This window comes from Polynucleobacter sphagniphilus (assembly GCF_029892205.1).
Lineage (GTDB): Bacteria > Pseudomonadota > Gammaproteobacteria > Burkholderiales > Burkholderiaceae > Polynucleobacter > Polynucleobacter sphagniphilus.
Map to the genome: position 1 here is coordinate 227,075 of NZ_JARXVX010000003.1, position 56,348 is coordinate 283,422.

The 56,348-nt window shown below is 46.3% G+C and carries 59 protein-coding genes, 1 tRNA gene and 1 pseudogene (2 of these 61 running past the window's edge); 30 read left to right on the forward strand and 31 right to left on the reverse strand.

The features are described from left to right. The 5 genes in view from lnt to M2125_RS08005 are tightly spaced (at most 58 nt apart) and all read right to left on the reverse strand, a layout consistent with a single transcriptional unit that may run on beyond the window. A protein-coding gene (lnt, locus tag M2125_RS07985) for an apolipoprotein N-acyltransferase (RefSeq protein WP_076023707.1) crosses the window boundary here: on the reverse strand, positions 1-347 show its 5' portion. 1,162 nt of this gene lie to the left of the window's left edge; the window shows 347 of its 1,509 coding nt (coding positions 1-347); its start codon is at positions 345-347; its stop codon lies off the left edge, out of view. A 20-nt stretch (positions 348-367) separates the two neighbouring features. Further along, a complete protein-coding gene (locus M2125_RS07990; protein ID WP_076023708.1) occupies positions 368-1,213 on the reverse strand; it encodes a CorC family transporter in 846 nt (281 codons plus the stop codon). Positions 1,214-1,264: 51 nt separating this feature from the next. Then, positions 1,265-1,735 (reverse strand): rRNA maturation RNase YbeY, encoded by a 471-nt coding sequence (gene ybeY, locus M2125_RS07995; RefSeq protein WP_076023709.1) that lies wholly within the window; start codon positions 1,733-1,735, stop codon positions 1,265-1,267. Then, positions 1,725-3,071 (reverse strand): tRNA (N6-isopentenyl adenosine(37)-C2)-methylthiotransferase MiaB, encoded by a 1,347-nt coding sequence (gene miaB / locus M2125_RS08000; protein ID WP_076023710.1) that lies wholly within the window; start codon positions 3,069-3,071, stop codon positions 1,725-1,727. The genes ybeY and miaB overlap by 11 nt, the downstream gene beginning before the upstream one ends. A gap of 58 nt (positions 3,072-3,129) precedes the next feature. Beyond that, entirely contained in the window at positions 3,130-4,392 is a 1,263-nt protein-coding gene (locus M2125_RS08005; RefSeq protein WP_076023711.1) for a putative Na+/H+ antiporter, read from the reverse strand. 86 nt (positions 4,393-4,478) lie between these two features. Between M2125_RS08005 and M2125_RS08010 the strand changes: the two genes are divergently transcribed. Both M2125_RS08010 and M2125_RS08015 read left to right on the forward strand, forming a co-directional pair. Continuing rightward, complete coding sequence (locus M2125_RS08010; RefSeq protein ID WP_076023850.1) at positions 4,479-4,886, forward strand: rhodanese-like domain-containing protein; 408 nt, start codon at positions 4,479-4,481, stop codon at positions 4,884-4,886. A 7-nt stretch (positions 4,887-4,893) separates the two neighbouring features. Further along, positions 4,894-5,283 (forward strand): OsmC family protein, encoded by a 390-nt coding sequence (locus tag M2125_RS08015; RefSeq protein WP_076023712.1) that lies wholly within the window; start codon positions 4,894-4,896, stop codon positions 5,281-5,283. A gap of 59 nt (positions 5,284-5,342) precedes the next feature. On the opposite strand, the gene M2125_RS08020 is transcribed toward M2125_RS08015, so the two are convergent. Together M2125_RS08020 and M2125_RS08025 are read right to left on the reverse strand one after the other, a co-directional pair. After that, a complete protein-coding gene (locus M2125_RS08020) occupies positions 5,343-5,630 on the reverse strand; it encodes a glycine zipper domain-containing protein (RefSeq protein WP_076023713.1) in 288 nt (95 codons plus the stop codon). 26 nt (positions 5,631-5,656) lie between these two features. Continuing rightward, complete coding sequence (locus M2125_RS08025; RefSeq protein ID WP_076023714.1) at positions 5,657-6,019, reverse strand: Rap1a/Tai family immunity protein; 363 nt, start codon at positions 6,017-6,019, stop codon at positions 5,657-5,659. Positions 6,020-6,134: 115 nt separating this feature from the next. On the opposite strand from M2125_RS08025, the gene M2125_RS08030 reads away from it, so the two are divergent. Genes M2125_RS08030 through M2125_RS08040 form a run of 3 tightly spaced genes read left to right on the forward strand, consistent with a single transcriptional unit; the run spans position 6,135 to position 8,288 of the window. Continuing rightward, positions 6,135-6,659, forward strand: a complete 525-nt coding sequence (locus tag M2125_RS08030) for a gamma carbonic anhydrase family protein (protein ID WP_076023715.1) — start codon at positions 6,135-6,137, stop codon at positions 6,657-6,659. 15 nt (positions 6,660-6,674) lie between these two features. Next, positions 6,675-7,604 (forward strand): AEC family transporter, encoded by a 930-nt coding sequence (locus tag M2125_RS08035; RefSeq protein ID WP_280742810.1) that lies wholly within the window; start codon positions 6,675-6,677, stop codon positions 7,602-7,604. A 54-nt stretch (positions 7,605-7,658) separates the two neighbouring features. Next, positions 7,659-8,288, forward strand: a complete 630-nt coding sequence (locus M2125_RS08040) for a trimeric intracellular cation channel family protein (protein WP_076023717.1) — start codon at positions 7,659-7,661, stop codon at positions 8,286-8,288. A gap of 70 nt (positions 8,289-8,358) precedes the next feature. On the opposite strand, the gene M2125_RS08045 is transcribed toward M2125_RS08040, so the two are convergent. Then, positions 8,359-8,970 carry an MOSC domain-containing protein gene (locus tag M2125_RS08045; RefSeq protein ID WP_076023718.1) on the reverse strand — a complete coding sequence of 204 codons (612 nt, stop codon included), beginning with the start codon at positions 8,968-8,970 and terminating at the stop codon, positions 8,359-8,361. A 33-nt stretch (positions 8,971-9,003) separates the two neighbouring features. Between M2125_RS08045 and M2125_RS08050 the strand changes: the two genes are divergently transcribed. The 10 genes from M2125_RS08050 to M2125_RS08095 all read left to right on the forward strand — a co-directional run bounded on the left by M2125_RS08050 (position 9,004) and on the right by M2125_RS08095 (position 15,833). Further along, positions 9,004-9,411, forward strand: coding sequence for a hypothetical protein (locus M2125_RS08050; protein ID WP_076023719.1), 408 nt, complete (start codon positions 9,004-9,006; stop codon positions 9,409-9,411). A gap of 138 nt (positions 9,412-9,549) precedes the next feature. Further along, positions 9,550-9,708: a hypothetical protein gene (locus M2125_RS08055; protein ID WP_158025478.1), complete on the forward strand. Its 159-nt coding sequence runs from the start codon at positions 9,550-9,552 to the stop codon at positions 9,706-9,708. 96 nt (positions 9,709-9,804) lie between these two features. Next, positions 9,805-9,881, forward strand: a tRNA-Met gene (locus M2125_RS08060). A gap of 60 nt (positions 9,882-9,941) precedes the next feature. After that, positions 9,942-10,475, forward strand: coding sequence for a DUF2878 domain-containing protein (locus M2125_RS08065; protein WP_280742811.1), 534 nt, complete (start codon positions 9,942-9,944; stop codon positions 10,473-10,475). A 118-nt stretch (positions 10,476-10,593) separates the two neighbouring features. Beyond that, positions 10,594-11,682, forward strand: coding sequence for a recombinase RecA (gene recA, locus M2125_RS08070; RefSeq protein ID WP_076023721.1), 1,089 nt, complete (start codon positions 10,594-10,596; stop codon positions 11,680-11,682). 28 nt (positions 11,683-11,710) lie between these two features. Beyond that, on the forward strand, positions 11,711-12,211 hold the full coding sequence (gene recX / locus M2125_RS08075; RefSeq protein ID WP_280741677.1) for a recombination regulator RecX: 501 nt from the start codon (positions 11,711-11,713) through the stop codon (positions 12,209-12,211). 155 nt (positions 12,212-12,366) lie between these two features. Then, positions 12,367-13,536 (forward strand): ADP-forming succinate--CoA ligase subunit beta, encoded by a 1,170-nt coding sequence (sucC, locus tag M2125_RS08080; protein ID WP_280741678.1) that lies wholly within the window; start codon positions 12,367-12,369, stop codon positions 13,534-13,536. Between the two features lie 15 nt (positions 13,537-13,551). Then, positions 13,552-14,445, forward strand: a complete 894-nt coding sequence (sucD, locus tag M2125_RS08085) for a succinate--CoA ligase subunit alpha (protein WP_076023723.1) — start codon at positions 13,552-13,554, stop codon at positions 14,443-14,445. Between the two features lie 66 nt (positions 14,446-14,511). Then, complete coding sequence (locus tag M2125_RS08090) at positions 14,512-15,231, forward strand: TerC family protein (RefSeq protein ID WP_280741679.1); 720 nt, start codon at positions 14,512-14,514, stop codon at positions 15,229-15,231. A gap of 83 nt (positions 15,232-15,314) precedes the next feature. Then, on the forward strand, positions 15,315-15,833 hold the full coding sequence (locus M2125_RS08095) for a pilin (RefSeq protein WP_280741680.1): 519 nt from the start codon (positions 15,315-15,317) through the stop codon (positions 15,831-15,833). Between the two features lie 66 nt (positions 15,834-15,899). Here the strand turns inward: M2125_RS08095 and M2125_RS08100 are convergent, their stop codons facing one another. Beyond that, positions 15,900-16,994 (reverse strand): acyltransferase family protein, encoded by a 1,095-nt coding sequence (locus M2125_RS08100; protein WP_277542010.1) that lies wholly within the window; start codon positions 16,992-16,994, stop codon positions 15,900-15,902. Between the two features lie 29 nt (positions 16,995-17,023). Then, entirely contained in the window at positions 17,024-17,503 is a 480-nt protein-coding gene (gene moaC, locus M2125_RS08105; protein WP_277542012.1) for a cyclic pyranopterin monophosphate synthase MoaC, read from the reverse strand. A gap of 67 nt (positions 17,504-17,570) precedes the next feature. On the opposite strand from moaC, the gene M2125_RS08110 reads away from it, so the two are divergent. Beyond that, positions 17,571-19,268 (forward strand): M48 family metalloprotease, encoded by a 1,698-nt coding sequence (locus M2125_RS08110; RefSeq protein WP_280742812.1) that lies wholly within the window; start codon positions 17,571-17,573, stop codon positions 19,266-19,268. On the opposite strand, the gene M2125_RS08115 is transcribed toward M2125_RS08110, so the two are convergent. Genes M2125_RS08115 through M2125_RS08135 form a run of 5 tightly spaced genes read right to left on the reverse strand, consistent with a single transcriptional unit; the run spans position 19,265 to position 22,585 of the window. Then, positions 19,265-19,882: a DUF2946 family protein gene (locus tag M2125_RS08115; RefSeq protein ID WP_076023727.1), complete on the reverse strand. Its 618-nt coding sequence runs from the start codon at positions 19,880-19,882 to the stop codon at positions 19,265-19,267. The genes M2125_RS08110 and M2125_RS08115 overlap by 4 nt on opposite strands. A 9-nt stretch (positions 19,883-19,891) precedes the next feature. Then, the gene (locus M2125_RS08120) at positions 19,892-20,326 is read right to left on the reverse strand and encodes a YybH family protein (RefSeq protein ID WP_280742813.1); all 435 of its coding nucleotides are present in this window, start codon (positions 20,324-20,326) and stop codon (positions 19,892-19,894) included. A gap of 23 nt (positions 20,327-20,349) precedes the next feature. Continuing rightward, a complete protein-coding gene (gene waaF / locus M2125_RS08125) occupies positions 20,350-21,384 on the reverse strand; it encodes a lipopolysaccharide heptosyltransferase II (RefSeq protein ID WP_280742814.1) in 1,035 nt (344 codons plus the stop codon). Positions 21,385-21,434: 50 nt separating this feature from the next. Continuing rightward, the gene (locus M2125_RS08130; protein WP_076023730.1) at positions 21,435-21,623 is read right to left on the reverse strand and encodes a zinc-finger domain-containing protein; all 189 of its coding nucleotides are present in this window, start codon (positions 21,621-21,623) and stop codon (positions 21,435-21,437) included. Between the two features lie 38 nt (positions 21,624-21,661). Further along, positions 21,662-22,585 (reverse strand): branched-chain amino acid transaminase, encoded by a 924-nt coding sequence (locus tag M2125_RS08135; RefSeq protein ID WP_076023731.1) that lies wholly within the window; start codon positions 22,583-22,585, stop codon positions 21,662-21,664. Between the two features lie 191 nt (positions 22,586-22,776). Between M2125_RS08135 and M2125_RS08140 the strand changes: the two genes are divergently transcribed. The 7 genes from M2125_RS08140 (at position 22,777) to M2125_RS08170 (ending at position 30,300) form a co-directional block, all read left to right on the forward strand. Next, the gene (locus M2125_RS08140; protein WP_076023732.1) at positions 22,777-23,988 is read left to right on the forward strand and encodes a phosphoglycerate kinase; all 1,212 of its coding nucleotides are present in this window, start codon (positions 22,777-22,779) and stop codon (positions 23,986-23,988) included. Between the two features lie 2 nt (positions 23,989-23,990). After that, positions 23,991-25,427 (forward strand): pyruvate kinase, encoded by a 1,437-nt coding sequence (pyk, locus tag M2125_RS08145; protein WP_277542018.1) that lies wholly within the window; start codon positions 23,991-23,993, stop codon positions 25,425-25,427. A 52-nt stretch (positions 25,428-25,479) separates the two neighbouring features. After that, positions 25,480-26,544 carry a class II fructose-bisphosphate aldolase gene (fba, locus tag M2125_RS08150; protein ID WP_076023734.1) on the forward strand — a complete coding sequence of 355 codons (1,065 nt, stop codon included), beginning with the start codon at positions 25,480-25,482 and terminating at the stop codon, positions 26,542-26,544. Positions 26,545-26,551: 7 nt separating this feature from the next. Beyond that, positions 26,552-27,448 (forward strand): phosphoribosylaminoimidazolesuccinocarboxamide synthase, encoded by an 897-nt coding sequence (locus tag M2125_RS08155; protein ID WP_076023735.1) that lies wholly within the window; start codon positions 26,552-26,554, stop codon positions 27,446-27,448. A gap of 69 nt (positions 27,449-27,517) precedes the next feature. Continuing rightward, positions 27,518-28,012 (forward strand): 5-(carboxyamino)imidazole ribonucleotide mutase, encoded by a 495-nt coding sequence (gene purE / locus M2125_RS08160; RefSeq protein WP_076023736.1) that lies wholly within the window; start codon positions 27,518-27,520, stop codon positions 28,010-28,012. Between the two features lie 4 nt (positions 28,013-28,016). After that, positions 28,017-29,201 carry a 5-(carboxyamino)imidazole ribonucleotide synthase gene (locus tag M2125_RS08165; protein ID WP_280742815.1) on the forward strand — a complete coding sequence of 395 codons (1,185 nt, stop codon included), beginning with the start codon at positions 28,017-28,019 and terminating at the stop codon, positions 29,199-29,201. Between the two features lie 4 nt (positions 29,202-29,205). Then, complete coding sequence (locus tag M2125_RS08170; RefSeq protein ID WP_076023738.1) at positions 29,206-30,300, forward strand: L-threonylcarbamoyladenylate synthase; 1,095 nt, start codon at positions 29,206-29,208, stop codon at positions 30,298-30,300. On the opposite strand, the pseudogene dacB reads toward M2125_RS08170, so the two are convergent. From dacB to M2125_RS08190, 4 genes and pseudogenes are all read right to left on the reverse strand, one after another. Continuing rightward, positions 30,246-31,787 (reverse strand): annotated as a pseudogene (dacB, locus tag M2125_RS08175) (D-alanyl-D-alanine carboxypeptidase/D-alanyl-D-alanine endopeptidase). The gene M2125_RS08170 and the pseudogene dacB sit on opposite strands and share 55 nt — an antisense overlap. A gap of 29 nt (positions 31,788-31,816) precedes the next feature. Further along, entirely contained in the window at positions 31,817-33,988 is a 2,172-nt protein-coding gene (locus M2125_RS08180; RefSeq protein WP_083657519.1) for a response regulator, read from the reverse strand. Positions 33,989-33,990: 2 nt separating this feature from the next. Next, the gene (locus M2125_RS08185) at positions 33,991-34,614 is read right to left on the reverse strand and encodes a response regulator transcription factor (RefSeq protein ID WP_076023739.1); all 624 of its coding nucleotides are present in this window, start codon (positions 34,612-34,614) and stop codon (positions 33,991-33,993) included. Further along, entirely contained in the window at positions 34,614-35,441 is an 828-nt protein-coding gene (locus M2125_RS08190) for a diguanylate phosphodiesterase (RefSeq protein ID WP_076023740.1), read from the reverse strand. Before M2125_RS08190 ends, M2125_RS08185 begins: the two co-directional genes overlap by 1 nt. A gap of 317 nt (positions 35,442-35,758) precedes the next feature. Here M2125_RS08190 and M2125_RS08195 point away from each other — a divergent pair, with 317 nt between their 5' ends. Together M2125_RS08195 and groL are read left to right on the forward strand one after the other, a co-directional pair. After that, entirely contained in the window at positions 35,759-36,049 is a 291-nt protein-coding gene (locus M2125_RS08195; RefSeq protein WP_076023741.1) for a co-chaperone GroES, read from the forward strand. 28 nt (positions 36,050-36,077) lie between these two features. Then, the gene (gene groL / locus M2125_RS08200) at positions 36,078-37,730 is read left to right on the forward strand and encodes a chaperonin GroEL (RefSeq protein WP_076023742.1); all 1,653 of its coding nucleotides are present in this window, start codon (positions 36,078-36,080) and stop codon (positions 37,728-37,730) included. 77 nt (positions 37,731-37,807) lie between these two features. On the opposite strand, the gene M2125_RS08205 is transcribed toward groL, so the two are convergent. The 4 genes from M2125_RS08205 to M2125_RS08220 all read right to left on the reverse strand — a co-directional run bounded on the left by M2125_RS08205 (position 37,808) and on the right by M2125_RS08220 (position 41,606). After that, positions 37,808-38,599 (reverse strand): hypothetical protein, encoded by a 792-nt coding sequence (locus M2125_RS08205; RefSeq protein WP_076023743.1) that lies wholly within the window; start codon positions 38,597-38,599, stop codon positions 37,808-37,810. A 108-nt stretch (positions 38,600-38,707) separates the two neighbouring features. Further along, positions 38,708-40,075, reverse strand: a complete 1,368-nt coding sequence (locus M2125_RS08210; protein WP_076023744.1) for an NAD(P)(+) transhydrogenase (Re/Si-specific) subunit beta — start codon at positions 40,073-40,075, stop codon at positions 38,708-38,710. Between the two features lie 33 nt (positions 40,076-40,108). After that, positions 40,109-40,447, reverse strand: a complete 339-nt coding sequence (locus M2125_RS08215; RefSeq protein ID WP_076023745.1) for a proton-translocating transhydrogenase family protein — start codon at positions 40,445-40,447, stop codon at positions 40,109-40,111. Positions 40,448-40,475: 28 nt separating this feature from the next. Beyond that, positions 40,476-41,606 (reverse strand): Re/Si-specific NAD(P)(+) transhydrogenase subunit alpha, encoded by a 1,131-nt coding sequence (locus M2125_RS08220; protein ID WP_277542030.1) that lies wholly within the window; start codon positions 41,604-41,606, stop codon positions 40,476-40,478. 175 nt (positions 41,607-41,781) lie between these two features. Between M2125_RS08220 and mnmA the strand changes: the two genes are divergently transcribed. Continuing rightward, a complete protein-coding gene (gene mnmA, locus M2125_RS08225; RefSeq protein ID WP_076023854.1) occupies positions 41,782-42,897 on the forward strand; it encodes a tRNA 2-thiouridine(34) synthase MnmA in 1,116 nt (371 codons plus the stop codon). Positions 42,898-42,916: 19 nt separating this feature from the next. On the opposite strand, the gene M2125_RS08230 is transcribed toward mnmA, so the two are convergent. Next, positions 42,917-43,531 (reverse strand): glutathione S-transferase, encoded by a 615-nt coding sequence (locus M2125_RS08230; RefSeq protein WP_076023747.1) that lies wholly within the window; start codon positions 43,529-43,531, stop codon positions 42,917-42,919. Positions 43,532-43,624: 93 nt separating this feature from the next. On the opposite strand from M2125_RS08230, the gene purB reads away from it, so the two are divergent. Further along, a complete protein-coding gene (gene purB, locus M2125_RS08235) occupies positions 43,625-45,004 on the forward strand; it encodes an adenylosuccinate lyase (RefSeq protein WP_280742816.1) in 1,380 nt (459 codons plus the stop codon). A gap of 38 nt (positions 45,005-45,042) precedes the next feature. Continuing rightward, positions 45,043-46,377 carry a 3-deoxy-D-manno-octulosonic acid transferase gene (locus tag M2125_RS08240; RefSeq protein ID WP_280742848.1) on the forward strand — a complete coding sequence of 445 codons (1,335 nt, stop codon included), beginning with the start codon at positions 45,043-45,045 and terminating at the stop codon, positions 46,375-46,377. Positions 46,378-46,388: 11 nt separating this feature from the next. Here M2125_RS08240 and secF read toward each other — a convergent pair whose 3' ends face one another. From secF to queA, 5 genes are all read right to left on the reverse strand, one after another. Further along, on the reverse strand, positions 46,389-47,363 hold the full coding sequence (secF, locus tag M2125_RS08245; protein WP_076023749.1) for a protein translocase subunit SecF: 975 nt from the start codon (positions 47,361-47,363) through the stop codon (positions 46,389-46,391). A gap of 3 nt (positions 47,364-47,366) precedes the next feature. After that, positions 47,367-49,226: a protein translocase subunit SecD gene (gene secD / locus M2125_RS08250; protein WP_076023750.1), complete on the reverse strand. Its 1,860-nt coding sequence runs from the start codon at positions 49,224-49,226 to the stop codon at positions 47,367-47,369. 25 nt (positions 49,227-49,251) lie between these two features. Continuing rightward, entirely contained in the window at positions 49,252-49,578 is a 327-nt protein-coding gene (yajC, locus tag M2125_RS08255; RefSeq protein WP_076023751.1) for a preprotein translocase subunit YajC, read from the reverse strand. Positions 49,579-49,698: 120 nt separating this feature from the next. Beyond that, a complete protein-coding gene (gene tgt / locus M2125_RS08260; protein WP_076023752.1) occupies positions 49,699-50,856 on the reverse strand; it encodes a tRNA guanosine(34) transglycosylase Tgt in 1,158 nt (385 codons plus the stop codon). Further along, positions 50,853-51,899, reverse strand: a complete 1,047-nt coding sequence (gene queA, locus M2125_RS08265) for a tRNA preQ1(34) S-adenosylmethionine ribosyltransferase-isomerase QueA (RefSeq protein WP_076023753.1) — start codon at positions 51,897-51,899, stop codon at positions 50,853-50,855. Before queA ends, tgt begins: the two co-directional genes overlap by 4 nt. A gap of 30 nt (positions 51,900-51,929) precedes the next feature. On the opposite strand from queA, the gene recG reads away from it, so the two are divergent. Then, the gene (recG, locus tag M2125_RS08270) at positions 51,930-54,005 is read left to right on the forward strand and encodes an ATP-dependent DNA helicase RecG (RefSeq protein ID WP_076023754.1); all 2,076 of its coding nucleotides are present in this window, start codon (positions 51,930-51,932) and stop codon (positions 54,003-54,005) included. Positions 54,006-54,015: 10 nt separating this feature from the next. Then, the gene (ubiA, locus tag M2125_RS08275) at positions 54,016-54,873 is read left to right on the forward strand and encodes a 4-hydroxybenzoate octaprenyltransferase (RefSeq protein ID WP_076023755.1); all 858 of its coding nucleotides are present in this window, start codon (positions 54,016-54,018) and stop codon (positions 54,871-54,873) included. On the opposite strand, the gene proC is transcribed toward ubiA, so the two are convergent. Both proC and M2125_RS08285 read right to left on the reverse strand, forming a co-directional pair. After that, on the reverse strand, positions 54,859-55,719 hold the full coding sequence (gene proC, locus M2125_RS08280; protein WP_280742817.1) for a pyrroline-5-carboxylate reductase: 861 nt from the start codon (positions 55,717-55,719) through the stop codon (positions 54,859-54,861). The genes ubiA and proC overlap by 15 nt on opposite strands. Continuing rightward, positions 55,716-56,348, reverse strand: partial view of a YggS family pyridoxal phosphate-dependent enzyme gene (locus tag M2125_RS08285; RefSeq protein ID WP_280742818.1) — the 3' portion only. 93 nt of this gene lie beyond the right edge of the window; the window shows 633 of its 726 coding nt (coding positions 94-726); the start codon falls outside the window, past its right edge; the stop codon is at positions 55,716-55,718. The genes proC and M2125_RS08285 overlap by 4 nt, the downstream gene beginning before the upstream one ends.

Sequence of the window (56,348 nt, forward strand, 5' to 3'; positions counted from 1 at the left end):
GATTTTCTGTAATAGAAAATAGGCAAGCAGGCGAGTACAAAAAATAATGTTGTGTAAGAGGAGAGTAAGAACACTGCAGCAGCGGAAAGGATGGGGTTCATCCCTCCAACATCATGCAGGCTGATATAGATCCACCACAGTCCGCACACGAAATACCCGAGCGCAAAGGAGGCCGATGCCGTAAGGTGAGTTTTAAGTGAGATTGCTGGTAACTTAGCTAATTGCCAAAAAATAAAACCCAAAATAGGAATTTGTAGCCAGCCACCAAGAGGCAACTCGGCAGCCCCCGCCAAGATTGCACCTGAGATAAACAGGGTGATCAATGTTGTGGTGAGTTTGTGCTTCATGAACTGCCCATCTAGCGAGCTCAATCTGGGTTAACTTTTTTAGGAATCTGCCGAGCCAACAAGATGTGAATTTGGCGCGGATCAGCTCGCTGCACTTCAAATGCAATCCCATCCATCTCAATGAGTTCACCCATCTTTGGTACACGACCAAGATGCTGAATGACTAAGCCAGCCACAGTTTCAATGCCATCATCTTGGAAGTTGGTTCCCAGCATCTCATTAAATTGCTCAAGCTCCGTGATGCCTTTTACACGGATATCACCATTGTCTAAGGCAATCAGGTTATCGGCCTCTTCATCAATGTCATGCTCGTCTTCTATGTCGCCCACGATTTGCTCTAGAACATCTTCAATCGTAATAATTCCTGCAACGCCGCTATATTCATCAACCACAATTGCTAGGTGATTGCGATTGTCTTTAAAGTCACGCAAGAGCACGCTCAGACGCTTTGATTCGGGAATAAATACTGCAGGTCGCAACCAGTCGCGTACTTGAAAATCTTCCTCGCTCGAATGGCGCAATAAGTCTTTTGCCAGTAAGGTTCCAATCACATTGTCTCGGCTGCCGTCGAATACTGGAAAGCGCGAGTGCGCTGCTGCAATCACATTTTTAATGATTTCGCTAAGGGGTAGATTGATATCGATCCAATCAATTTGGGCGCGTGGCACCAAAATATCACGAGCACATAATTGCCCCACTTGAAACACACCCTCAATCATCGAGAGTGCATCAACATCAATCAGCCCTTCCGTTTGGGCCTCTCTGAGAGTGTGAATGAGCTCTTGGCGACGCTCTGCTGCGCTGGTGGGTTGAGGCGTTAGAAACTCAGTCAGTCGTTCTAGTAGGGATTTAGCGGGGTCAGGCATCTTGGAAGAATAGCTTAGAAATAGGTTAACTTGATGAAAGGCGATGGCTTCTTAGATGGCAAGGGGTAAATAGGGGTTTGTAAAACCCAAATCTCGCAGAATCTTGATTTCCAGCTTTTCCATCTTCAAAGCTTCGCGATCATGCTCATGGTCATGGCCTTGAGCATGGAGACAGCCATGAATCACCAAGTGGGCGAGATGCGCTTTGAGGGTTTTTTGTTGCTCTCGAGCTTCTTTCTGAATGACGGGTAGACAAAGAACAATGTCAGCTAGCAACTCTTTTTTGGAAAGCTCGTATGGAAAGGTCAAAACATTCGTTGCTTTATCTTTATTCCGAAATGCACTATTGAGTTTTTTGCCTTCTGCCGCATTGACAAAGCGCAAGGTGATCAATCCAGAAAGTTTGCAAGCCTGCTGTACCCACTTTTTCATCAGCGTAGTGGAGATAACTTGGGTTAATTTTTTCTCAAGTGCGGGGCTACCATATTGAATTTCAATAGCAAGTTTGGCTTCAGTTTTCATAGGCAAGAGCTGGCTCACCGCGCAGGGTGTAATTGAGAACCTCGGTAATGTTAACGTCGATCATTTGGCCAATCCATGAGTCGATATTGTTTGTAGGGGCAGCAATATGAATGACGCGATTGTTGGCTGAGCGACCTTGCAGATTTACACCATCTTTTGCGAGACCTTCAATTAAGATTTTTTCTGCATTACCGAGCATCCCTTTGCTGATGGCAGTCGCTTGCGATTCGACTAAAGCCAGCAAAGTTTGTAGACGCTTTAGCTTCACTTCATAAGGAGTGTCATCAGCTAAGTTTGCGGCGGGTGTGCCAGGGCGCGGGCTAAAGATAAAGCAAAAGCTATTGTCGAACTGAAGCTCTTGCACCATCTTTAATAATTTTTCGAAATCGGCCTCTGTCTCGCCAGGAAAGCCCACAATGAAATCACTCGATAGAGTAAGGTCTGGTCGGACTGCACGCATTTTGCGGATGATGCTTTTATATTCCAATGCCGTATATCCACGCTTCATTGCTGAAAGAATGGTGTCCGACCCATGTTGCACAGGTAAGTGGAGGTGGCTGACTAACTTCGGCACTTTGGCATACACATCAATTAAGCGTTGCGTAAATTCTTTTGGGTGGCTGGTAGTAAACCGAATGCGCTCTACCCCAGGAATCTCTGCAATGTATTCAATTAGCAAGGCAAAGTCAGCGATCTCTTCTGTGCCACCCATCTTACCCAAATATGCATTGACGTTTTGACCAAGCAGCACAATTTCTTTAACGCCTTGCGCTGCTAGTCCTGCTACTTCAGTGAGCACATCATCGAATGGGCGTGAGACTTCTTCCCCACGAGTGTATGGAACCACGCAGTAACTGCAATATTTAGAGCAACCTTCCATGATCGATACATAAGCCGACCCCTTAGTTTGGCGAGAAGCGGGCAGGTGATCAAACTTTTCAATTTCAGGAAAAGAAATATCTATTTGAGGTACGCCGGTCTTTTGACGATCGGCAATTAAATCGGCGAGGCGATGCAATGTTTGGGGACCAAAAACGACGTCAACATAGGGTGCTCGGCTAATAATTTGCTGACCCTCTTGACTGGCTACGCAGCCACCAACGCCAATCAGTAAATGAGGCTTTGTTTTTTTCAGTTCACGCAAGCGCCCCAGATCTGAAAATACTTTGTCTTCTGCTTTTTCGCGAATTGAGCAGGTATTAAGTAGAACAATATCTGCATCCTCGGGGGTGTCGGTTGTTTCCATACCAGAATCAGCATGGAGGAGGTCGGCCATTTTTCCCGAGTCGTACTCGTTCATTTGACAGCCGAAGGTTTTGATATAGAGCTTTTTCATATGCCGTTCTCAGGTTTATAGCTGGGGGCCAAGCTCAGATTTTACGTGATAAGCACTCTTACATGAGGCGGTAAACCAAAATCGTCACGATAGTAGGGGGCAAAGCGGCTAGCAAGAGCAGGCTTGCTGAAACCGCAGCGTTAGGAAAGTAGTTGCGCAAAATGGCAATTCCTGCAGGATTTGGGGCATTGGCGATCACTGTGAGTCCGCCGCCTGCAACTGCCCCTCCGACTAAGGCAAGCTTAAATTCAGCAGAAGTACCAGTAACCAGAGAGCCTAAATAAGTCAGCGCAGCATTATCTGTAATGGCCGTTAAAGCCATACTGCCATAAAACACAGCAGTTGGGCTCATGTTTTCTAGGATGGGTTGCAGCCACCAACTTTGGAGCGCGCCTAACACTACTAGGCCTGCAAGGAAGAATCCAACCAAGAGAGCCTCTTTCAAAATCAGGCGACTCTGAAATTTTGGATAGGCAGTGGTGTAGCCGATAAAAAAGAGTAGGAGCCACATAAAAATCACTGGATCATGGGCAAAGTAAACCACGCCAAATAAAAATAATAGGTGAATCAAAATCACCGTTAGAGGTATCTGCGCAGTGTGATCCCCTGTTTCTGGTGCAATCAGTTGCTTATGAAACAGGAGGGTAATTGCAAATGCATTAATAAAAATAGCAATGATTGACTCTAGGCCAAAATGAGCAAACATGAATGCCGAACTCCATTCCCAGGCTGTGGCAACCATGAGTACAGGAGGCGCGGCAAAATTAGTGAGCGTGCCGCCAATAGAGATGTTTACAAATAAAACACCCAATGTGCCAAACAGTAAAGCCTTTGAGCATTGATGGCGATATACCAGGTCACGTAATAGGAACGCTGCCAAAGTCATGGCGGCAGGTTCTGTAATGAGGGAGCCAAGCAGCGGGGTAATAAATAGGGTTAGAAAATAGAGCGTAGGCGCTTTTTTGGTACGCAAAACTAATTGAATGACTCTTGAGAAGCCATATAAGATTTGTGTAGCTGCTTGTAGTATGGGTTTGCTGCCAGCCACAATCATGATCGCAAATACAAAGAGGGGTTCTGTGTAATTGCGGGTGTTTAAATAGTGCTTCGCAGTCGATAAATCATCAACAAAGCAGATGTATATGGCAAGAACAGCTGCCCAGAATCCAAAAACGATTTCGACTTCACCCAGCAAGTGCCATAAGCCGGCATGTCTGGGTGATTTGCTGGCCAGGGTTTCAAAATAACCAGTACAGAAGGTGTGTATGACGGCAATAGCAAAAATAATACTGGCGCCAAGTTCAGTCGGGGTAAAGTTCATAAAGGCATAGTATCAGGAGCAAGGTTTAGGTAAATAACCTTATGATTTATCAAACATTAATGAAGCTATCAGCAATGGAGACAAAAGTGAAATTAAAAGTAGGCTATCAAGATTTGATTGCGCGTGCAATGGCAAATATTGAAACGGTACCGCTCTCGCAGGCGCAGGAACTTTTGAATGATGAAAACACGGTTTTTGTAGATATTCGCGATGTGCGAGAGCTTGAACGTGAGGGCATGATTCCAAACGCTTTGCATGCACCGCGTGGCATGCTCGAATTTTGGGTTGATCCAGATAGCCCATACTACAAACCCATTTTTGGTGAAGGCAAGCGCTTGGTGTTGTATTGCGCTTCCGCATGGAGATCTGCGCTAGCAACTGCAACACTCCAGGAGATGGGGGTACCTCATATTTGCCATCTTGAGGGTGGGTTCTCTGCCTGGAAGAAAGCAGAACTACCAACTGCAGCCAAAGCTGAAAAAGCAAAAGGATAAATTCATCATGAGAAAAGTAGCGGCGCAATTTGGTGTGGGCGCACTCCAACAAAAAATGTCCGTGGGTGATTTGCACTTTTTATCTGATGCTGAAGTTATTAATGGGGGCTCTGGAACGGGCCCTTCACCGCATGAGTATTTAGCGGTCGCATTGGCTGCTTGTACCACGATGACTTTGAAGATGTACTCGGGCCGCAAGGGGTGGGATCTACAAAATGCGATAGTGACTGTTCATGCTGAGCGGGTGGATGATGTGGAAAAAATGACGCGGGATATTGAACTTGTCGGTAATTTAGATGCCGAACAGAAAGAGCGTTTAATGGATATCGCTAACAAATGCCCTATACACAAAGTCTTAACTGGAGAGATCCAAATAAAAACCCAGCTAGTAAATTAATACAAGCTGGGTTTTTATTGATTAACTGCTAAAGGGTACTGCGCTTACTTCATGCCAATTTAATTGGGGGCATTATTAGGCGCATTATTTTTTCCGGCGTTATAGCCAGAGTTATATTCAGCGGCCTGATTCTTTTTGTAGGCATCATAAACATAGCCAGATGCAGCGCCAACAGCCGCTCCGCCTACTGCGCCCCAAATAGGGTTGCCATGGAAGATGGCTGTGCCAACTGCACCTGCAGCTGCACCGATACCAGCACCCGATAAGGTGCGTTGTTCTGTATTACTCATGTTGGAGCAGCCAGCAATAGCAACTGCAGTAGCTGCGATAGCGATTATTTTTTTCATATCAACGGTTCCTTATATTGGTTGAATTATTTACGGCCGCAAGGGAAGCGCATTGCCAAAAAGCCTAGGACCGTTCCTGCAGCTGGTTTGTCTGCTAGCTCTGGGTTGGCGCCAGCAAACTTCACGAAATCCGCAATCACATCATCCCGTTTTGGGGCGGGTTGTTTTACGCAAATGAATGGCTTGGCACGTTGTGGGTGACGAGTGGCTAAATAGGTGTCATAGATTGCAGTGGTGTAACCAATGCAGAAGCTACGTGACTCAGGGCTGGCCGGCAATTTACATTCATTCACCAGCTCTTGCGTACTCAGCACCTGAATTTTTTGCTGTGCCTGCGCCAGGCCAGAAAATGCGCCAAGAATGGCTAAAACAACTAGTACTTTTTTCATGGGTTCTCCTTGAGGTGTATGTGGCTAGATCATAAACCTTATTTTTCTCTGTAAATCATGTTCCGACCTATTTTGGAGGGTTAGTGAGCTTAGTATTTTTACCTATAATGGGCTCATGGCTATATACGAACTAGACGGAAATGCACCTCTCTTAGCAGATGGTGCTTGGGTCGCCGAAAGCGCCGAAGTAATTGGTCAGGTGCGGCTAGATAAAGACGCGAGTGTGTGGCCCAAGGTGGTTATACGCGGAGATAACGATCTGATTCATATTGGCCAAGCAAGCAATGTGCAAGATGCTTCCATTTTGCATACGGATCCCACTTTTCCATTAATCATTGGAAAAAATGTGACGGTAGGTCATCAAGTGATGCTTCATGGCTGTCAGATCGGTGATGGGAGTTTGATTGGAATTGGTGCCGTTATTTTGAATGGGGCGAAGATTGGTAAGAATTGTTTGGTTGGCGCGGGCGCGCTGGTCACTGAAGGGAAAGAATTTCCTGATGGTTCCATGATTTTGGGAACACCGGCAAAGGTGGTTAAAACATTAACAGCCGAGCAAATTGCTGGTATTCACGACATATCCGAGCGTTACGTTAAAAATGCCCAGCGATATCAGCAGACGCTTAAAAAAATTGCTTAAGTAGAGCCTTTAACCGTGTTCTACGTTATTAATGTAGTCCTGCCTATTTTTGCACTCATACTGCTTGGTTATGTTTCAGGTCGAACTGGTAAATTAGGAAAAAACGCCTCAACCGAACTCAATCGCTTTGTCATCTGGCTAGCCTTGCCAGCTCAACTATTTCATTTTGCGGCGAACAGTACCTGGCAATCACTTTGGCAACCCGAATTTATAGAGGCCTTTGGTGGAGCCGGCCTTTTGGTGTACTGCTTGATTTTTGGGATCTCCTGGTGGCGCAAGCGTGATTTAGCGCTCGCGAGTTTTTCTGGCTTAAGTGCCTCTTACTCGAATACCGGATACATGGGTATTCCCTTGTGTATCTTGGCGCTGGGTCAGGATGGTCTGGCGCCGGCAGTCATTTCTACTTTTATTGTTTTTGCACTATTTGCTTTAGCCACAGTCTTTATTGAGATTGGGATGCTCTCCCATAAAAAGCCCCATGAAATTGGATGGAGTGTCCTCAAGTCTCTCTGCACAAACCCTTTATTAGTAGCCCCGGTTGCTGGTCTGGGATGGTCTTTAAGTGGTATTGCCTTGTATGCGCCGCTTGAGCAAGTGATTTCTTTTTTGGCTGCAGCTGCTAGCCCCTGTGCACTGGTTTCAATCGGCTTATTTCTTTTGCAAAAAAGTGAATTCAATTCCTCTGAAGCATGGTTCATTAGCATTGCCAAGTTAATTCTTCAGCCATGTCTTGCCTGGGTGATTGCAGGACCTATTTTGGATTTATCCGAGCCATGGCTCAATGCGGTTGTCATACTGAGTGCATTACCTACGGGAACTGGGCCCTTTATGTTGGCTCAGTATTACGATGCTAACAGTGGCAATATCTCTCGAGTTGTGTTGTTAACCACCTTAGGATCTTTACTGACGCTTTCATTGATCCTGATGTGGAATAAAGGCTTTTAATTACTACCTACTTCTTTTTTTAGGAAATTCTTCAAACTGATTTAGACTTTCCTTATGCATGAAATTAATTTTTGGATCAGTGTCGTTGCAACGATTGCCTTTGCAGTCACTGGGGTGTTGGCAATTGCTGACCGCGGCGTTGATATTTTTGGCGTGATGGTGCTTGGCGTCATTACGGCAATTGGTGGGGGCACGATCAGAGACATCATTTTGGGTGTTCCTAGTTTTTGGTCTGAAACGCAAATGTATGTTTGGCTCGCTCTAGCTGCCAGCATTGCCACTTTTGTTGCTGAATCTTTTTTTACACAACCTCAAATTCACCGGACAATGCTTTATATCGATGGTTTTGGGGCCGCATTGTTTGGTATTGCTGGGCTTGATAAGGCCTGGAATCTGAACTTTGGCTTGCCAGTCGCCCCTGTTATTTTGGGTGTAGTGACTGCAATTGGTGGTGGTTTATTGCGAGATGTATTGGCTGGCAGAAAAACACTCCTGATGTCGCATGAGCTTTATGCCATACCAGTCACCTTGGGTTGCTGTCTGTATGGCCTTGTGCTGCAATTCTTTCCTCAGTACACAGTACAAGCTTCAGTGATTTGTATTGCAATTATTTTTGGCATACGTGTGGCCGCAATCCATTGGGATCTGAGGGTGCCCAAACTATTTATTACGCAAACGCGTTAATAGATTGCTTAGCCAATTGTTCAATGATGAAAACATCCCTGTAGCAAATCCTTTAGTCCTCGGCGCCTTCCTAATCCCACAAGTTGCGCTGTTGATTGCGATTGAGAAGGGCGCGATTTTGATCGGCGATCGATGTATCTCGGGGACCAGGAAAAATAGCAATGGGTTCACCTGCTTGCAGCGCTCCTGTTTGAATGACGCGCAAGTACCAGCCGCAAAAGCTAGACTGGAGCATCGCCTTAGCTGCCCCCTTATAGCCCATTTTGGCATTGAATTTAAAACAAGGCTCTCTCAGTTTGACAACTGAAAACTCAAGCTCACCAATAGTGAGTCTATCGCCAACAAATACTTCATGCTCTAGCAGACCTTCAATCGTGAAATTTTCTCCAACAGCGCCGGGGTTTAATTCAACTATCTGTTTAGTTTCGCGGGTGAGTAGTTCATTCCAAAAGGCGTAATGTTCTGCAGGGTAAACATAAATTGCTTTTTCAATACCGCCATGAACACTCAAATCTGCCTGTTCATCTCCTTTAATACCAAGCCTGCCAATTTCGACTGGGACAGGATTTTCTAAATTACTAATGGAAGTTTTATTAATTCCCGAGGCAACTACCTTGTAATTTGGATGATGTGATCCAAAGAGTGGAGTCACTTTGCCGGAGGAAATAGATAGCAGGCGCATAATTTAGATCATAAATCCATTCCAGGGAAGTCAATGTCTTTCTATATCAAAGTGCTTACTGTTCTTGTGTGTGGGCTGCTCAGTCAGGGCAGTTTTGCGAAATGGGAAGAAGAGCGCGATATCACTACAGATCGTCGCCAAGAGCTGGTGTATTACTTTAAGATGAATGATCAGGGCCAAAAATTGGTTTTAGATAAATATCAAAAGCGCCTGATTTTTATTCAAAAAGATCGACTGTATAAGCGCACTATTACGCAAATTAAGATTGATGGCGTGCCAGTGGAGGTGATGAGCGATCCCTTTTCGCATTATCCCGAGCAAACTGCCATTACCTTTGAAAACAAAGACGAAGTGCTCAAGAAACTCTTTTTAGCTAAAAGGGTGGAAGTGAGCGTTTTTTATAATCGAGAGCCAGGCATCAGTGTTTTCCAAATTAAGTAGCATTTAGTTAGTACTTTAGTTTCAGCCTAAAACCAAAGTACTAACTTAATACCCTGGAATCTTGATTTCTGTCATGTGCTGGTATTTTTAGGCTGCTATCTTTCTCTTAGCAATCATTTTTATTGCTAAGGAATAGATATGAAAGTAAATTACATTCTTGTAAGTCTTTTACTTGGGATGCTGATCGGTGCAGTGAGTGCAAGCTCAATAGACCCAGATACCCCACTTTCTCTTAGGGATGGCCTCACAAAATACCTTAGGGCAGATCCTACAGAGGCAGGCTATTTAGTTGATTAACTAAAGCTGCGCAGGAAAGCGCGTTTAAGCTCCCAATCGCTTGTGGTTTGGGCACATTTAGACAGATGCTTGTCTATCATTTATAATAACCAGTTCGGCGAATTAGCTCAGCTGGTTAGAGCGACGGAATCATAATCCGCAGGTCCGGGGTTCAAATCCCTGATTCGCCACCATACAAAAGGCCATTGCCAGTCGGCAGTGGCCTTTTTCTTAGGCTTAATTGGGTTTGTCTGATGGCTAAATTTTGGAACTTTGTTCTTTTTCAGGCCGGTTGGTTTGCCTGCATCATTGGAGCAGCCAATCAAAGGGTATTTTGGCCAGTGCTTGTGACTTTGGCTTATCTCGGTATTCATATTTGGCGCTCCCCATCCCCTAAAAACCAGCTTAGTCTTGTGCTCAAGGTGTTTTTATATGGCCTGGGCGCTGACACGCTGCTACTTCATTTGGGGGTAGTGCGTTTTTACGACACTTGGCCCAGTATTTATCTGTCGCCATTATGGATGTGGACACTCTGGGCGCTGGTAAGTAGCACTATCAATGGGTCTTTGGCCTGGCTCAAGGGCAAGCCCCTTCTAGGCGGGGTATTGGGGGCCATTTGCGGCCCAGTTTCCTATGGCGCTGGCATTCAGATGGGTGCTGGAACCTGGGGTAGTGGTAATCAAACTTGGCAATTTGTTGCTGTGGGCCTGATTTGGGGCTTAGCCATTCCCCTATTTTTGAGCTGGGAAGAGTCTGCAAATAGGAAATTTCTGGCTCAAAATACGTAATGACTTGAAAAAAGGTGCTTGCAATGAGTACTGTTTTTATATACAGTAGCCTCTAAGTTGTTCAGCAGCATATAAAACTTCGGGAACTAGCCCAATACATAGCGAAAAGGAATTCAAAATGGCCTTCGATGATAAGAAAAAATCAGCCTCATCAGAATTTGATGGAATGAGTGGAGACAAGCAAAAAGCACTAACGGCGGCCCTGGCTCAAATTGAGAAGCAATTTGGTAAAGGTTCAATCATGCGTTTGGGCGACGCAGAAATTAACGAAGATATCTCCGTGGTATCGAGCGGTTCACTTGGGCTGGATATTGCTTTAGGAGTTGGCGGCTTAGCACGCGGTCGTGTCATCGAAATTTACGGTCCAGAATCTTCTGGAAAAACTACCCTCACTTTGCATGCTATTGCGGAAATGCAAAAGTTAGGTGGAACCTGCGCCTTTATTGATGCAGAGCATGCGTTAGATGTGCAATATGCCTCACGTCTTGGTGTTGACGTAAATAATTTATTGATTTCTCAACCAGATACTGGTGAGCAAGCTTTAGAAATTGCAGACGCTCTAGTGCGTTCTGGCTCGATTGATTTGATCGTGATCGACTCGGTGGCCGCTTTAGTGCCAAGGGCTGAAATTGAAGGGGACATGGGTGATTCATTACCCGGTCTGCAGGCGCGATTGATGAGCCAAGCCCTGCGTAAGTTGACTGGCGCTATTAAGCGCACGAATACAACGGTGATCTTTATTAACCAAATTCGTATGAAGATTGGTGTGATGTTTGGCTCACCTGAAACGACTACTGGCGGTAACGCTTTGAAGTTTTATGCCTCGATGCGTTTGGATATTCGCCGCATTGGTAGTATTAAAAAAGGCGATGAGGTTGTCGGTAATGAAACTCGTGTGAAGGTTGTCAAAAACAAAGTATCCCCTCCATTCCGTGAAGCTATTTTTGACATCATGTACGGCGCTGGTATTTCACGTGAGGGTGAAATTATTGATATGGGTGTCGAGGCTGATCTCGTTGAGAAATCAGGCTCTTGGTATAGCTATAACGGCGACCGTATTGGCCAGGGCAAAGACAATGTGCGTGAATTCTTAAAAGAGAATCCTGCCATCGCTAAGGATATTGAAGCCAAAATTCGCCAGAAGCTGGGCGTAAAGGCGGGTTCTGCCGTGGTGAGCGATGTGCTTAGTGAGGAAGAAGAAGTCTAAGTAATCGATGTCAGACTTAGGTGACAAAGTGAAACAAGGCCCGAGTCTAAAAGCTCGGGCTTTGCGCCTTTTATCCTTGCGTGAATACAGTCGCAAAGGTTTGGCAAGCAAGCTGGAAGAGTCTGAGGCTAGACGCTTGCAGCGTGCATCCCTGAATAACAAGGAACCTGAGGTTTCCGGCAAACCGATAGCGCTGCAAATTGAAGAGGTACTGGATGATTTTGAGGCGCGCGGTTGGCTCTCAGATGAGCGCTTTGCAGAATCCTTGGCTCGCCGTCGTAGTGAGCGCTACGGAACTCGCAAAATCCAAGAAGAGCTACAACGCGCTGGCGTGGATAGTAATAAAACGCTTGATTTACTTCAGAGCCTGAGAGATTCTGAATTTGAGCGCGCAAAAGAGCTCTGGCTCAGGAAGTTTGGTTCGATGGCACAAGAGCCAAAAGAGCGGGCCCGTCAATACCGCTTTCTGGCCTCAAAAGGATTCAGCTCGGCGATCGTTGCAAAGATTATTGGCGGCCGTTCAGACTAGGGCAAGTACGGAGTAGGCCGGTCAAAATGCCGCGTTGCAGCATGATAGACTCATAGAGTCGGTAAAACCATTCACATTTATTGAATTTCAACAAAAGTAATTGGGTTTGCTAATCCTCGTCGCTTGCTAAAAAAGATACTGTTTCGGGAGTAATTATGAAAATTCACGAGTACCAAGGCAAAGAACTTCTGCGCCAATTTAATGTGCCTGTTCCAAACGGCATTCCTGCTTTTAGTGTTGATGAGGCTGTATCAGCTGCCGAAAAATTAGGCGGCCCAATATGGGTTGTCAAGGCGCAAATTCATGCGGGTGGTCGTGGTAAAGGCGGTGGTGTCAAATTAGCCAGAAGTATGGATGAAGTAAAGAAATATGCTTCTGAAATCTTAGGCATGCAGCTCAAAACACATCAAACGGGACCGGAAGGTCAAAAGGTAAATCGCCTTTTGATTGAAGATGGTGCTGATATCAAAAAAGAGTACTACTTCAGCGTAGTGACTGACCGTGCATCACAAAAGAACGTGATTATGGCTTCTAGCGAAGGCGGTATGGATATTGAGGAAGTGGCTGAGTCACATCCCGAAAAAATTATTAAGGTATTTGTTGATCCATTGATTGGTCTGACAGATGCTGATTGCACCGTGATTGCTAAAGGAATTGGTGTTCCAGATGCCTCCATTCCAATGGCTAGTGAAGTATTTAAAAACCTCTACAAAACCTATTGGGAAACTGATGCCTCTTTGGTTGAGATTAATCCATTAATCCTTGAGGGGAATGGCAAGATCAAGGCACTGGATGCCAAATTCAACTTTGATCCCAATGCTTTGTACCGTCATCCAGAAATCGTTGCTTACCGTGATATCGACGAAGAGGATGCTGCTGAGATTGAGGCCTCCAAATTTGATTTGGCCTACATCTCTCTAGATGGCAATATTGGTTGCTTAGTAAATGGCGCCGGATTGGCGATGGCTACGATGGATACGATCAAGTTATTTGGTGGCGAGCCAGCAAACTTCTTGGACGTAGGTGGTGGCGCTACAGCAGAAAAAGTAACCGAAGCTTTCAAGATCATGCTCAAAAATAAGAGTGTGGAAGCGATTTTGGTCAACATCTTCGGCGGCATTATGCGTTGTGATGTGATTGCTGATGGTGTGGTTACAGCCTGTAAAGCAGTCAACTTGACTGTGCCTTTGGTTGTGCGCATGAAGGGTACCAACGAAGAGTTGGGCAAGAAAATTCTTGCTGACTCTGGTTTGCCTATTATTAGTGCCGATTCAATGGCTGAAGCCGCTACTAAGGTAGTTGCTGCTGTTGCCAAAAACAAATAATCAAGGAATTTCAACATGTCTATTTTGATTAATAAAAACACCAAAGTCATTACACAAGGTATCACTGGTAAGACCGGTCAGTTCCACACTGAAAAGTGTCAAGAGTATGCAAACGGTAAAAACTGTTTTGTAGCAGGCGTCAATCCAAAAAAAGCGGGCGAATCTATTTTTAATATTCCAATTTACGGAACGGTTAAAGAGGCTGCTCAACAAACAGGCGCCACTACTTCTGTGATCTACGTTCCGCCTCCAGGCGCAGCAGCAGCGATTTGGGAAGCGGTAGAGGCAGATCTTGATTTTGTGATTTGTATTACCGAAGGTATACCTGTGCGCGACATGTTGGAAGTGCGCAATAAGATGAAGGCAAAGGAAGCTGCTGGTGGCAAGAAGACCTTGTTGCTTGGCCCTAACTGCCCTGGCATCATTACTCCAGATGAGATCAAAATCGGCATTATGCCGGGCCATATTCATAAGAAGGGTCGCATTGGTGTGGTGAGCCGTTCCGGTACTTTGACCTATGAAGCTGTTGGGCAATTGACTGCCATTGGCCTTGGTCAATCTACTGCCGTAGGTATTGGTGGCGATCCAATCAATGGTCTCAAGCACATCGATATCATGAGAATGTTCAACGATGATCCTGAAACTGATGCAGTCATCATGATTGGTGAAATCGGTGGTCCGGATGAGGCTGAAGCGGCTCGCTGGTGTAAAGAGAATATGAAAAAGCCAGTGGTAGGATTTATTGCTGGCGTAACTGCGCCTCCTGGAAAACGTATGGGCCATGCTGGTGCATTGATTTCTGGTGGTGCGGATACTGCAGACGCTAAATTGGAAGTGATGGAGGAGTGCGGTTTTAAAGTAACACGCAACCCATCCGAAATGGCTGCTTTATTAAAGGCTATGCTGTAAACAATTTATCGGATGCATCATGAGACTACAGCTCCTTAGGGAGCTGTTTTATTTGAAAGATATTGAATGGGCAGTTTGGATATTTCGACATTATTAAATCCAGTCTTTTTGACTGCGCTACTTTCAATCGTTGTAGCTAATATTTTACTGTCGGGAGATAACGCAGTAGTAATTGCCTTAGCCTCCCGTAATTTGCCAAAAGGGCAGCAAGGCAGGGCAATTTTTTGGGGCAGCGCTGCTGCCATCATTTTGCGCATCGTTTTAACGATTGCTGCTGTTCAATTATTGAATCTGCCCTACCTAAAAATCATTGGTGCAATTGCTTTAATTTGGATTGGGGTGCAGTTATTAGCAGATGGTGATGGGGAGGCTGAGACTCAAGCCCACCCCAGTGTATGGGGTGCAATTCGGACAATTTTGTTGGCTGATTTAGTGATGAGTTTGGATAACGTAATTGCAGTTGCCGCTGCGGCCCAAAAGGGGCCGGAAGAGACTCGCTTACTACTCTTAATCATCGGACTGGGTCTTTCTATTCCTTTGATTATTTTCGGCAGCACCATATTACTTAAGGCCATGAATCGCTTCCCCATCATTATTACTTTAGGGTCTGGGTTGCTTGGCTTATTGGCTGGGGATATGTTGGCTGGAGACCCAATTATTAAAGGGTTAATTCAGCAAGATGGGTTGGAAAATGCACGCACCTTATTCGAAGTAGTTGGTGTGGCTGTTGTGATTCTTGCCGGCACTTACTTGAAGAAAAAGGATTCGAAAAAGACGGACTCTTAAATCAGAGCTTTCTGATGGCGATGTGTGTTGGTTGTTAGAGCTATAAGATGGATCATCAGGGTTTAACACCAGGAGATAAAGTGATGCAAAAAAGTACGCTACAAGATCATCAGCAAAGTAATGCTTCAGAAGCTGGATTTACATTAATTGAGGTGATGGTCGTAGTTGCCATCATCGGTATTCTGGTGGCTGTTGCTGTGCCCCAATATCAAGACTATATTGCGCGAAGCCGAATCGTTGAGGGTATGAATTTATCCTCTAGCGCCAAAATGGCAGTAACGGAAGCTTTTGCAAGTCGTGGAACGGTAGCTATGGATGAGGCTACTCATGGCTCGTTCACTTTTACGCCCACTAGAAGTGTGAAGTTGATAGAGGTCACGCCATCAGGAGCCATTGCAATTGATTATCAAATTAGCGTTGCCCCTGAGGGCAAAAATACCTTGCACTTGATTCCAACGAATGAGCCAGATGCAAATGTTCCCAAGCCACTTGATCTTTCTAAGCCAGAAGGCTCAACCTGGTCAGGTGGGTGGTCATGTCGCTCTACCGAGACCAACCTTATTAGTCAGCTACTACCTTCAGAATGCAGGATAAATAGATAACTTAAGAGAGATTGGAAAGCCACCTTTTGGTGGTTTTTCTTTGCTTTGATTTAAGGTAAGACTGGCTCAGGACCTTGTATTTCTTAATTTACCACCATAGCGTATGTAGTCTTGCATAGGCTTTTCGTAGTATTGGTATACAAAGAAGGCCAAAGTCAAAACCAAGACTATAAATCCAATAAAGAAAAGGGGCGAGTAGAAAGGAATCTTAATTCCAATAAGGCCGAAAATTAGGATGATGAATAGCTGAAGTGGAAAGTGAATAAGATAACTTGAGTACGTCATATTTCCAAAAACTTCAATGAGCCGTTCGAAGGATTGCGGAAGCTTCAACTCAATTGCTGCTATATAAACAAGTGCTGGCGCATATAGTAATAAGAAAATTGGTTTTATTTTCAAGAACAAATCTTCCGTAAGGAAAGCAAAAGGTGCCAAGATGATCAGTAATGAAAGGGCAAGCAGAATATTCTGATATTTACCACCCGCTGCTTTTTTAAATGTTTGGGCAGTTAAACCACCAATGTAAAAATATAGAAGGCAATCAACTATGAAAGACTCTGTGAGGTTGTTGATCTTAATCGCACTGCAAATGACGATGATGAGTACTGTGATCCAAGCAGATGCCCCTATAAATCTGAGTATCAAGAAAAAGAAAAAATAAACCAACACTTCAACAGATACTGACCAAATTGGCGTATTGAAACTAAATCCCTGACCACCCCAATTACTGGCTAAAAATAGCTGGGGAATGAAATGCGCTATGTTGTTATTGCGATCTATAAAAAAGGATCCATGCCATTTAAAGTAAATGAACTGAAGGGCGGCCATTAAAAGTAGGGTGGCAATATGTAATGGATATAGCCTTGAGAATCTAAAAATAAAGAATTTTTTCCCGCTAATTATTTTGCGATGGATTAAGTCTTGGTATTTCCAGAGAAATATAAATCCGCTAATGCACCAAAATAATTGCACCCCCATTCCGCCATATTGGTAAAAAAATTTAAAAATGGAAAAGAAGGGTTGCTTATCGCGCTCGAAATCAACAGCTGAATAGCCTACAAATGCAAAGTGTTGATAGTGCCAAACCAATATTGCAAGAGCTGAGATAAATCTGACGACCTCTAAGCCGATTAATTTCTTTTCAGGGTATGAAGTATTCACAAAGTGCTATCGATTGTTTATCATCTGGCCTATTTAGGCGCTTTCCAATCTCCACTCTTACCACCACTTTTCTCAAGCAGTCTGATGTCATCCATGACCATGCCTCTATCGACTGCTTTGCACATATCGTAGATTGTGAGGAGGGCAACTTGAACTGCGGTAAGCGCTTCCATTTCAACGCCAGTCGGTCCTGTAGTTTCGGCTCTGACATGACAACTAATGCTACTAGTCTCTTGATTGGGTTGAAACTCCACGCTAACGTGAGTTAGTACCAATGGGTGGCATAAAGGGATTAGCTCAGAAGTTTTTTTGGATGCTTGTATGGCTGCAATTCGGGCAATTCCTAGAACATCACCTTTTTTATGATTACCAGCCATCACCATGTCAAATGTTTGGGGTAGCATAGTAATTAACCCGCTAGCCAAGGCAATGCGGTGGGTATTGGCTTTATCACCCACGTTCACCATATGAGCTTGGCCACTATCATCAAAATGCGTTAATTTATTCATGGGATAGTTTTACCATATAGGCATGCAATCAATAAAGACTTCTTCTCAAGATAAATTGTCGCACTCTATGCCCCAGAGAATTCTGGCATGCCAGTTGATTCTAGCGCTTGCTTTGGGGGGTGTTTGCCCAGCATATGCTGCTAGCGGAACCCCACCTCCTCCTGCGGATGTTTGGGGGGATGTTTCAGTTGAAGGTAATTCAGCTGCAATTGCGAATATTGGCAGGGCTATGCAATCTCCAGATGCCCAGTCATCGAACTTGCCAGTGCGAAGTATTAACTCGCAGTCCAACATTGTTTTACCGGATATGGGTGATCCTGGTGGAGACGCTTTAAATCGAGTGGATGAGCGCAAATACGGTGAAATGATTATGCGAGAAATCAGGCCAGACCCTGATTATTCTAATGATTTGCCGATCTATGATTTTTTAAATCAGATGGAGCGACGCCTGATACAGACTGCCAAGCGCTTGCAGTTAGGTGGAGCCAATGAGCAGGGTAGTGGTGCCTATAACTTTGAAATTTTTGTGGTTAAAGATAGCAGCATTAATGCGTTTGCTTTGCCGGGCGGCTTTATTGGTTTTCATACTGGATTGATAGTGAGCGCAGAAACCGATTCAGAGGTGGCTTCGGTGATGGGGCATGAAACCGGACACGTTTTACAACGTCATTTAGCGCGCGAGTTGGATAAGCAAACCACCAATATGATGATTGCCTTGGCAGGTATGGCATTAGGAGCTTTAGCTGCTTCACGTAATCCTAATGCAGGTGTAGGAATTATGCAGGGTGGGCAAGCCTTGGCTGTTAATAATCAGCTTTCTTATTCAAGAGATGCTGAACGTGAAGCTGATCGAGTAGGTTTTCAGATATTGTCCGCAAGTGGTTATGACGTCAATGGGGCACCCGATTTTTTCCAGCGTCTACAAAGAGCGACGGGGATTATGGATAACGGGGTACCAGCCTATGTTCGTACTCACCCTTTAACTACGGAGCGGATTGCTGATATGCAAGACCGAGCCCGAATGGTTAAACAAGCAACAGTACCAACGGCCATTGAGTTCTATTTTATTAAAGCGCGTGCTCGTTTTGAGCAGTCTGGAACCACTAGCGGAATGTACGATCTTAAGAATACCTTTGAGAGTTTGAGTAAACAATCTGCGCCCGGAAAGCAAATGGAGGGCTTTTATGGCCTTGCTTTAGTAGCGCAGCGTCAAGGACGCATCGATCAAGCAGAATCCTATTTGCAGCAGGCGCGCAACGTAGCACATGCATCGAGCGCGCCGGGTTCGCCTATTCAGAGGCAAAGCCTCTCTTTGGATGTAACGGCATCAGAGCTAGCTCTTGCCAAAGGCAAGTATGAAGATGCTTTGCAGATTGCCCAGGCAACCATGCGTGCCTACCCACAATCCTATGCTGCTAGTGTGGCAATGATTAATGCAGAACTAAAGCTTGGGCGCACTAACGATGCTATTGCATGGTTAAAAGCGCGCACTAAGACACAGCCTAATGAGATCCTTTGGTGGGGCTTGCTATCCAAGGCCTATGACCAAGCGCAAAATGTGCCGATGCGTCACTATGCTTTAGGGGAAAAATATGCCCTTGAGGGCGCATGGCCCTCTGCAATTGAACAGCTGAAGATTGCACGAAGCAGCGGCGGCTCTGATTTTTACCAGGCATCCACGATTGATGCTAGGTTGCGTGATATGCAAAGACGATATCAAGAAGAAATGAAAGACTTGGGCAAGAAAAAGCCGGTACCGCTTTAAGACTTTTTGGGATTTTTAATAAACTCAAAGCGTGAACTGAGCTCTTCAAAGCCAATGGGATCCAAAGGGAGTGTTGCGCCATTCCAAGCCCAAGAACCTTTGAAGCTACAAGCATCTTGATGAACTTTGGCAAAGCCAGAAAATAAGTCTAAATCATGATCATGCAGAAGTGCCACGCTCAAACGATCTAAATGGGTAAAGTGATTGCTGTTCGAATCATCACAACAATTTTGACTAATTAAGCCAGTGATATATACATTGCCGAATTCATCGCAAAGCGCACCTTCTGCTTTGATGCTGCTGTGACATTGCGTTTGCAGAATAAAGGCATCTTTATGCGGAATGAGGCGAGCTATCCATGGGGTGGCATCTAGTGTGATGTACACACGTTGAGGACCATTTTGAAAAAAGTACTGCCCCATAGAATCACGCGCATAGTTCCTGGCAATGAATTCATTTAAAGCTGAATGCACTATTGGAGATCCTGGCAATCTATGGTGCTGCGCATATTCATCGCGCATACGCCACTGTCCTCGGCGGTCTAGTGCTAGCCAGCCAAAGCACTGCGGTACATTAGGCCACTTAACAAGAGAACGTAGTACCTGTTCATCCATGATTGTGGATTAATGCAGGCCGTGAGGTGTGGAGGGTGCGTTGAAGGTTTCTTCGGTAGAGTGGCTTGCGTGTAGATGGGCGATGCGCCAGCCTTGACTATCTTGCAATAAAACTAAAGTGATGTTCAGAAAAAAAGCAGCTTCAATTTGATCAACACGCAAGTGCACTGCTTCAGTTGTATCGTAAACAGCAGCACCTAAAACAGAGTGACTGATACAGGCAATGGGTTCTAAAAAAAGCGCTTGTTTAGCAAGTAGCCTTTCAAGACCCTCCCTAATCTCAGCATGACCACTGAGACGATGGCCTTCTGGTAATACGCAAGTAATCGAGTCATCATCAAGCCAGATAGCTAATGCACCTGTAATATCTTGACGCTTTAGGGCATCCCGCCAAGCTTCTACAACTTCATCTGCATTATGAAAGAGTCTAGCTAGTTTTGACATGGCGTAATCTTTGGATTTAAGGGTTAGCGAAGCAAAGAAATAGTGTGAAGGACATTTTCGGGGGTGATGTCGTCTAAACATTTGAGATGCCCTAATGGACACTCTCGTTTATGGCATGGACTGCATGGTAGATTAAGCCACATGATTTTTGCCCTATCTGAAAGAGGGGGCGTATGTTGCGGATCGCTCGAGCCAAAAATGGCTACTTGTGGGATGTGTAGTGCAGCGCCAATATGCATCAGGCCAGAATCATTGCTAACGAGTGTCTGGCATAAGCCGATTAAAGCAATCGCTTCATCAAGAGAAGTGCTGCCGCACCAGTTATGTATCTGTGGATGTCCATTAGCACCCTGAATAATTTTCTCCCCAAGGCTGTAATCCGCTTTGCTGCCTAATAAGACTATCTGGGCATTTGATTTTTGAGCAATGACAGCCTGCGCTAGTTTTGCAAAGCGCCCTGTTGGCCAGCGTTTGCTCGGCCCATACTCGGCCCCCGGACAAAAAACATAGAGAGACTCGTTATTGATATTGGCTGCTGTCAATTTAGCTTGTACTGCACCCTTGGCATCATGAGAGATGGTGAGGATAGGATTTGGGGCTGCAGTTACTGGAGCTTGATCTAATTCCAGTAAAGATGCCAGGGCGCAATAGTGCTCCACCATGGGTGGACGATTTACTTTGCTGGGGTTTTCTAGGGCGAAGTTAATGAGACCAAAACGCATCTCGCCTCGATAGCCAAAGCGAAATGGAATATTAGCAAGCCAAGGAATCAGCGCAGATTTAAGGCTGTTGGGTAATACAAAACAAGCCGAATAATTTTGAGCCTGCAGTTCTCTAGCCAATTTTTTGCGCATCGACCATTGCAGTTGTTTGTGCTCCAGCTGTGCTTCAATGACTTGATTCACTTGTGCGCACGCGCGGTAAATGGGGGCAACCCAAGTGCTAGCTAAAACATCAATTTGAGAGTGGGGGTATTGCGCTTTGAGCTTGGCCAGCAATGGTTGGGACATGACTGCATCACCAATCCAATTAGGGGCGATGATCAGAATACGGTTCATGTGAGGTATCCCGATGCAGCACCCACATCTGCGTGGGTGCTTAACACGGTTTAATGTCCGTGCGGCTCAGTGCCAGGGATGAGTTTGTAATGAGCGCCACAATAGGGGCACTTAGCCTCGCCTGTTTCAGTGATATCTAAAAACACCCTTGGATGTGAATTCCAGGCCGGTGTTTTATTGGTAGGACAGTGCAAAGGCAAGTCCTTGCCATCAATCATTATTACTTGTGCTTCGCTCATTTTCTGCTTCCTTAATACTTAAAAGAACGTTTTATGTATTACTTGACGTAGGTAAGCCATGACTTATATTTGTCATTCTTGCCATAGACTGCTGAAAAATAAGTTTCCTGAATTTTTGCAGTAATAGGACCCTTTTTGCCGTCTCCAATAGTGCGATCATCGAGCTCACGAATGGGTGTTACCTCAGCAGCGGTACCGGTAAAGAAAGCTTCATCAGCGGAATAAATCTCATCGCGTGTGAGGCGCTTCTCACGCAGCTCAAAGCCAAGATCTCTCACGATTTGAATAATCGAGTCACGGGTAATGCCATCCAAGCAAGAGGCTAGGTCAGGGGTATAGACAATGCCATCACGCACCATGAAAATATTTTCACCAGAACCTTCGGATACATAACCTTCGGTATCGAGCAATAACGCTTCATCGTAGCCATTGGCGGTCACTTCTTGGTTGGCCAAAATGGAGTTAATGTAATAGCCAGATGCCTTAGCGCGTACTAGTGATGAGTTAACAAAGTGACGAGTAAAAGACGAGGTTTTAACGCGAATACCTTTATTCAGGCCATCTTCACCAAGGTAAGCGCCCCATTCCCAAGCGGCAATCGAAGTATGGATACTATTGCCTTTGGGGGAAATACCTAATTTTTGGGAGCCAATAAAGATAATGGGGCGGATATAGCAAGATTCCAGATTATTGCTATTAACAACATCAATAATGCCCTTGGTCACCTCTTCTTTGGAGAAGGGCATCTGCATTTGGAAAATCTTTGTACCGTTAAATAAGCGCTTGACATGCTCTGGCAGGCGGAAAATGGCGGTTCCTTGGGGGGTTTTATAGGCCCGAATGCCCTCAAATACGCCCATTCCGTAGTGGAGACTGTGGGTTAGCACATGAATAGTGGCCTCACGCCAGGGAATCAGTTTCCCATCGGACCAAATAAAGCCATCGCGGTCAGACATCGACATTTTCTTATACCTTCTGTATCTGATAAATCGGGTTAATTGGGGCGCGCTTAAGGGGCGGGGTTTAGCCCCTAGGCTCCAGATGCGTCTCAGTCTTTATTGTAGAACAGGCAGGGTAAGTCCTTTGGAGCTTGTTAGCCCGGGACGATTTAGAATGGAGTATTCCCTGTAACCCACCCCATATATCTATTTTCATGCCGGAATCCTTATATAAAGTAAAACGCTTAAGCGAATTAGCCCAATCAGGCCTTTTAAAGGGAAAACGGGTCTTCATTCGCGCCGATCTGAATGTCCCGCAGGATGATTTGGGTAATATCACTGAAGATACCCGCATTCGGGCCTCCATGCCTGCGGTACAGATGTGTTTGGACGCCGGCGCAGCTGTTATGGTTACTTCGCATCTGGGTCGTCCAACCGAGGGTGAATTCAAACCCGAAGATAGTTTGGCGCCAGTTGCCGACCGAATAGCTACTCTACTAAACCGTAAGGTTCCATTAATTAGTGACTGGGTAGAAGGTGATTTCGAGCTCAATCCTGGTGACCTAGTGCTGCTGGAGAATTGCCGCTTAAATGTAGGCGAGAAGAAAAACTCGGATGAGCTCTCTAAAAAAATAGCCGCCTTATGTGATGTCTACGTGAATGACGCTTTTGGAACCGCTCACCGTGCTGAAGCAACCACCAATGGCGTCGCTAAATATGCTCCAATCGCTTGTGCAGGACCCTTGATGGCAGCTGAGTTGGATGCTTTGAGTCGAGCACTAGCTAGCCCCAAACGTCCCTTGGTGGCGATTGTGGCGGGATCAAAAGTATCTTCTAAGCTAACTATCCTCAAGGCCTTGGCTGACAAAGTCGATGAGTTGATTGTGGGTGGTGGTATTGCTAATACCTTTATGTTGGCGAAGGGCTTGCCAATCGGCAAGTCATTGGCAGAGCCTGATTTAGTGAATGAGGCTAAAGAAATTATGGACATCATGGAAAAGCGCGGTGCGCATGTGCCTATTCCGGAAGATGTTGTAGTAGCTAATGAACTATCCCCACTGGCCCGTGCTAATCGCGTTGCTGCAGATCAAGTTGCCGACGATGACATGATTTTGGATATTGGCCCAAAGACCGCAGCGCGTTTGTCCATCATGTTGGCCCATGCTGGCACGATTGTGTGGAATGGACCTCTGGGGGTATTTGAAATTGACCAATTTGGTGGCGGCACAAAGATGCTTGCGGCTGCAATTGCCCATTCCCCCGCATTTTCAATCGCTGGTGGTGGCGATACCCTGGCAGCCATTGCAAAATATGGTATTGCCAATCAAGTAGATTACATCTCCACTGGTGGTGGCGCTTTCTTGGAATTTTTGGAAGGTAAAACCTTACCCGCTTTTGCGGTACTTGCTGAAAGAGCAAAAGACTAAACATGCTAAGAGCTACCAAAATCATTGCTACCTTAGGGCCTGCTTCTGAAAAGCCTGAAGTACTGCGCGAGATGATTCGTGCGGGAGTAGATGTGGTACGTATGAATTTCTCACACGGTACGGTAGCTGACCATCAAGCACGCCATGATTTGGTGCGGGCTATTTCGGCTGAAGTAGGCAAAGAGGTCGGCATTATGGCTGACCTGCAGGGACCCAAAATCCGCGTAGGTAAATTCGCTGATAACAAAATTGTTCTCAAAGAGGGTGAATCATTCATCTTGGATGTGCACTGTCAGCTTGGTGACCAATCTCGCGTGGGACTTGATTACAAAGAGTTGCCAGGCGATGTTCATCCAGGCGACCGCCTCTTGTTAAATGATGGCTTAGTGGTTTTGACTGTAGAGAAGGTGCTGGGTGGAGAAATCTTTACCCGGGTTGAACAAGGTGGCCCGCTTTCCAATAACAAAGGTATTAATCGTGCTGGTGGTGGTTTAACTGCGCCTGCATTAACGGAAAAAGATATTGCTGATCTCGATGCTGCGATTGCGATGGGTATTGATTTCTTGGCCATTAGTTTTCCAAAAGATGGTGCGGATATGGCTTATGCCCGCAAGCTGGCTGATGCGGCGAGTGCTAAGTATGGTGTCGGTAAGGTACGAACTATCGCTAAGGTGGAGCGTGCGGAAGCAATTGTGCCTGCAGCTTTAGAGAGCATCATTGCCGAGAGCGATGGCATTATGGTGGCTCGTGGAGATTTAGCAATTGAGGTTGGTAATGCGGCTGTACCGGCATTGCAAAAAAGGATGATTGCCTTAGCGCTCGAAGCCGATAAATTTACGATCACTGCCACCCAAATGATGGAGTCGATGATCAATGCGCCAGTGCCAACGCGCGCAGAGGTGAGCGATGTAGCCAATGCAGTATTGGATGGTACAGATGCTGTGATGCTATCTGCCGAGTCTGCTGCAGGTATGTATCCAGTGCAAACCATTAAAGCGATGGCAGAAATTTGTGTTGCGGCTGAACAATCAGATCGTGTTCAACTAGATACTGATTTCTTGGATCAAACCTTTACTCGTATTGATCAAACCATTGCTTTGGGTGCTTTATTTACTGCACATCACTTAAATGCCACTGCCATTGCAGCACTCACAGATTCTGGTTCAACTCCTATTTGGATGAGTCGCCACAATATTCATTTACCAATCTTTGCTTTAACTTCGAAGATCTCTACCCAGCGTGCTCTGAGTACGTACCGCAATGTTTTTCCAATTGGCCTGAATTACACCAAAGAACGAGATGCTGCCCTGCAAGAAGTGGAATATTGTTTGAAGGCTATGGGGGCAGTGAAATCGGGTGATGTAGTGGTTTTAACGAGCGGCGAACCAATGGGTGAGCCTGGTGGCACCAATACACTCAAAATTATTCATGTGAAGTAAGTTTTATTTCCATTTCAACTTTTATTTATTAACCTAGAATTAAGAGAACAACATGGCATTAGTTTCCCTAAGACAGCTTTTAGATCACGCCGCAGAAAACGGTTACGGCTTACCCGCTTTTAACGTCAATAACTTGGAGCAAGTTACTGCAATTATGGAAGCTGCCAATGAGGTTGATTCCCCGGTGATTATGCAAGCCTCAGCGGGTGCACGTAAGTACGCCGGCGAAGCATTTTTACGTCATTTGATTTCTGCTGCGGTAGAGGCCTATCCTCATATTCCAGTAGTCATGCACCAAGACCATGGTCAAAGCCCAGCTGTTTGTATGGCTGCTATTAAGAGTGGCTTTACTAGTGTGATGATGGATGGCTCATTAGAAGCCGATGGGAAATCGGTTGCTAGTTATGAATACAACGTCGATGTATCCAAAGAGGTAGTCAAGTTTTCCCACTCTATTGGAGTTACTGTTGAGGCAGAGTTGGGTGTGCTGGGCTCTTTGGAAACAATGCAAGGCGATAAAGAGGATGGTCATGGTGCCGACGGCAAGATGACACGGGAACAATTGCTCACTGACGTTGAGCAAGCTGCAGATTTTGTTAAAGCGACTCAATGTGACGCCTTAGCCATTGCAATTGGTACTAGCCATGGCGCATATAAGTTCACCAAAAAGCCAACAGGCGATATTTTGGCAATTGATCGTATTAAAGAAATCCACGCACGTATTCCAAATACCCATTTGGTGATGCATGGTTCATCGAGCGTGCCACAAGAATTGCTTGCTGAAATTCGTGAATTTGGCGGCGACATGAAAGAGACCTACGGTGTGCCTGTTGAAGAAATTCAAGAAGGCATCAAGAACGGCGTTCGTAAAATTAATATTGATACCGATATTCGTTTGGCAATGACTGGCGCAATTCGTCGATATCTTTTTGAGAACCCCAGCAAGTTTGATCCACGTGATTATTTGAAGCCAGCTCGTGAAGCAGCCAAGCAAGTCTGCATCGCCCGCTTTGTTGCATTTGGTTCTGCTGGTCAAGCATCCAAAATTAAACCAATTTCTTTAGAGAAAATGGCTGAACTATATAAGAGCGGTAAATTAGCTCAGATTGTGAAGTGAGTTAAAAATGCCCGCTTTGTATGCTACGAGTATTCAGTCACTGCCTTTGCTATCCAAAGGGAAGGTGCGTGATGTTTACGCCCTAGGTGATGACAAATTATTGATGATTACTACTGATCGTCTATCCGCTTTTGATGTTGTGATGGGCCAGCCTATTCCAGAGAAGGGTGTAGTGCTCAATCAAATGGCCAATTTTTGGTTTGATAAATTGGCCTCTGTCATTCCGAATCACCTCACTGGTATTGATCCTGCTAGCGTCGTTACTGCTGATGAAGTTCCTCAGGTGCAGGGTCGCGCGGTTGTTGCGAAACGTCTTAAGCCCATTCTAGTTGAGGCGGTTGTGCGCGGATACTTGGCTGGTAGCGGTTGGAAAGATTACAAAGAGACTGGCAAGGTCTGCGGCATTGCATTGCCCGATGGTTTGGAGAATGCACAAAAATTACCAGAGCCTATTTTTACTCCAGCTGCCAAAGCAGATGTGGGTGAGCATGATGAAAATATCTCTTTTGAGAAAGTGATTGAGCTCATTGGTGAAAAATTAGCCAATCAAATTCGTGAAGTGAGTATTCGTTTATACAAAGAGGCTTCTGAGTACGCCGCTACCCGCGGCATCATTATTGCTGATACGAAGTTTGAATTTGGCTTGGATGATCAGGGTCAGTTGGTCTTGATGGATGAGATCCTGACGGCGGATTCTTCACGTTTTTGGCCTGCGGAGACCTATTACGTAGGTTCAAACCCACCTTCTTACGATAAGCAATTTGTGCGCGATTGGCTTGAAACAGCTATGGTAGGTGGCAAATTGTGGCCTAAAACAGCCCCCGCCCCAGAATTACCTAGCGAAGTGATCGAAAAGACGGCAGAGAAGTATCGCGAAGCCTTAACAAGGCTAACCAAGTCCTAATTCCTGGAGTACTCAAAAGGCTGGGATAATAGGGGCTTATTGAGGAATTAAGGGTTTTTGGAGAGGCGCATGAGCAAGAAGCCATTAGTAGGAATAGTCATGGGTTCCAATTCAGATTGGGACACCATGCAACACGCAGCCCAAATGCTAGAGCAGTTTGGCGTGGCTCATGAGGCCAAAGTGGTGTCTGCACACCGCATGCCTGATGATATGTTCCAGTATGCAGAGCAAGCCCAAAGTAATGGCCTACAAGCCATTATTGCTGGAGCAGGCGGTGCAGCTCATTTGCCTGGTATGTTGGCAGCCAAAACCACCGTGCCGGTTTACGGAGTACCAGTGGCTAGTAAGTATTTACGCGGTGAAGACTCCTTACTCTCCATCGTGCAAATGCCCAAAGGCATTCCAGTGGCTACCTTTGCCATTGGTGAGGCCGGCGCTGCCAATGCTGCCTTGCATGTCGTTGCTAACTTGGCTTTGCATGATGCTGATTTAGCAAAGCGCTTAGAGGATTTCCGTGCCAAGCAGTCAGATGCTTCACGCTCCATGAATTTGCCGGGATATTAAATAGATGTCAGATCGTATGGAACCCATTTTGCCGGGTTCGTATTTAGGAATTTTAGGTGGCGGTCAGTTGGGTCGGATGTTCACCCAAGCTGCTCAAGCAATGGGCTACAAAGTCTGCGTATTAGATCCAGGTGCGGATAGTCCTGCCGGATCAATAGCTGAAAAATATATTCAAGCAAACTATACAGATAAGGCTGCTCTTCAAGAGATGGCATCTATTTGCCAATCCGTCAGCACCGAATTTGAAAATGTTCCCGCACAAGCGCTCGATGAACTTGAAGCTCTGGGTGTATTTGTAGCACCGCGCAGCAGCTGCGTATCCTTGGCACAAAACCGGGTCGCTGAAAAGAAATTCTTGGCCACCTGGAAAGCTGAAACGAATATTGGCCCAGTGCCATATTTTGTGATTGAGCATGATGCTGATATTGCCAATGCGCCAGCAGATCTTTTCCCTGCCATTCTGAAGACTGCCCGTATGGGGTATGACGGTAAAGGCCAAGTCACAGTACATGCAGCTCAAGAGTTAACCTTGGCTTGGAATGAATTGGGTCGAGTGCCTTGCGTTCTTGAAAAGCGCATGGAATTGGATTTTGAAGTTTCCGCCTTAGTAGTGCGTGGCTATGACGATGCAGTGGTGGCCTACCCTGTTTCTCAGAATATTCATCGCGATGGCATTTTGCATACTTCAACAGTACCAGCACCCTCACTTAAGCCACAGCAAGAGAAAAAAATCATTGATGCTGCTAAGGCATTGATTCGCAAGATTGATTACGTCGGCGTGTTGTGCGTTGAGTTCTTTGTTTTAAAAGGTGGCGATATCGTGGCTAATGAAATTGCCCCGCGTCCGCATAACTCTGGCCACTACACCATGAATGCTTGTGTCACTAGTCAGTTTGAGCAACAAGTTCGAGTAATGGCTCGTTTACCTCTAGGTGATACGCGTTTATTGTCATCCGTTTCGATGCTCAATCTATTGGGCGATCTCTGGTTTGAAGGTAGTGAGGATAGGCCTATTGAACCGGCGTGGAATAAAGTCCTTGCCCATCCAGATGCCAAGTTGCATCTCTATGGCAAATCCGAGCCACGTATGGGAAGAAAAATGGGCCACATCAATTGCTTGGGTGAGTCGCTTAATCAGGCCCGCCAGAGCTGTGCCGCAGTTGCTGGCGAATTAGGAATTGAGCTCTAATTAAATGCCCACGGCACCACAAACAGCAGCAGTCATTGATGAAGCGGTGCAAACCTTGCGCCATGGTGGACTAGTCGCTTTTCCTACGGAAACAGTTTACGGCTTAGGTGCAGATGCGCACAATCCAGAAGCGATTAAGAGGATATTTGCCGCCAAAGGAAGACCTTCTAACCATCCTTTAATTGTTCATTTAGCTGCTCCGGAAAAGTTCGACGTGGCGCAAGTAGATTGGGCTGCGCTAGTGAGTCCATGGGTACGCGATTTATCTGAAGAGGCGCTGCAATTAATTAGTACTTATTGGCCCGGACCATTAACACTGGTCTTCAAAAAAGATAAACGTGTTTTATATGAATTAACGGGCGGCCAGGACACGGTGGCGATTAGGGCTCCTGCCCATCCTGTAGCGCAAGCGCTATTACGTCAATTTAAGGGTGGGGTGGTTGCTCCCTCAGCCAATCGATTTGGAAAAGTATCGCCCACCAGCGCTGCAGATGTTCGTAGTGAGTTCGAGGGCATGGTAGATCTGATGATTTTGGATGGTGGCGACTGTGATGTTGGCATTGAGTCCACCATCATTGATCTTTCTTCGGGTGAACATCCTGTTTTGCTCAGACCAGGTGTCATTACTCCACAAGCTATCTTTGAAAAGACAGGTATTCGGGTTTATAAACCTGGCGAGCTGGTTAAAGAAGATGAGACGGTCCAAGATAATGCATTGCCAAGAGTATCAGGCAGCTTGCGAGCCCACTATGCACCAAGTACACCCTTACGCATGTATGGCCCGGGGCGGGTGCTCGATGCTTTGAGCGAATTTACCGACACCAAATCAAGAGTGGCTGTAGCTGTTTGGGATTCTGAATCTTCGCTAAGTGAGGATGGTCATCCTTCGGTGAATTTTGAAGAAATTTTGGTGCCAAGCGATAGTGCAGCCTTTGCAAGCAAACTCTATCGAACATTACGTGATTTAGATGCCCAGGGATGGGACCTCATTTTGTTTCCTGAGCCACCTGCTGGTCAAGATTGGGATGGTGTTCGTGATCGACTTCAACGTGCCTGTTTTGGTTCGGGTCCATCTTCCATGAGCCACGTCAGTAATTGATCATGTGCCTCTATGCCTTTCCAGGCATTAGGATGATTAATGAATGATGTAACAAGGTACATCTTTCCAGACTTACTCGTGACATAACCTGAGATTGCCCTAACATCAGCAAGTGATCCGGTTTTAATATGCGCTTCCGGCTTTTTCTTGAGGTATAAAAATTTACGCAACTGCATCATGAGACGATTTTTCATCGTCCCATCTACCCCAGCGAGAGGCAGGCTGTTATAGAAAGTCTCAGCAACGGGAAGATTGCGTGCTGTGAGTAATAGCTAATTCATGTGCGCCGCTGAAATGACTTCATTGCGAGACAAGCCCGAACCGTTTTCGATGATGAGTTCCGGAAAAGACAGACCTACTTTTTTGAGCCAACTTTGTATGACAATTTCACCATTCTCAGTGGTTGCAGGTTTGCCCATCTTCTCTAAGGCCAAGGTCAACATCAACTGACGGGCCATGACGTTATTGGAATATTTATTGATGTCCTGCACATCGTCCGACAGTGCACTCCCTTCAAATTGCAGGAGTGGTCTTGCTGTAATGGGGACGGTGCCACTTTTGCCGCTGGGTTGCTGCACCCAAGTGCCACCCGCTAGTTCCCAGGCAGCAGCAAAGCCCTGCGTTAAAAATGTATTAGCATCAATAGCAACTACGTTATAGATTGCACTACTGCAGTTCGATGGAAATGCCCCCGAGAATCTAGCAGTCATGGCTTGGGTGCTGTTAGGTGCTTCTGGCGTTAACTCAAAATGAATATCTTTTTTCCAGTTATCGCAAGCTTTATTAGTCAGGCGTAATTGGTTTTGAATTTTGAGCTGCGCTAAAGCTGGTGTGTAGTTGATGTCAATAAAGTCAGCAGTTGATGATTTACCCAATTGAAATGAGAGCGTCCTAAAGGCATAGAGTAGGGGATCTGGAGTCACGTTATAGGCGCGCAATGATTCACCATCAATCGTGCCTGCTTCCATCACGCTTTGTGCGTATGCACTTCTATCGAATGCTAAATTGCCATCGATTTTTTGGATTCCTAAATCTTGAAGATTTTTCATCATACGGGCGAGTTCTTCGGGAACTAGTTTTGGATCGCCCGTACCCTGTAAGTAAAGATTACCTTTCAGTGTGCCTTGGCTAATTTGCCCATCAGTAAATACATTTGTACGCCAACGGTACTGTGGTCCTAAGAGATCTAAGCCTGATAAGGTGGTCAGAATCTTCATAGTGGAGGCTGGATTCATGGCTTGGCTTGCGCGCCAGTCCAGCATTGTTTTAGAGCCAAGCTTGCCCGGGTGACTGGACTCTACCTCCATGACAGAAATGCTAATGGCATCCTTAGGAATTTGATTCTTTTCTAAGCTGGCTGCAACATTTTTAGGAATGTATTGCAAAGCCGTGTCTTGTGAAACCAGCTCAGGGCCCGCTCCATAAGCAAGAGAGCTAAAAGCCAGCCAAAGAACAGTTAGAAAAAAATGGGATTTAAAGATTTCCATAAGTCATAGGATAAACCCCTGGCATGAGTCTAGCTATTAAAGCGCGCTTGATATTGCCTGATGTTTTTATTTTCAGCCTCCAAGAGTTGCATGAAGTGAGCCACTCTTTCTTTTAGATTGCCTGGCTGGTCCAGTTTTTCGCAGCCTTCAATCAATCGCTTGGCACCCAAAAGCTGTCCACCACCTTTTACTTTATGAACCATGCTCTTAAATTGCATCTCATCTAATTTATCCCCAGTTGAGTCATCTGCTAGTTCAAGCAAAATATCATCATGTACCTTGATAATTTCATCTAAAACTAAAATCACATGTTTTGGATTCTCTTTTAGTAAGCTAACAAAGGCGTCAAAAGAATATTCCCCAACTTGGGCAAAGGTAGTGCTTACCTTGCTAGTGAAGTATCGCCCCAACTCATTTTCAAGAGCGCTTAAACTGAGTGGTTTAATGAGTACCCCATTCATGCCAGAAGATAAAAATTGATGGCGAGCCTCAAGCGCATAAATATCGGCAGTGACTCCGATAACCACGAGTTCATTTTGACCAAGGGCGCGGACTTGCTTTGCCAAATCAGATCCGTGCATACCCGGCATCGATTGATCCGTCAGCAAAATATCAAAACGCTTCTCCCTTAGCATTTGCAAGGCAAGTTGGGCATTTTCACAAACCTGCACTGCAATACCTAAAGCCTCTAATTGAAGAGAGAGTACTTGGCGGCTTGCAGGATGATCTTCCACAACAAGTGCTCTTAAGCCTGAATGGCCTGGCTGACCTTTGAAAAGTCGTATCTGTGCTCTTGAGCGACTATCTGAACTAGAGTTCGTCTTTAGAGTGGCTGTACAGGTTCTCGGAAAGGCAACTGAAAAATAAACGTTACTACCAAAGCCGGGAGCGCTTTCAAAATAGAGTTGGCTATTCATCGACTTGATTAAATGATTGGTGATTGTGAGTCCTAGTCCTGTGCCACGTTGTTGTTCATTTAAATTCACTTCGGCTTTAGAGGGTACTTGTTCAAAAGCTTGCAGGGCCTGTGCAATCTCTGCTTTTGCCATACCAATGCCCGTATCAAGCACTCTAAACTCGATGAGTTGACCAGCATGATCATCTGCCAACACAGTGATCGAGAAATACACCTCTCCCTCTTTTGTAAATTTAATGGCATTACTGATGAGGTTTTGCAAGATTTGGCGTAAACGCAAAGGGTCCATCATTAATACAGGAGCCAATCTGGGATCAATGATGGTGTTTAAGAGTAAATTTTGCTTAATCGCCACGGTAGTAAATGCAGCATGAATATCATCAATTAAGTTTTTTAAACAATAGGGCTCTAAATTAAGGGTAAGTTTGCCAGCCTCAATTTTGGAAAGATCCAAGACTTGATTGAGCATGCCAAGGAGGGATTCAGCTGAAGCATGAGCGCTTTTGAGCAAAGGGCGCTCGCTAGCTGGAAGCTTTTGATTATTAAGTAGCAATTCTTGCATTCCTAAAATGGCATTCATCGGCGTTCGAATTTCATGGCTCATAGTGGCCAAGAATGCTGACTTTGCAGCATTTGCCTTTTCCGCTAGTTCTTTAGATCGAATGAGTTTTTTGGTCTGATTTTGATGAACTAGTTGATTGTTGTGCAGACGCCATAAAACCCATATTCCGCCAGCAAGTAAAAAAAAGTTCAAGATCCATGGGGTGCTTGTCTGCCACTGACTAAAACGTGTGGGTAATGCTTGTGGGGCAATCGCAAAGAGTTGATCTAACTCTGCTGGATCAAGCCCCTTTGAGAATTGCTCTAGCACATCATGAAGTGTCTTGGCTTCATGGGCAATCAGCCAGCGGTAGGCTAAAGTATTGGCGTTTAAATCATCATGCCTCCAAAATAAGGCTTTGGTTAAAGAGCCCAGCAACAATAGTTCCTGATAGACGGCAGGTGGATCGATAACAAAATGTACTTCGCCATTGGCAAGCTGTGTAAACACCTGGGCATCTGAGCTGCGCCACTTGGGATGGAATTCTTGTTGAGTAAATTGATTTAGCCTATCTAGGATGAGCTTAAAGCTGGCGGGCTCATGATTTTCATGAATGCTAAAGTACACAATCGGATTAGCATTGATCCATTCTTGTTCCTTCTGGTTAAGTGAATTAGCAAGCGAGGTTTTACTCACTAATGTAAAAAATACCATCACTCCAAGAATGAATCGATGCACGCGCATGATTAACTTTCGATGATGTGATTCATGCGGCAGAACAATATCAAATCAGCAATATTGTTAATACCTAATTTATCAAATACCCTTGTTTTGTAAGTGGCAACTGTTTTATTGCTGATGTGTAGGATGTCAGAAATTTGTTGATTTGTGTTGCCCTTGCCTAAATATTTCATTACCTGTAGCTCTCTATCGGAAATGAGGGCAAGCTTATCGTTATCACTCAAGGAGCTATTGCCATTCTTACCATGCGTAAAGAAGTTATAGCCTTGCGAAATGGCAACGCAAGCGGCTAGAATCACGTCCGCTCCAGCAGTCTTATTGACAAAACCATGCGCTCCCAGTGATCTGACTCTGCCACCATAGACCGCTTCATCCAAGCTAGACAAGACCAGAATGCGAATGTCTGGGTACATTAAGCCAATACGCCGAATGACATCAAAGCCATCTGTCTTTGGCATATCAATATCCAAAATCACCATATTCGGATTAAGCTCCTTAATGGATCTGAGACATTCCTCTCCATTCTGGGCTTGACCTGCTATCTCAAATAGCAATTGGTCTTGCAACATGCTTTTTAAAGCCATCAACATTGCTGGATGGTCATCTACCAACATCACGCGTTTTCTCATTACTTGTCTCCGTTTTGGTTTTTATGAGGGTGCAGCGAAAAAATGGCTTTAGCGATTCGACTATCGTTAATGTGTAAAGTTTGGTGGCGGCTTACCGGAGGCATCATGAGTCCCCCATAGCAATGATGAATTCCAAGAGCGCTTGCGTTTTCTAAATCAATCCGCAAGGTGAGATTGCTTGCATAAATCTGAGCCGAGCATTTTTTGGCTTGTTCAATTACAGCAATCGGCAGGGCTTGATTGCGAAACTGCCCCATTTCAATATGCAGGCCATCTAGCTGCATTTCCTCTAGAAATAGAAATTGTTCCGCCGTACCAATAAAGTCCATGAGATGAAGCAAGATGCCTAAACGCCGCAGGCGCAATAGACCTTCCTTAAAGGCAAATGCTTTTTCTGCATTTGGTAAGGTTTGAATTCCCAAAGAAACTAAACCGACCGGTAGGCGGGAGTTCAGAATCAGATCGCTTAAGGCATCGATGTAATGATTGGAGATTAAGGCATGGGTGGGGATGGGGAGGATTCCGGGAATAGGGCGTCCACTGCGATACCAGTAAGAAATAGTATCGAGACCTTCCATAAACAATCTCAGTAGTTGTGTATCTGTAGCTGTGAGTAAAGGCCTAAATAGCGAGCCGGTGAGTTTTGTTCCTCCAGCATTAAAAATGGGTTCATGGCTAATTGCCTGGCGTTGTGACCAGCAATCATGTTGCTCAAGGGCTTGATCACTTAAACCGAGCCAATGGTCGCCACAGGCATCACGTACTTCTTGGAAGGGTTTGTTCTTCCATGCCTTTACAAGCGTGTACAGCCGGGATTTCGGGCTCATCAGCATTCTCCAGTGGGTAGTCATCCAGTCTAGGCAGGACGGAGTGGAGCGGTAAGGGTGTAAGGATGATTTGTCTGTAGGAAAAGACTTACTCGCTTGTCCCCAGTATAGGAAGCGCAAAATACCTTGATCAAATTATGGGTACGCACCCTTGAAATTTTCAAAGGTAGACCTATATAATCAGCACTCCCTACATGCGAGTGCTAAAAAAGCTGGATTCTTGGTAGTTTAGCCCTAGCTTCCGTGTGAAGAGATTACAAGTTATTGATTTTTATTGTTTTTTTAATTAGTTAACACTTACTAACATAGGAGAAGGAATGAATCTGCGTCCTTTACATGATCGCGTAATCATTAAACGTTTAGATCAAGAATCAAAAACTGCTTCCGGAATCATTATTCCCGATGCTGCCGCTGAAAAACCAGACCAAGGTGAAGTATTGGCAGTCGGTCCAGGTAAGCGTGATGAGAGCGGCAAATTAAATGCACTCGACGTCAAAGTAGGCGATCGCGTGTTGTTTGGTAAATATGCTGGCCAAACAGTCAAAGTAGACAACGAAGAGCTCATCGTGATGCGTGAAGACGACATCATGGCTGTTGTTCAGAAGTAATTTCGGTATTTAAGAGAGGAATTTAATCATGGCAGCAAAAGACGTTGTATTTGGAGACAATGCCCGTACCAAGATGGTTGAGGGTGTCAATATTCTTGCAAACGCAGTGAAAACAACTTTGGGACCAAAAGGTCGCAATGTAGTCATGGAGCGTTCATTCGGTGGTCCAATCGTTACTAAAGACGGTGTGAGCGTAGCAAAAGAAATCGAACTCAAAGATAAGCTCCAGAACATGGGTGCTCAGATGGTGAAGGAAGTCGCTTCTAAAACTGCTGACATCGCTGGTGACGGTACTACTACTGCTACCGTATTGGCTCAGTCCATCGTTCGTGAAGGTATGAAATACGTAGTTGCAGGTCACAATCCAATGGATTTGAAGCGCGGGATCGATAAAGCAGTTACAGCTGCTGTTGCAGAACTCGCCAAAATCAGCAAGCCCTGCACTACTACCAAAGAAATCGCTCAAGTTGGCTCTATTTCAGCTAATAGCGACTACAGCATTGGTCAGCGTATTGCTGAAGCAATGGAAAAAGTAGGTAAAGAGGGTGTCATTACTGTTGAAGATGGCAAGTCTTTAGAAGACGAGCTCGAAGTAGTTGAAGGTATGCAGTTTGACCGTGGCTACCTCTCACCATACTTCATCAACCAACCTGAAAAACAAGTTGCCATTATGGAAAGCCCATACGTGCTCTTGTTTGACAAGAAGATTGCTAACATTCGTGATTTGCTCCCAGTACTCGAGCAAGTAGCGAAGTCTGGTCGTCCATTGTTGATCATTGCAGAAGATGTTGAAGGCGAAGCCTTGGCAACTTTGGTTGTGAACAATATTCGCGGCATCATCAAGACTTGTGCTGTGAAGGCTCCAGGCTTTGGTGATCGTCGTAAAGCAATGTTAGAAGATATCGCGATTTTGACTGGTGGTACTGTCATTGCTGAAGAAATCGGCCTCACACTCGAAAAAACTACTCTTGAGCACTTAGGTCAAGCTAAGCGCATCGAAGTTGGCAAAGAGAACACCATCATTATTGACGGTGCTGGCGATGCTAAAGCAATCGAAGCGCGCGTGAAGAACATTCGCGTTCAGATCGAAGAAGCGACTAGCGACTACGACAAGGAAAAATTGCAAGAGCGCGTTGCTAAGTTGGCAGGCGGTGTTGCAGTGATTCGTGTTGGCGCTGCTACTGAAGTTGAAATGAAAGAAAAGAAAGCCCGCGTTGATGACGCATTGCATGCTACGCGCGCTGCGGTAGAAGAGGGTATTGTTCCTGGCGGTGGCGTTGCTTTGATTCGTGCAATGCAAGGTATCAAGGGCTTGAAAGGCGATAACTCTGATCAAGACGCTGGTATCAGCATCGTGCTGCGCGCAATGCAAGAGCCACTTCGTACGATCGTCAGCAATGCTGGTGAAGATGCAGGTGTTGTCGTGAATGCCGTGCAAGAAAGCAAAGGCAACAACGGTTACAACGCTGCAACTGGCGAATACGGTGACCTCGTAGCTCAAGGCGTGATCGACCCAACTAAAGTAACAAAAACTGCATTAGTAAACGCAGCTTCTGTTGCCGCATTGTTGTTGACCACTGACTGCGCAATCTGCGAAGCGCCAAAGGATGAGTCTGCTGGCGGCGGCATGCCTGATATGGGTGGTATGGGCGGTATGGGTGGTATGGGCGGCATGATGTAATTGCCGCTTTCCACAGCAAGTTCGCTGTAGAAGCAAGAGCGCCTGGTTCAAAAGACCAGGCGTTTTTTTATTCGCTCTTAGTGCAATGAGTCTTTAAAGCGAATGAAATCTTGATTGAATTGCTCTGTTGGAAAAAATAGATTCGGGTATTCCAATGAAAAAATGACGTACAAAGTAAAGCCCATCACGCACATATATAAAGCGGTCAAAAACCAATCCTCCTCCTTCTTTGCAGCCATCGCATAGCCAGTTAATAGAGCCGCAACAGAAAGAAGTAGCAATAAATAATGATCAATAATGGCCGGCGGGTGACGTTTCGCATTTAATATGCCATCCCCAATATCACTCACCAGATTGCTCAGTTGCGGCTTTAATATTTGATCGGCTAATAATTTTGTCGTGGCGGGGGATCGATTGATGGCAAGTGTGACAGCTTCATTTGTTTTAGCAAGTTGGTCACTCAACTTATCTAGGTTGTCACTTAAGTCATCCATTTTCTTGATGTTTTGAAAGGCAGCCATCCGGATATCAACCAATCTGATTAAGGCAGCTTGGGTAGCCGCTCTATCCATGGGATTTAAATATTTAGTTGACTCATAAACTTGTCTTACGCTAGCAGCCTGTTTACGCAGCAACTGAATGCGATTGTCAAAGTGTTCATTGGCGCCGCTAAAGCTAAATCCCAATACAAGCGCAGTCAGGCCAAAGATAGCGGTAGCTAGGGAATCTCTGACAATGACGGTTGAGGAAGATCTCAGGCGATAGCGACCAAATAGCCAGCCCGCTAGCAAAAAAACAATAATTGAAGCTAAAAAGAAATAAGGCGCATAGGGGAGCAAGTCAATGTGATTGCCAAGCGTGTAGTACATGAAGTGCCCTCTTATTTGTTGTTGCCCTAAGAATAAGTACATTTAAGAGCAACTGCAATAAAAAACCGCCCGAAGGCGGTCTTTTATGACTTGATATTAGTATTGTTGTTACTCCACTGCTTTAACCATCTCTTCAACCACCTTCTTCGCATCACCGAAGACCATCATGGTTTTATCCATGTAGAAGAGTTCGTTATCAAGACCAGCATAACCAGCAGCCATGGAGCGCTTGTTCACAATAATTGTTTTGGCTTTGAATGCTTCTAAAATCGGCATACCAAAAATAGGGCTGCCAGGCGTACGAGCGGCTGGGTTCACCACGTCGTTTGCACCAAGCACTAACACTACGTCAGCTTGACCAAAGTCACTGTTAATGTCTTCCATCTCAAACACTTGGTCATAAGGCACTTCAGCTTCTGCCAACAATACGTTCATATGTCCAGGCATACGGCCTGCAACCGGATGAATTGCATACTTCACAGTCACACCATGGTGAGTGAGCTTTTCAGTCAATTCTTTAAGAGCGTGCTGAGCACGGGCAACAGCCAAACCATAACCAGGCACGATGATGACTGTATCTGCATTTTCCATCAGGAAAGCAGCATCTTCTGGAGAGCCAGTTTTGTAGTTCTTAGGGCCACCATCATCGCCACCACCTGCAGCTGCTTCAGCACCAAAGCCGCCTAGCAATACGGCGAGGATAGAGCGGTTCATCGCCTTACACATGATGTAAGACAGAATTGCGCCCGAAGAACCTACGCAAGCACCAGCAATAATCAATACAGGGTTATTTAATGTGAAGCCAATACCAGCTGCAGCCCATCCTGAATAACTATTGAGCATCGATACAACCACTGGCATATCGGCGCCACCAATCGGGATGATCAATGTCACACCCAATACCAAGGCAACAGCACACATTGCTAGGAATGCGGCATGGCTACCAGTGATGTAATACGTGACGCCGGCACCAATCATGGCAATTGCCATGATGAGGTTGAGCAAATGCTGTCCACCAAAGCTGACTGGTTTGCCACTCACTTTGCCGGAGAGTTTGCCGAAAGCAATAACAGAAGCTGTAAAGGTAATTGCGCCAATAAATGCACCGATGAACAATTCAATTTTCTGTGCGCCTGTATGGTCGTGAGCAGGATTAAATACCGCTGCCACTGCGATCAACACAGCAGACAAACCAACGAAGGAGTGCATGAGCGCAACGAGCTCTGGCATCTTGGTCATCTGTACACGTTTTGCAGCTAAGGTACCAATGATGGCGCCAGCCACAACCGCTCCAGCAATTAAGGAAAACGCTGGTTTGAAATCAGCCACAAAGAAAGTGGTGATCACAGCGAGCAACATGCCAATCATGCCGAAGGTATTGCCTTGGCGTGAAGTGGTTGGTGAAGACAAGCCGCGCAGCGCGAGAATGAACAACACCGAAGAAATGAGATACGAAATAGCGGTAAGGTTTGACATGAGTTTGGTCTCTCGATTGGTCTTTTTCTGGTTTTATTTGGTTCCGGCCGCGTCAGCCTTCGGGGCTTTTTTCTTGAACATTTCAAGCATGCGGCGGGTGACCATAAAGCCACCAAAAATGTTGATAGATGCCAAAAATACGGCAATTGCACCAATGACGCTGGTCAAAGTAATGTCATCGCCTCCAATGACTTCAGTTTGCAATAGCGCACCAACAATGATGATTCCAGAGATGGCGTTGGTTACCGCCATTAAGGGCGTATGCAATGCTGGCGTAACGTTCCAAACCACGTGGTAGCCAACAAAAATAGCCAACACAAAAACAGTGATGTTTTGGACTGTGAGGATGCTTTGAAAAGCAGCGAGATCCATAGTATTTCCTTAGTTTGAATATTCTGTATTAGTTTTTGCGAACAGCCTGACCATCGCGACACATCAAGCAAGCAGTAACGATATCGTCATCACTTGGAATGGCAAGCTTGGCTTCTTTGTCGACAATCAGCTTCATGAAATCGAGCAAGTTACGTGCATACAGTGCAGAAGCATCCGCAGCCACCATACTCGCTAGATTGGTGTAACCAACAATCTTGACGCCATTGTTTTCTACAATTTTGTCAGCTTGAGTGAGTGGGCAATTGCCTGAGCCATTGTCGCCACGGCCCGCAGCCAAGTCGATCACCACGGAACCTGGTTTCATTTGCATCACAGTTTCGCTATGCAACAAGACTGGCGGTTTACGACCCGGAATTAAAGCAGTGGTAATCACGATATCGGCCTGTTGGGCTTTTTCAGCAACCAGTGCAGCTTGACGTTTCATCCATGCTTCTGGCATTGGACGGGCATAACCACCCACGCCTTGAGCGATTTCGCGCTCTTCATCGGTTTCATAAGGGACATCAACAAACTTAGCGCCCAAAGATTCAATTTGCTCTTTAGCAGCAGGGCGTACATCGGATGCTTCAATCACAGCGCCTAAGCGCTTAGCGGTTGCAATCGCTTGCAAACCAGCAACACCTGCACCGAGAATCAGTACGCGCGCCGCTTTAACCGTACCAGCTGCAGTCATCAGCATTGGCATAAAGCGCTGATACTCATTAGCAGCAATCATCACGGCTTTATAGCCAGCAATGTTCGCTTGTGATGAGAGTACATCCATGCTTTGCGCACGAGTCGTTCTTGGAGCGGCCTCCAGCGAGAAGGCGGTGATGCCTTGAGCAGCCATCGCTTCAATATTTTGATTATCAAATGGATCGAGCATGCCAATCAGCACGCTGCCAGATTGAATTTGTGCCAGCTCAGTATTTTCAGGTGCACGTACTTTCAAGACGATTTCAGCGCCCAATACATCTGCTGCTGAACCAATGGTGGCGCCAACGGCCTCATAAGCAGAGTCTGGCTGACTTGCTCTAACACCAGCATCTTTTTGGATGACTACCTGATGGCCTTGGCCAATGAGTTTTTTAACGGTTTCCGGTGTTGCGGCGACTCGCGTCTCTCCGGACCTAATTTCAAGTGGCACTCCTATGCGCATGGCATGTCTCCAAGTACAAATTTTTTAAAGAATCTATTTTAGTTAAATAGGCAAAATATTGCCCATCCACTTACCCTGCTCTCCAATAGCTTGGTCTTTGCCAAAATGTCGGTGAGATCGGGCTAAGACTTCTACAATGGGGTTTTCAGCTTATATTGAATTTTCGCATTTTTTGATGATCCCGCTCAATTCTTCACCAATCCCTGCTACCAAACCATCCAAAGTCGTCATTGGGATGTCTGGAGGGGTTGATTCGTCAGTGGCTGCTTGGATGCTCAAGCAGCAAGGCTATGAAGTAATTGGCCTTTTTATGAAAAATTGGGAAGATGATGATAACGATGCGTACTGCTCGGCACGCCAAGATTGGCTCGATGTGGTCTCCGTAGCTGATGTCATTGGTATTGATGTGGAGGCTGTGAACTTCGCCGAAGAGTACAAAGAGCGTGTTTTTGCTGATTTCTTGCGCGAATATGCCGCAGGACGCACCCCAAACCCGGATGTTTTGTGCAATGCTGAAATCAAATTCAAGGCCTTTTTAGACCATGCAATGAGCTTGGGTGCCGATGCGATTGCTACCGGCCATTACGCCCGTGTGCGCCATTCAGAACAGGGTGTGCAGCTTTTGAAGGCGGTGGATGTCACCAAAGATCAAAGTTATTTTCTGCATCGACTAACCCAAAAGCAATTGGCTAATGTGTTGTTTCCTTTGGGGGAGATCCCAAAAACCGAGGTAAGGGCCATTGCTGAGCAAATCGGCTTACATAATGCGCGTAAAAAGGACTCCACTGGCATTTGTTTTATTGGCGAGCGACCTTTCCGAGAATTCCTCAACCGCTATTTGCCGCGTACCCCAGGTCCCATCAAGACCGCCGAAGGCAAAACCGTCGGTGAGCACATGGGCTTGGCATTCTTTACCCTAGGGCAAAGAAAGGGTATCGGTCTAGGCGGTAGCCAAGATGGCAATGGTGATGCCTGGTATGTGGCTCGCAAAGATGTTGTTAATAACACCCTCTATGTGGCGCAAGGTCATGAGCATCCTTGGTTGCAAAGCCATGCGCTAGCGGCAATGGATGCCAGTTGGATTGCGGGAGCTCCGCCAGTCTCAGGACCCTACTCTGCTAAGACACGTTATCGTCAGGCGGATGCGGCATGCACCTTATCTGAGGGTGCTGATGGACCATTGAGTTTTCGGTTGGATTTCCCAGAAGCTCAATGGGCTGTTACTCCAGGTCAATCAGCAGTACTTTATAGCGGCGATGTTTGCTTAGGCGGTGGGATTATCTCCGCCTAAGCATGATTTTGCTTAATCTTTAAGCGGCAGGTGGGATGCTATCGATAAAAGATGAGCGCTGCATCAATTTTTGATAGAGCTGATCCAAATTGGGGTGTTGAGACTGCCATGCAATATGAGGGAAGCGGAACAGCAGATATCCCAAGGCGCAACCCACCGCAATATCGGCCAAGGTCATTTGATTGCCATGACACCATGGATTTTCACCCAATTGAGCGGCCATTTGGTTCAAAGCGGCTTGCACTTTGCCCATTTGGCGATCCATCCACATTTGACTCTGTTGTTCTGGTGGCCGCAAAGTGGCCTCTAAACGAGCCAAAATGCCTGCGTCCATAATGCCGTCAGCTAAAGCCTCCCAGGTTTTAACGGATGCGCGTTCACGGCCGTTATCAGGAATCAGCTTGCTCACAGGGCTCAAAGTGTCTGCGTACTCAGCAATGACTCTGGAGTCATAAATGACCTCGCCATCGTCTAAAACCAAGCAGGGCACTTTGCCCAGGGGGTTTGTGGCGTTAATTTGCGTATTGGCAGCCCACACATTATCCAAAACAAGGTCTACTTCAACCTTTTTTTCAGAGAAAACAATGCGTACTTTGCGTACATAGGGGCTGGTAAGGGATCCGATTAGTTTCATAGGTGCTCAGTATAGCGATCTTAAGTCGCGGGGTTCTCAGTGAGAACGCATTAAAATTGAGCTTTATTGATATTCAATGTAAAGGCACCATCCGTGAGTCAGCCCCTTTCAACCCTTAATGCACTTTCCCCTTTAGATGGCCGCTATGCAGGAAAAGTAGATGCCCTGCGCCCCTGGTTATCAGAAGCAGCATTTATGCGTCAACGGGTTTTTGTCGAAATTCATTGGTTGCTCGCTTTGGCAGCAGCAGGCTTGCCAGATGTACCAACTATCAGCCCAGCTGATGCTGAGTTCTTGTTATCTTTGCCGCAGAACTTTTCCGATGCCGATGCACAGCGTATTAAAGATATCGAAGCGGTTACCAATCATGACGTGAAAGCGGTGGAGTATTTCCTCAAAGAAAAAGTAGCGGGTCGTCCCGATTTGCTTAAGGCGAGCGAATTTATTCACTTTGCTTGTACTTCTGAAGATATTAATAACACTTCACATGGTTTGATGTTGCGCGGTGCGCGTGATGAAGTATTGCTGCCGCAATTGAGAAAAATCCTTTCAGTCCTCACCGATTTGGCCATTGAGAATGCGAAGGTGCCACTCCTCTCTCGTACCCATGGTCAGCCTGCCTCCCCAAGTACTTTAGGTAAAGAGATTGCCAATATTGCCAAGCGTTTAGAGCGTGCGATTACTGCGATTGCTGCAGTACCTTTGCTCGGAAAAATGAATGGCGCTGTTGGTAATTACAACGCCCACATTTCTGCTTACCCTGATTTTGATTGGGAAAATTTTTCCAAGAACGTAGTGGAGCAACGCTTGGGTTTAACGTTTAACCCTTACACCATTCAAATTGAGCCACACGATGGTATGGCTGAGTTGTTTGATGCAATTGCTCGTGCCAATACCATCCTGTTGGATATGGACCGCGACTTCTGGGCATACATCTCCGTTGGCTACTTTAAACAGCGCACTAAAGCGGGCGAAATTGGCTCTTCGACAATGCCGCATAAAGTCAATCCAATTGACTTTGAAAACTCAGAAGGCAACCTGGGTGTAGCAAATGCTTTGTTGCGCCACTTGGCAGAGAAGTTGCCTATCTCACGTTGGCAAAGAGACCTTACCGATTCAACCGTATTGCGCAATCTCGGCCCCGCTTTTGGGCATAGCGTGTTGGCCTACGATAGCGCCTTACGGGGCCTTGGAAAATTAGAGGTCAATCACGCTGCCATCGCAGCTGACTTAGATGCCTGCTGGGAAGTGTTAGCAGAGCCAGTGCAAACCGTAATGCGTCGTTATGGCATTGAGAACCCGTATGAGCAACTCAAAGAACTCACACGTGGCAAAGGCATTAATCAAGCTGATTTGCAAGCATTCGTGCGTGGCCTGGCTATTCCTGAAGATGCGAAAGCGCGCCTCTTAGAGATGACACCTTCTTCTTATTTGGGCAAGGCGGTTGAGTTAACCGAACGCCTCAAAAAGTGAGTTTGACGCCAAACCAGGGTGGTGCATCAACTTCTGATTTGGAATACGGTGCTTGCCCAACAGTCTGGTTCGCTGCATACCAATTGCTTTGGCATCTTTTGTTGCCATTGGCATTTGTGCGTCTTGCTTGGCGCGCTCGTCACTCCTTTGCCTATTTACACCACACACCTGAGCGTCTTGGTTTTGGCTATGACAAGCCCATTACTCAGGGTGCGATTTGGATTCATGCGGTATCGGTAGGTGAGACGCGGGCAGCGCAACCATTGATTGACGCTTACTTAGCGCGTGGCGAATCCATTCTTCTGACCCACATGACCTTAAATGGGCGCCGTACTGGTAAGCAATTATTTGCAAAAGAGATTGCCGCAGGGCGCGTGACGCAAGTCTATTTACCGTATGACCTCTGTTGGTCTGTTGAGCATTTCCTCAAAACGTTTAAACCGCGTTTTGGCCTTTTTATGGAAACCGAAGCTTGGCCCACTGTGGTATTTCGTTGTGCGCAGATTGACTTGCCATTGTTTTTAGTGAACGCGCGTTTATCAGAGCGCAGTGCGCGCCGCGTCAATCGCTTTGGCAAGGCGGGTCGATCATTATTTCAAGCATTCCGAGGTATTTTGGCTCAGACCCAATTTGATGCTGATCGTTACCGCAGCTTGGGCGTAAAAGATGTGCAGATTGTCGGTAACCTCAAGTTTGATGTACCGCTGGACTCTACTTTGTTAGAGCAAGGTGCCATCTGGAAAAAATCGATCCATGCTGGCAATCGTTTGATAGTTTGCGCAGCCAGTACGCGTGATGGTGAAGAGGCTATTATTCTCAAGGCATGGAAAGATTTACTGCGAAGCAATGCATTTAGCGTGCCCCCGCTGCTTTGTTTGGTGCCGCGACATCCAGAGCGCTTCCCCGAAGTTGCCGAGCACATTCGCTCTGCAAAATTCACGTTCCGCGCACGCAGTGAATGGTCTGGTATACCAAGTGACACTACAGCTGTTGAAGTGATCCTTGGCGACTCAATGGGCGAGATGCCCCTGTATTACAGTGCGGCAGATTTGGTTGTTATGGGCGGTAGTCTTTTACCCTTTGGCGGCCAAAACTTGATTGAAGCTTGTGCGGTAGGTTGCCCCGTTTTATTAGGTGAGCATACCTATAACTTTCAGCAGGCTGCACTCGATGCAATTGCAGCAGGTGCAGCAAAAAGGCTTAGCGGTGAATTGATGTTGGGTGAGCCAACTGCCCTGACAAAAGAGTTGCAGGCGCTGTTATCAAATTCGGCTGAGTTATCGCAGATGGCGCTTGCTGCGAAAAAATATGCCACTGAACATCAAGGTGCGACCCAAAGAATATTGGCCGCCCTAGATGCTAAAACAATTTAATAGCGAAGCCCTTAAACTCGGGCTCCGAAGTTAGGATCCTCGTCACGGTTCTTATCTTCAGGCTTACGTTCACCCTTCACAAGATCTTCTCTAGTAACGCCTAGCCACATCGCTAGTGCTGCAGCCACGAAGACGGAGGAATAAATACCAAACAAAATACCAATGGTCAGTGCCAGTGCAAAGTAAAACAATGTTGGGCCACCAAATACCAACATTGCCAACACCATCATCTCGGTACTGCCGTGGGTGATCATGGTACGGCTGATTGTACTGGTAATCGCATTATCAATAATTTCACGGGTATTCATCTTGCGGTATTTGCGGAAGTTCTCGCGAATACGGTCAAAGATCACAACGGATTCGTTCACTGAGTAACCCAATACTGCTAACACTGCTGCCAAGACTGAAAGAGAAAATTCCCACTGGAAGAAAGCAAAGAAACCCAAAATGATGACCACGTCATGCAAGTTCGCAATGATGCCGGCCAGCGCAAACTTCCACTCAAAACGGAAGGAGAGGTACAAGACAATACCAATAATCACAAAGATGAGGGCTTTGAGTCCATCCATCGCTAATTCTTGACCGACTTGAGGTCCTACAAATTCAACGCGCTGTAATTTGGCACCAGATGTTGAGGGATCGAGCGCCTTCATGACTGCAGCGCTTTGATCAGCCGATGAAATGAGTTTGCCTTGGGCATCTTTTTGCAAAGGCAGGCGAATCATCACATCACGTGAGCTGCCAAAGTTCTGAATCTGCGTATCGGCATAACCTAGCTTCTCGACATTGCCACGAATCGCATCTAAAGGTGCCGCCTGTGGATAGCTCACCTCCATCACAGTACCGCCGGTAAATTCAATCGAGAGATGTAGGCCGTTATGCCAGAGGAAGAAGATGGCAGCTAAGAAAGTAATGAAAGAAATCGCATTGAGCACCAATGCATGGCGCATAAATGGAATATCTTTTTTGATTCTAAAAAATTCCATGACTTATTTCTCCTGTGGGCGCCAAACTTGGCCGATAGCGAGTTTGTGAATCTTCTTGTGTCTGCCATACCAAAGATTGACAAGGCCACGTGAGAAGAAGACGGCTGAGAACATCGAAGTGAGAATGCCTAAGCAATGCACGACCGCAAAGCCTTTAATCGGGCCAGAACCAAAAGCCAATAAGGCTAGACCAGCGATCAATGTGGTGACGTTTGAATCCAAGATGGTTGCCCAGGCCTTATCAAAACCAACAGCAATGGCAGTCTGAGGCGCAGCGCCATTACGGAGCTCTTCCCGAATACGCTCGTTAATTAAGACATTCGAGTCAATCGCCATTCCAAGTGCTAAGGCCATCGCCGCAATACCCGGCAGTGTCAAAGTAGCTTGCAGCATAGAGAGTACCGAAATCAACAGCAGTAAGTTCACAGCTAAAGCGACTACCGAGAATGTGCCAAACAAGAGGTAATACATGATCATGAAGATGGCAATGGCTGTAAAGCCGATGAGTAATGACTTAAAGCCTTTTTCAATATTCTCAGCGCCTAGGCTTGGCCCAATCGTACGCTCTTCAATAATTTCCATTGGAGCTGCTAAAGAGCCTGCGCGCAATAGGAGGGCTAAGTCATTAGCACTCTCAGTAGTAGGCTGGCCCGTGATTTGGAACTTAGAGCCAAATTCGCCTTGAATGGTGGCAATCGTCAGCACTTCACCTTTGCCTTTTTCAAACAAAATCATGCCCATTGGCTTACCCATGTTTTCACGGGTCACTTCTTGCATCGTGCGACCGCTAGAGGCATCTAAGGTGATATTGACAGCAGGGCGTTGATTTTGATCAAAGCCAGCACTGGCATCGGTAATACTTTCACCACTAAAAATCACTGACTTTTTGAATACGCCTAAACGATTTTCACCAAAGCGGAAAGTATCCATCCCTGGGGGAGGTATTTCACCAACATTGATGGTTGACATGAGTGGGTCGGCAAGTCGTGATTCCAATGTAGCGGTACGACCAATAATGTCCTTGGCGCGCGCAGTATCTTGAACACCCGGCAATTGCACTACGATGCGCTCTGCACCTTGCTGCTGGATCACGGGTTCTTTTACGGCAAGTTCATTGACACGCTTATTTAGAGTGATGATGTTTTGCTTTACTGCGTTATCTTGAATTTCTTTTAAGGCGGTTGGCTTGAACTCACCCTGCAGCTTGTATGAGCCACCTGCAGGTGTGATTGTCCAAATTAATTGTGGTTGGCTGCTGGTTAGTAAAAAGCGCGCTGCCTCAGCATCTTCAGTGCTACCAAACTGAATGGTGATCGAGTCTACATTGCGATCAATCCCTTGGTGACGAATGGATTTGTCGCGTAACTGACTGCGAATATCACCAGCCAATGAGGTAATTTTCTTTTGTAATGCACCCTTCATGTCCACTTGCAATAAAAAGTAGACTCCACCGCGCAAGTCCAGGCCCAAGGGCATAGGCAGGGCATTGATTGAGCTTAGCCAGCCAGGGGTATTGGAGAGCAGGTTCAGTGCAACTGTGTAATTGGGGTCGTTTTGATCGACATTCAATTTCTGCTGCAACAGATCGCGTGCACGTAATTGTGTATCGGTATTGTTAAAGCGAATCTTAATAGAACCTACATGACCGGTATTTTCAAAAAAGATACCGGTGCTGCTCATACTTTGATCAGCCAGAATCTTCTCAACCCGAGCCTGAGTCGCCAAATCCACTTTGATCGTTGGTTTGGCCGATGAGACTTGAACCGCTGGAGCCTCGCCATAGAAATTCGGTAAGGAATACAGCGTTCCGATCAGTAATGCAACCAGAATAACTACATATTTCCAAAGAGGGTAGCGGTTCATATTGAGTTATTTCTAAGCAGATGTATTAAGCAGACTTCAGGGTGCCCTTAGGCAATACTGTGGTGATCGCAGCTTTTTGCATTTGCACTTCTGTACCAGCAGCAATTTCAACTGTGACAAATTGATCTTTCAGTGCGCTTACTTTGCCAACGATGCCGCCAACGGTAACCACTTCGTCACCAACCGTTAAAGCCTCTAACATCGCTTTAGTTTCTTTTTGGCGACGCATTTGTGGGCGAATCATGATGAAGTAAAGAACTGCAAACATCAAAATGAGGGGCAGGAAGCTCATCAAGTTATTTGAATCTGCGCCCGCAGCTGAAGCTTGGGCAAAAGCGTTACTAATCCACATAAAAACCTCCGTTAATTACCAATAAGAAACTGCGTTTGTTTTAGGGCTTAAAAGGAAAGCCGTAAACCCGCAATTCTAAACTGTATGGGGCTTTGGGGCGGATTTCAGGGGTAAATTGGCTTAATCCTGCCCTGGCTCTACGCCCCGTTGGCGATTACGGTGAAATTCTTCGCGGTAAGCGCTAAAACGACCCAAACTGAGGGCCTCGCGGACTTCAGTCATCAATTGCAGGTAATAGGATAGGTTGTGGATCGTATTGAGCTGTGAACCCAAGATCTCATTGGCCTTTTGCAGATGGTTCAGATAGGAGCGAGTGAAATGTTGGCAGGTGTAACAGGCGCACGTAGGATCTAGCGGGCGGTCATCCTCTTTGTAGCCTGCATTGCGGAGTTTAAGATCGCCAAAACGGGTAAATAACCAGCCATTGCGGGCGTTGCGGGTGGGCATTACGCAATCAAACATATCGATCCCCAGACTCACTCCCAAGATGAGGTCTTCAGGAGTGCCCACACCCATGAGGTAATGCGGCATATGCTCTGGCAACTTCGGCGCAGTGAAATTGAGGATGCGCTCAAATTCTGGTTTAGGTTCGCCAACGGATAGACCGCCTATGGCGATGCCATCAAAACCCTGTTGACTGACGGCATCTGAAGAAAACTCTCGGAGATTTTCAAACATGCCGCCTTGGACAATGCCAAAGAGTCCGTTCCCAGTATTGAGCTCACGAAAACGTTTGAGAGAGCGATCGCCCCAACGCAAAGACATTTCCAATGATTGGCGTGCTGTCTTTTCAGTGGTGGCCTGGCCTTTTACTTCGTATGGTGTGCACTCATCGAATTGCATGGCGATATCGCTATTGAGCACTGCCTGAATTTCCATCGAAACCTCAGGAGACATAAATAATTTATCGCCATTAATGGGCGAGGCAAAGGTGACGCCTTCTTCAGAGATTTTGCGCAGTGCCCCCAAGCTAAATACCTGAAAGCCACCAGAGTCAGTCAGGATGGGTTTATTCCAACCCATGAAGCGATGCAAGCCCCCATGTTTTTTAATCACATCTAGTCCCGGTCTGAGCCAGAGATGAAATGTATTGCCTAGAATAATTTGCGCTTTGGCTTCCTCGAGATCGCGGGGGGTCATCGCCTTTACTGTCCCGTAAGTACCTACGGGCATAAAAATTGGTGTTTGGACACTGCCATGCGGGAGATCTAATTGACCTAAGCGGGCTGGGCTTTGTGAATCACGCGCCAGGATCGAAAAGTTCACGGGTTTGCTCATAAATTGGTATTTGGCACTCGGGTAAGGAGCATCGCATCCCCATAACTGAAAAAGCGATAACTCTGATCAATGGCATGTTGATATGCATTGCGGATATTGTCCATGCCGGCAAAGGCGCTGACCAACATTAATAAGGTTGATTTTGGCAGATGGAAATTAGTTAACAGGCAATCCACCGCTTTAAATTCATAACCGGGGGTAATAAAGAGATTGGTCTCACCGCTAGCTTGGCCGGTAGTAGCGTGACTCTCTAGGGCGCGAAGACTGGTGGTGCCAACCGCGATGACGCGTCCACCCTGGTGTTTGGTTTGTGCGATGGCATCAATCGTTGCTTGTGGCACGGAGTACCACTCATAGTGCATCTGATGCTTGCTGAGATCTTCTTCGCGTACGGGGGTAAAAGTGCCAGCCCCAACGTGCAGGGTAACGCCTGCCTGATTCACTCCAGCGTCGCTGAGCTGCTGCAATATAGCCTGATCAAAGTGTAAGCCAGCAGTAGGCGCTGCAACGGCCCCAGGATTTTTAGCTACTACCGTTTGGTAACGCTGTGCATCTTCTTGGGTGGGTTGATGCTCGATATAAGGGGGCAGGGGTAATTCGCCAAAGCGCTCTAGCAAGCCGAGGACATTTTCCGGAAAGCGGACTTCATAAAAGCGACCGTCATACCCAATCATTTCTACAGGAAAGGTTTCGCCGGCCTGATTATGAATATGCACAATCGAGCCAGTCTTGGGAACCTTGGAGGCTCGCACTTGAACCCAGGCCTGCTTGTCGCCGCTAATGCGTTCAATTAAGAGCTCGACAATGCCGCCAGTTTCTTTTTTGCCATGCAAGCGGGCCGGAATGACTTTGGTGTCATTCATCACCAATAAATCCCCTGGCCTAATCAGGTCCACTATTTCCCGAAAGGTTCTGTCTATGAATTGGGCACTCGAGTCCCCATGAGCCTTGACCTCAAGGAGGCGGCTATCCGTGCGCTTTTCCAGGGGATGCTGGGCGATTAGATGTGGGGGGAGGGTGTAATTGAAGTCGGAGAGTTGCATAGCATTACCATCAGGTATTAGATTTTAACGATGACGACGAAGCGACTACCAACTACACTCCAAAAAATGGGTCTAGATACCCCTTTGGCGCTCGCTTTGCACTTGCCAGCCCGCTATGAGGATGAAACCGAGCTCTACACCGTAAAAGAGGCTTTGACTCGGGGAAGGTCGATTTCGGTGCAGACTCAGGGGGTGGTGATCCGTAATCAGGTCTTATTTCGACCTCGGCGGCAGCTTTTGGTCACGATTGAGGACGAGACTGCCAGCTTGCAGCTGCGTTTTCTCAACTTTTACCCCAGTCAGCAAAAACAAATGGCAGTTGGCGCCCATATTCGTGTGCGTGGCGAGGTGCGTGAGGGCTTTCAGGGTGCTGAGATGGTGCACCCAACGGTGCGCTCGGTGGTTCCTGATGCCGCTTTGCCAACGAGTCTGACACCCGTTTATCCAGCCAGCGCTGGAATTTCGCAAACAGTGATTCGCAAAGCAGTCAAACAGGCCTTGCGTGATCCCGGTATTCAAGAGCATTTGGCTGAGTTTTTGCCAAAACCACTCATGGCAGCACTTTTACCAACCCAAGATTGGCCACCATTGCAAAGCGCTATTGCTTATTTGCATGAGCCGCCAGCAGATGCTGATACGCAAGCTCTATTAGAGCGTACTCATCCCGCTTGGCGCCGGGTGCAATTTGAAGAATTGCTCGCCCAGCAAATTTCACTCAAGCGCGCACATCGTATTCGTCGAGAAAGGCGTGCTCCTTCATTTCAAGTCTTGACTGCAGCCAATAATGGCGTGGGTATTGAGGCTGGCTTGATCAAAGTCTTGCCGTTTAAATTAACTGGTGCACAGCAGCGGGTGTGGTCTGAAATCAGTGATGATGTATCCCAGACCTTCCCAATGAATCGCTTGCTCCAAGGGGATGTGGGTAGCGGTAAGACGGTTATTGCAGCCCTTGCAGCTGCGCGCGCCATGGATCATAGTTACCAAGCCGCCATCATGGCGCCTACCGAGATTCTGGCAGAACAGCACTACCTCAAAATGAAGGAGTGGTTTGAGCCTTTGGGTGTGAATGTGGCATGGTTATCAGGTAGTCTCAAGGCGAAGGAAAAAAAGCTTACACAAGCGGCGATTGAAAGCGGACAAGCGCAACTAATTATTGGTACGCATGCTTTGATTCAAGAAAGCGTTAGTTTTGCCAAATTGGGATTGGCAGTGATTGATGAGCAACATCGTTTTGGCGTCAAGCAACGTTTAGAAATTACGCAACGGGTCGGCTCGGAGTTATTTTATTGTCACCAGCTGATGATGACGGCTACCCCAATACCGCGTACTTTGGCAATGACTTACTATGCCGACCTCGATGTATCGGTAATTGATGAATTGCCCCCTGGCCGCAAACCGATTGCTACCAAAGTGGTTAAAGCTTCTCGTCGTGATGAGGTGATTAGTGGCTTGCACTCTTGGCTCGGTAAAGGTCTGCAAGCCTATTGGGTTTGCCCCTTGATTGAAGAATCTGAAGCTCTGCAATTGCAAACGGCAATGGAGAGCTTTGAGCAGCTAACCCACGCTCTGCCAAACTTTAAAGTAGGCTTAGTTCATGGTCGCTTAAAGAGTGAAGAAAAAGCGGCAGTGATGGCCGCATTCAAAGCAAATGAGATCCAATTGTTAGTAGCCACGACGGTGATTGAGGTGGGAGTAGATGTACCTAATGCCGCTCTGATGGTCATTGAGCATGCAGAGCGCTTTGGCTACGCGCAGATCCATCAATTAAGGGGGCGAGTAGGGCGTGGGTCGGCTGATTCAGTATGTATTTTGATGTATGCCGAACCACTCTCTTTGGCTGCTAAAGAACGTTTGCAGACCTTACGTGAAACCTCAGATGGATTTGTCATTGCAGAGCGTGATTTATCTTTGCGTGGACCTGGCGAATTACTAGGGGCCAAGCAATCGGGCGATGCCATGTTGCGCTTTGTAGATCTACAACGTGATGCTTGGCTCATTGAGCTGGCGCAGCAAGCGGCCGATCGCCTCTTGGCGGATCATCTGGATTTAGTAGAGCGCCATTTAGAGCGCTGGCTAGGATCTCGCGCCGAGTTTCTAAAGGCTTGATAATGAGAATATGCGCGCTCGTTTAATTGCTTACGCTTATCTGATTCGCTTGGATAAACCCATCGGCACCCTGTTGCTATTGTGGCCAACCTTATGGGCACTGTGGTTGGCGAGTGGTGGCGCGCCTCCATTACACATCTTGCTGATATTTGTAGTGGGAACCTTTCTGATGCGCAGTAGTGGTTGTGCGATCAACGACTATGCTGATCGTGATTTTGATCGATATGTGCAACGTACGAAAGACCGACCTATCACCAGCGGCAAGATCTCTGGCAAAGAAGCGGTGGCAATAGCAGCCCTTCTAGCAATCCTTGCCTTCCTATTAATCTGGCCCCTCAATGCGCTCACAAAAGAACTGTCTGTTCTTGCTTTGTTGGTTGCCGTGCTCTATCCCTTTACCAAGCGCTTCTTTGCAATTCCTCAAGCTATTCTTGGTATCGCGTTTGGCTTTGGTATTCCGATGGCCTATGCCGCGGTGCAGGATGCTGTACCTGTGGAGGCATGGATTTTGTTGATCGGCAATGTCTTTTGGGCGATTGCGTATGACACGGCTTACGCCATGGTAGATCGGGATGATGATCTTCTTTTGGGCTTACGGACCTCGGCAATTACTTTTGGAAAATTTGATGTGCTGGCAATTGCAGTAAGTTATGCAATTTTGCTATTGAGCCAGATTTGGGTAGCGCAGATAGCACATCTGGGTCCGATTTTTTGGCTGGGATGGATTGGCGCATTACTGTGCGCCACCTACCATTTAAAACTCGCTGCTACGCGGCGCAGAGAAGAGTGCTTTAAAGCATTTCGTCATAACAACTGGTTAGGCGGATTTCTATTTCTAGGAATAGCGCTAGGTTTAGCTTTTCCCTAACTCATCACCCATTGCTTTGCCGCGCTGACTAGCTGCATTAATCGCTTTTTCTAAAATGTCATGCCAGCCATGGTCTTTCATGACCTCTAGTGCAGCAGCAGTAGTGCCGCCTTTGGAGGTGACGCGCTCGCGCAATACCCCAGCATGCTCATCCGAGTTATGCGCCAACTGGGTAGCGCCTTCCAAAGTGGCATAGGCTAGTTTACGTGCCGTTGCCGCATCTAAACCCAGCTTTTCTCCACTAGATTGCATCGCTTCCAAGAAAGCAAATACATACGCTGGCCCACTACCAGAAACTGCTGTTACGGCATCCATGAGCTTTTCTTCTGCAACCCACACTGCTTGACCTACTGCATTGCAAATAGTTTGCGCTACATCACGATCAGCTTGATTAACTGCAGCATCTGCAAATAAGCCGGTAATACCTTTGCCGATCAGCGCAGGTGTATTGGGCATTGCTCGTACGCAACGCTCGTGATCCAACCAACGGCTCATGTCTTTAATCCGAATTCCGGCTGCAATACTGAGAATCAGTGGGCCGGGAGCAGAGGCATGCTTGAGTTTGGCACTTAAGTCTTTGGCAACCACGTTGAAATCCTGTGGCTTGATCGCCATCACAACGACATTGTTCTTAGAAAAATCAAAAGCAATTTGATCTAACGCGCCAATCACTTGAACGCCATAATCCTGATGCAACCCTAAGGCCGTACTTGCATTGGCCTCCACTACGCTCAATTGATTAGCCTCAAAGCCACTGGCAAGTAAGCCGCTGATCAATGCTCGACCCATATTGCCGCCACCAATGAAGGTGATGTGGGTATTTAAATTCTTTTTTAGTGTGTTCATGGGCTTATCTTAGCGCGCTTACCAAATATAGCGCTACCTATTCTGACGATGGTACTGCCCTCTGTAATAGCTGCCTCCATATCATCTGACATCCCCATAGAGAGGGTGTCAAAGAATTGATAGCCACTAACGTTGAGGTGCTTATCTTTGATTTGCTTAAAGCAATCATGCACTTGCTTAAAGGAGTTTCTTTGTTCTTGCGGATCCTGGCTTGGCGCTGGGATAGCCATCAGGCCTCGCAAGGTGAGATTGGGTAATTGCGCTACGGCATCACATAGGGATTCTGTTTCAGAAAGACTGAGGCCGCTCTTGCTGTCCTCAGCGCTCACATTTACTTGGATGCAAATCTGAAGAGCATCTAGCTCGGGATATTCGCCGCGTTGAACCGATAGTCGCTCGGCGATTTTCAGGCGATCGACACTATGTACCCAATCAAAATGCTGTGCTACTTCTTTAGTTTTATTGCTCTGTAGTGGGCCGATGAAATGCCATTGCAACCAAGGGCGCAATTTAGCCAATTGCCCCATCTTTTCCACGGCCTCTTGCACATAGTTTTCACCAAAAGCCGTTTGTCCTGCGTGCATCGCCTCTTCAATCGCACGGGCTGGAAAGGTTTTGCTTACTGCCAG

Excerpts from the sequence above, each read along its gene's own strand:
- M2125_RS07990 (WP_076023708.1), bottom strand. The coding sequence starts at position 1,213 with ATGCCTGACCCCGCTAAATCCCTACTAGAACGACTGACTGAGTTTCTA.
- ybeY (WP_076023709.1), bottom strand. The coding sequence starts at position 1,735 with ATGAAAACTGAAGCCAAACTTGCTATTGAAATTCAATATGGTAGCCCC.
- miaB (WP_076023710.1), bottom strand. The coding sequence starts at position 3,071 with ATGAAAAAGCTCTATATCAAAACCTTCGGCTGTCAAATGAACGAGTAC.
- M2125_RS08005 (WP_076023711.1), bottom strand. The coding sequence starts at position 4,392 with ATGAACTTTACCCCGACTGAACTTGGCGCCAGTATTATTTTTGCTATT.
- M2125_RS08015 (WP_076023712.1), top strand. The coding sequence starts at position 4,894 with ATGAGAAAAGTAGCGGCGCAATTTGGTGTGGGCGCACTCCAACAAAAA.
- M2125_RS08020 (WP_076023713.1), bottom strand. The coding sequence starts at position 5,630 with ATGAAAAAAATAATCGCTATCGCAGCTACTGCAGTTGCTATTGCTGGC.
- M2125_RS08025 (WP_076023714.1), bottom strand. The coding sequence starts at position 6,019 with ATGAAAAAAGTACTAGTTGTTTTAGCCATTCTTGGCGCATTTTCTGGC.
- M2125_RS08030 (WP_076023715.1), top strand. The coding sequence starts at position 6,135 with ATGGCTATATACGAACTAGACGGAAATGCACCTCTCTTAGCAGATGGT.
- M2125_RS08040 (WP_076023717.1), top strand. The coding sequence starts at position 7,659 with ATGCATGAAATTAATTTTTGGATCAGTGTCGTTGCAACGATTGCCTTT.
- M2125_RS08045 (WP_076023718.1), bottom strand. The coding sequence starts at position 8,970 with ATGCGCCTGCTATCTATTTCCTCCGGCAAAGTGACTCCACTCTTTGGA.
- M2125_RS08050 (WP_076023719.1), top strand. The coding sequence starts at position 9,004 with ATGTCTTTCTATATCAAAGTGCTTACTGTTCTTGTGTGTGGGCTGCTC.
- M2125_RS08055 (WP_158025478.1), top strand. The coding sequence starts at position 9,550 with ATGAAAGTAAATTACATTCTTGTAAGTCTTTTACTTGGGATGCTGATC.
- M2125_RS08065 (WP_280742811.1), top strand. The coding sequence starts at position 9,942 with ATGGCTAAATTTTGGAACTTTGTTCTTTTTCAGGCCGGTTGGTTTGCC.
- recA (WP_076023721.1), top strand. The coding sequence starts at position 10,594 with ATGGCCTTCGATGATAAGAAAAAATCAGCCTCATCAGAATTTGATGGA.
- sucC (WP_280741678.1), top strand. The coding sequence starts at position 12,367 with ATGAAAATTCACGAGTACCAAGGCAAAGAACTTCTGCGCCAATTTAAT.
- sucD (WP_076023723.1), top strand. The coding sequence starts at position 13,552 with ATGTCTATTTTGATTAATAAAAACACCAAAGTCATTACACAAGGTATC.
- M2125_RS08090 (WP_280741679.1), top strand. The coding sequence starts at position 14,512 with ATGGGCAGTTTGGATATTTCGACATTATTAAATCCAGTCTTTTTGACT.
- M2125_RS08095 (WP_280741680.1), top strand. The coding sequence starts at position 15,315 with ATGCAAAAAAGTACGCTACAAGATCATCAGCAAAGTAATGCTTCAGAA.
- moaC (WP_277542012.1), bottom strand. The coding sequence starts at position 17,503 with ATGAATAAATTAACGCATTTTGATGATAGTGGCCAAGCTCATATGGTG.
- M2125_RS08110 (WP_280742812.1), top strand. The coding sequence starts at position 17,571 with ATGCCCCAGAGAATTCTGGCATGCCAGTTGATTCTAGCGCTTGCTTTG.
- M2125_RS08115 (WP_076023727.1), bottom strand. The coding sequence starts at position 19,882 with ATGGATGAACAGGTACTACGTTCTCTTGTTAAGTGGCCTAATGTACCG.
- M2125_RS08120 (WP_280742813.1), bottom strand. The coding sequence starts at position 20,326 with ATGTCAAAACTAGCTAGACTCTTTCATAATGCAGATGAAGTTGTAGAA.
- waaF (WP_280742814.1), bottom strand. The coding sequence starts at position 21,384 with ATGAACCGTATTCTGATCATCGCCCCTAATTGGATTGGTGATGCAGTC.
- M2125_RS08130 (WP_076023730.1), bottom strand. The coding sequence starts at position 21,623 with ATGAGCGAAGCACAAGTAATAATGATTGATGGCAAGGACTTGCCTTTG.
- M2125_RS08135 (WP_076023731.1), bottom strand. The coding sequence starts at position 22,585 with ATGTCGATGTCTGACCGCGATGGCTTTATTTGGTCCGATGGGAAACTG.
- M2125_RS08140 (WP_076023732.1), top strand. The coding sequence starts at position 22,777 with ATGCCGGAATCCTTATATAAAGTAAAACGCTTAAGCGAATTAGCCCAA.
- pyk (WP_277542018.1), top strand. The coding sequence starts at position 23,991 with ATGCTAAGAGCTACCAAAATCATTGCTACCTTAGGGCCTGCTTCTGAA.
- fba (WP_076023734.1), top strand. The coding sequence starts at position 25,480 with ATGGCATTAGTTTCCCTAAGACAGCTTTTAGATCACGCCGCAGAAAAC.
- M2125_RS08155 (WP_076023735.1), top strand. The coding sequence starts at position 26,552 with ATGCCCGCTTTGTATGCTACGAGTATTCAGTCACTGCCTTTGCTATCC.
- purE (WP_076023736.1), top strand. The coding sequence starts at position 27,518 with ATGAGCAAGAAGCCATTAGTAGGAATAGTCATGGGTTCCAATTCAGAT.
- M2125_RS08165 (WP_280742815.1), top strand. The coding sequence starts at position 28,017 with ATGTCAGATCGTATGGAACCCATTTTGCCGGGTTCGTATTTAGGAATT.
- M2125_RS08170 (WP_076023738.1), top strand. The coding sequence starts at position 29,206 with ATGCCCACGGCACCACAAACAGCAGCAGTCATTGATGAAGCGGTGCAA.
- M2125_RS08180 (WP_083657519.1), bottom strand. The coding sequence starts at position 33,988 with ATGCGCGTGCATCGATTCATTCTTGGAGTGATGGTATTTTTTACATTA.
- M2125_RS08185 (WP_076023739.1), bottom strand. The coding sequence starts at position 34,614 with ATGAGAAAACGCGTGATGTTGGTAGATGACCATCCAGCAATGTTGATG.
- M2125_RS08190 (WP_076023740.1), bottom strand. The coding sequence starts at position 35,441 with ATGAGCCCGAAATCCCGGCTGTACACGCTTGTAAAGGCATGGAAGAAC.
- M2125_RS08195 (WP_076023741.1), top strand. The coding sequence starts at position 35,759 with ATGAATCTGCGTCCTTTACATGATCGCGTAATCATTAAACGTTTAGAT.
- groL (WP_076023742.1), top strand. The coding sequence starts at position 36,078 with ATGGCAGCAAAAGACGTTGTATTTGGAGACAATGCCCGTACCAAGATG.
- M2125_RS08205 (WP_076023743.1), bottom strand. The coding sequence starts at position 38,599 with ATGTACTACACGCTTGGCAATCACATTGACTTGCTCCCCTATGCGCCT.
- M2125_RS08210 (WP_076023744.1), bottom strand. The coding sequence starts at position 40,075 with ATGTCAAACCTTACCGCTATTTCGTATCTCATTTCTTCGGTGTTGTTC.
- M2125_RS08215 (WP_076023745.1), bottom strand. The coding sequence starts at position 40,447 with ATGGATCTCGCTGCTTTTCAAAGCATCCTCACAGTCCAAAACATCACT.
- M2125_RS08220 (WP_277542030.1), bottom strand. The coding sequence starts at position 41,606 with ATGCGCATAGGAGTGCCACTTGAAATTAGGTCCGGAGAGACGCGAGTC.
- mnmA (WP_076023854.1), top strand. The coding sequence starts at position 41,782 with ATGATCCCGCTCAATTCTTCACCAATCCCTGCTACCAAACCATCCAAA.
- M2125_RS08230 (WP_076023747.1), bottom strand. The coding sequence starts at position 43,531 with ATGAAACTAATCGGATCCCTTACCAGCCCCTATGTACGCAAAGTACGC.
- secF (WP_076023749.1), bottom strand. The coding sequence starts at position 47,363 with ATGGAATTTTTTAGAATCAAAAAAGATATTCCATTTATGCGCCATGCA.
- secD (WP_076023750.1), bottom strand. The coding sequence starts at position 49,226 with ATGAACCGCTACCCTCTTTGGAAATATGTAGTTATTCTGGTTGCATTA.
- yajC (WP_076023751.1), bottom strand. The coding sequence starts at position 49,578 with ATGTGGATTAGTAACGCTTTTGCCCAAGCTTCAGCTGCGGGCGCAGAT.
- tgt (WP_076023752.1), bottom strand. The coding sequence starts at position 50,856 with ATGAGCAAACCCGTGAACTTTTCGATCCTGGCGCGTGATTCACAAAGC.
- queA (WP_076023753.1), bottom strand. The coding sequence starts at position 51,899 with ATGCAACTCTCCGACTTCAATTACACCCTCCCCCCACATCTAATCGCC.
- recG (WP_076023754.1), top strand. The coding sequence starts at position 51,930 with ATGACGACGAAGCGACTACCAACTACACTCCAAAAAATGGGTCTAGAT.
- ubiA (WP_076023755.1), top strand. The coding sequence starts at position 54,016 with ATGCGCGCTCGTTTAATTGCTTACGCTTATCTGATTCGCTTGGATAAA.
- proC (WP_280742817.1), bottom strand. The coding sequence starts at position 55,719 with ATGAACACACTAAAAAAGAATTTAAATACCCACATCACCTTCATTGGT.